Origin of the sequence: Luoshenia tenuis, assembly GCF_014384745.1 — a bacterium.
Lineage (GTDB): Bacteria > Bacillota > Clostridia > Christensenellales.
Genome location: NZ_JACRSO010000001.1, coordinates 229,645 through 287,315, shown reverse-complemented (window position 1 = coordinate 287,315; position 57,671 = coordinate 229,645). Strand labels below are relative to the sequence as shown.

51 protein-coding genes, 1 pseudogene and 2 riboswitches (2 of these 54 only partly in view) are annotated in these 57,671 nt (G+C 58.0%); of the genes and pseudogenes, 36 read left to right on the top strand and 16 right to left on the bottom strand.

The genetic code is table 11. From position 1 onward, the window contains the following. Window positions 1–581, top strand: the 3' portion of a protein-coding gene (locus H8699_RS01370; protein WP_249284142.1) for a zinc ribbon domain-containing protein. Its footprint begins 295 nt before the window's first position; 581 of the gene's 876 nt are visible here — the last part of the coding sequence; its start codon lies off the left edge, out of view; the stop codon is at window positions 579–581. Between the two features lie 64 nt (window positions 582–645). Beyond that, window positions 646–1,029 (top strand): SMU1112c/YaeR family gloxylase I-like metalloprotein, encoded by a 384-nt coding sequence (gene gloA2, locus H8699_RS01365; protein ID WP_249284141.1) that lies wholly within the window; start codon window positions 646–648, stop codon window positions 1,027–1,029. 48 nt (window positions 1,030–1,077) lie between these two features. Here gloA2 and H8699_RS01360 read toward each other — a convergent pair whose 3' ends face one another. After that, window positions 1,078–1,665 (bottom strand): YHYH domain-containing protein, encoded by a 588-nt coding sequence (locus H8699_RS01360; protein ID WP_249284140.1) that lies wholly within the window; start codon window positions 1,663–1,665, stop codon window positions 1,078–1,080. Between the two features lie 286 nt (window positions 1,666–1,951). Between H8699_RS01360 and H8699_RS01355 the strand changes: the two genes are divergently transcribed. The 4 genes from H8699_RS01355 (at window position 1,952) to H8699_RS01340 (ending at window position 6,181) form a co-directional block, all read left to right on the top strand. Beyond that, complete coding sequence (locus H8699_RS01355) at window positions 1,952–2,806, top strand: GNAT family N-acetyltransferase (RefSeq protein ID WP_249284139.1); 855 nt, start codon at window positions 1,952–1,954, stop codon at window positions 2,804–2,806. Between the two features lie 71 nt (window positions 2,807–2,877). Next, entirely contained in the window at window positions 2,878–3,759 is an 882-nt protein-coding gene (locus H8699_RS01350) for an SPL family radical SAM protein (protein ID WP_249284138.1), read from the top strand. Window positions 3,760–3,797: 38 nt separating this feature from the next. Then, window positions 3,798–5,588 carry an ABC transporter ATP-binding protein gene (locus tag H8699_RS01345; RefSeq protein ID WP_249284137.1) on the top strand — a complete coding sequence of 597 codons (1,791 nt, stop codon included), beginning with the start codon at window positions 3,798–3,800 and terminating at the stop codon, window positions 5,586–5,588. A 71-nt stretch (window positions 5,589–5,659) separates the two neighbouring features. Then, on the top strand, window positions 5,660–6,181 hold the full coding sequence (locus H8699_RS01340; protein ID WP_249284136.1) for a hypothetical protein: 522 nt from the start codon (window positions 5,660–5,662) through the stop codon (window positions 6,179–6,181). Window positions 6,182–6,243: 62 nt separating this feature from the next. Here the strand turns inward: H8699_RS01340 and H8699_RS01335 are convergent, their stop codons facing one another. The 3 genes from H8699_RS01335 to iorA are packed head-to-tail and all read right to left on the bottom strand — an operon-like array spanning window position 6,244 to window position 9,864. Next, entirely contained in the window at window positions 6,244–7,473 is a 1,230-nt protein-coding gene (locus tag H8699_RS01335; protein WP_249284713.1) for a phenylacetate--CoA ligase family protein, read from the bottom strand. A gap of 8 nt (window positions 7,474–7,481) precedes the next feature. Continuing rightward, window positions 7,482–8,090 (bottom strand): indolepyruvate oxidoreductase subunit beta, encoded by a 609-nt coding sequence (locus H8699_RS01330; protein ID WP_249284135.1) that lies wholly within the window; start codon window positions 8,088–8,090, stop codon window positions 7,482–7,484. 1 nt (window position 8,091) lies between these two features. Continuing rightward, window positions 8,092–9,864: an indolepyruvate ferredoxin oxidoreductase subunit alpha gene (gene iorA, locus H8699_RS01325; RefSeq protein WP_249284712.1), complete on the bottom strand. Its 1,773-nt coding sequence runs from the start codon at window positions 9,862–9,864 to the stop codon at window positions 8,092–8,094. A 501-nt stretch (window positions 9,865–10,365) separates the two neighbouring features. Here iorA and H8699_RS01320 point away from each other — a divergent pair. From H8699_RS01320 to H8699_RS01310, 3 genes are read left to right on the top strand one after another with little or no spacing between them, the layout of a single operon-like run. Further along, on the top strand, window positions 10,366–10,674 hold the full coding sequence (locus H8699_RS01320) for a RyR domain-containing protein (RefSeq protein WP_249284134.1): 309 nt from the start codon (window positions 10,366–10,368) through the stop codon (window positions 10,672–10,674). Further along, a complete protein-coding gene (locus H8699_RS01315; protein ID WP_249284133.1) occupies window positions 10,658–12,334 on the top strand; it encodes a hypothetical protein in 1,677 nt (558 codons plus the stop codon). The genes H8699_RS01320 and H8699_RS01315 overlap by 17 nt, the downstream gene beginning before the upstream one ends. Window positions 12,335–12,349: 15 nt before the next feature. Next, window positions 12,350–13,372 (top strand): toll/interleukin-1 receptor domain-containing protein, encoded by a 1,023-nt coding sequence (locus H8699_RS01310; RefSeq protein ID WP_249284132.1) that lies wholly within the window; start codon window positions 12,350–12,352, stop codon window positions 13,370–13,372. Window positions 13,373–13,445: 73 nt separating this feature from the next. Here H8699_RS01310 and H8699_RS01305 read toward each other — a convergent pair whose 3' ends face one another. From H8699_RS01305 to H8699_RS01295, 3 genes are read right to left on the bottom strand one after another with little or no spacing between them, the layout of a single operon-like run. After that, a complete protein-coding gene (locus tag H8699_RS01305; RefSeq protein ID WP_249284131.1) occupies window positions 13,446–14,048 on the bottom strand; it encodes a manganese catalase family protein in 603 nt (200 codons plus the stop codon). Window positions 14,049–14,053: 5 nt separating this feature from the next. After that, window positions 14,054–14,302 carry a spore coat protein CotJB gene (locus H8699_RS01300; RefSeq protein ID WP_138295393.1) on the bottom strand — a complete coding sequence of 83 codons (249 nt, stop codon included), beginning with the start codon at window positions 14,300–14,302 and terminating at the stop codon, window positions 14,054–14,056. Then, window positions 14,281–14,472 carry a spore coat associated protein CotJA gene (locus H8699_RS01295; RefSeq protein ID WP_147518273.1) on the bottom strand — a complete coding sequence of 64 codons (192 nt, stop codon included), beginning with the start codon at window positions 14,470–14,472 and terminating at the stop codon, window positions 14,281–14,283. Before H8699_RS01295 ends, H8699_RS01300 begins: the two co-directional genes overlap by 22 nt. Before the next feature lie 206 nt (window positions 14,473–14,678). Between H8699_RS01295 and H8699_RS01290 the strand changes: the two genes are divergently transcribed. From H8699_RS01290 to cimA, 3 genes are all read left to right on the top strand, one after another. Then, entirely contained in the window at window positions 14,679–15,854 is a 1,176-nt protein-coding gene (locus H8699_RS01290; protein ID WP_249284130.1) for an N-acetylglucosamine-6-phosphate deacetylase, read from the top strand. 4 nt (window positions 15,855–15,858) lie between these two features. Then, complete coding sequence (locus H8699_RS01285) at window positions 15,859–16,707, top strand: sugar phosphate isomerase family (protein WP_249284129.1); 849 nt, start codon at window positions 15,859–15,861, stop codon at window positions 16,705–16,707. A gap of 114 nt (window positions 16,708–16,821) precedes the next feature. After that, complete coding sequence (gene cimA, locus H8699_RS01280) at window positions 16,822–18,408, top strand: citramalate synthase (RefSeq protein ID WP_249284128.1); 1,587 nt, start codon at window positions 16,822–16,824, stop codon at window positions 18,406–18,408. A gap of 63 nt (window positions 18,409–18,471) precedes the next feature. On the opposite strand, the gene H8699_RS01275 is transcribed toward cimA, so the two are convergent. Continuing rightward, entirely contained in the window at window positions 18,472–19,833 is a 1,362-nt protein-coding gene (locus H8699_RS01275) for an alanine/glycine:cation symporter family protein (RefSeq protein ID WP_249284127.1), read from the bottom strand. 175 nt (window positions 19,834–20,008) lie between these two features. Next, window positions 20,009–21,922, bottom strand: coding sequence for an NAD(+) synthase (locus H8699_RS01270; RefSeq protein ID WP_249284126.1), 1,914 nt, complete (start codon window positions 21,920–21,922; stop codon window positions 20,009–20,011). 172 nt (window positions 21,923–22,094) lie between these two features. Between H8699_RS01270 and H8699_RS01265 the strand changes: the two genes are divergently transcribed. From H8699_RS01265 to H8699_RS01255, 3 genes are read left to right on the top strand one after another with little or no spacing between them, the layout of a single operon-like run. Beyond that, window positions 22,095–22,634: a TlpA family protein disulfide reductase gene (locus H8699_RS01265; protein WP_249284125.1), complete on the top strand. Its 540-nt coding sequence runs from the start codon at window positions 22,095–22,097 to the stop codon at window positions 22,632–22,634. Between the two features lie 31 nt (window positions 22,635–22,665). Beyond that, window positions 22,666–23,862: a cation diffusion facilitator family transporter gene (locus tag H8699_RS01260; RefSeq protein WP_249284124.1), complete on the top strand. Its 1,197-nt coding sequence runs from the start codon at window positions 22,666–22,668 to the stop codon at window positions 23,860–23,862. Window positions 23,863–23,887: 25 nt separating this feature from the next. Beyond that, window positions 23,888–24,355 (top strand): DUF3592 domain-containing protein, encoded by a 468-nt coding sequence (locus tag H8699_RS01255; protein WP_249284123.1) that lies wholly within the window; start codon window positions 23,888–23,890, stop codon window positions 24,353–24,355. A 52-nt stretch (window positions 24,356–24,407) separates the two neighbouring features. Here the strand turns inward: H8699_RS01255 and pflA are convergent, their stop codons facing one another. Both pflA and pflB read right to left on the bottom strand, forming a co-directional pair. Continuing rightward, the gene (gene pflA, locus H8699_RS01250; RefSeq protein WP_249284122.1) at window positions 24,408–25,121 is read right to left on the bottom strand and encodes a pyruvate formate-lyase-activating protein; all 714 of its coding nucleotides are present in this window, start codon (window positions 25,119–25,121) and stop codon (window positions 24,408–24,410) included. A 3-nt stretch (window positions 25,122–25,124) separates the two neighbouring features. After that, complete coding sequence (gene pflB / locus H8699_RS01245) at window positions 25,125–27,356, bottom strand: formate C-acetyltransferase (protein WP_249284121.1); 2,232 nt, start codon at window positions 27,354–27,356, stop codon at window positions 25,125–25,127. Window positions 27,357–27,427: 71 nt separating this feature from the next. After that, a riboswitch (ZMP/ZTP riboswitch) is annotated at window positions 27,428–27,512 on the bottom strand. Window positions 27,513–28,032: 520 nt separating this feature from the next. Between pflB and H8699_RS12560 the strand changes: the two are divergent. From H8699_RS12560 to pyrE, 8 genes and pseudogenes are all read left to right on the top strand, one after another. Further along, window positions 28,033–29,031: pseudogene (locus tag H8699_RS12560) on the top strand (NTTRR-F1 domain); the annotation flags it as partial. A gap of 194 nt (window positions 29,032–29,225) precedes the next feature. Further along, a complete protein-coding gene (locus H8699_RS01235) occupies window positions 29,226–30,305 on the top strand; it encodes a tetratricopeptide repeat-containing glycosyltransferase (protein WP_249284120.1) in 1,080 nt (359 codons plus the stop codon). Window positions 30,306–30,501: 196 nt separating this feature from the next. Further along, window positions 30,502–31,179, top strand: coding sequence for a LiaF transmembrane domain-containing protein (locus H8699_RS01230; RefSeq protein WP_249284119.1), 678 nt, complete (start codon window positions 30,502–30,504; stop codon window positions 31,177–31,179). After that, a complete protein-coding gene (locus H8699_RS01225) occupies window positions 31,176–32,048 on the top strand; it encodes a DUF4097 family beta strand repeat-containing protein (protein WP_249284118.1) in 873 nt (290 codons plus the stop codon). The genes H8699_RS01230 and H8699_RS01225 overlap by 4 nt, the downstream gene beginning before the upstream one ends. Before the next feature lie 27 nt (window positions 32,049–32,075). Continuing rightward, entirely contained in the window at window positions 32,076–32,987 is a 912-nt protein-coding gene (locus H8699_RS01220; protein WP_249284117.1) for an ABC transporter ATP-binding protein, read from the top strand. Further along, window positions 32,984–34,252 carry an ABC transporter permease gene (locus tag H8699_RS01215; RefSeq protein ID WP_249284116.1) on the top strand — a complete coding sequence of 423 codons (1,269 nt, stop codon included), beginning with the start codon at window positions 32,984–32,986 and terminating at the stop codon, window positions 34,250–34,252. The genes H8699_RS01220 and H8699_RS01215 overlap by 4 nt, the downstream gene beginning before the upstream one ends. Before the next feature lie 96 nt (window positions 34,253–34,348). Further along, a complete protein-coding gene (locus H8699_RS01210) occupies window positions 34,349–34,921 on the top strand; it encodes a DUF5714 domain-containing protein (RefSeq protein WP_249284115.1) in 573 nt (190 codons plus the stop codon). Between the two features lie 101 nt (window positions 34,922–35,022). After that, window positions 35,023–35,688 (top strand): orotate phosphoribosyltransferase, encoded by a 666-nt coding sequence (gene pyrE / locus H8699_RS01205; RefSeq protein ID WP_249284114.1) that lies wholly within the window; start codon window positions 35,023–35,025, stop codon window positions 35,686–35,688. Between the two features lie 79 nt (window positions 35,689–35,767). On the opposite strand, the gene H8699_RS01200 is transcribed toward pyrE, so the two are convergent. Continuing rightward, window positions 35,768–36,334: a folate family ECF transporter S component gene (locus tag H8699_RS01200; protein WP_249284113.1), complete on the bottom strand. Its 567-nt coding sequence runs from the start codon at window positions 36,332–36,334 to the stop codon at window positions 35,768–35,770. 59 nt (window positions 36,335–36,393) lie between these two features. Further along, window positions 36,394–36,496: riboswitch (THF riboswitch) on the bottom strand. 251 nt (window positions 36,497–36,747) lie between these two features. Here H8699_RS01200 and H8699_RS01195 point away from each other — a divergent pair. The 9 genes from H8699_RS01195 (at window position 36,748) to H8699_RS01155 (ending at window position 48,490) form a co-directional block, all read left to right on the top strand. Next, window positions 36,748–38,343: an amidohydrolase gene (locus H8699_RS01195; RefSeq protein ID WP_249284112.1), complete on the top strand. Its 1,596-nt coding sequence runs from the start codon at window positions 36,748–36,750 to the stop codon at window positions 38,341–38,343. A gap of 132 nt (window positions 38,344–38,475) precedes the next feature. After that, window positions 38,476–40,149, top strand: a complete 1,674-nt coding sequence (locus tag H8699_RS01190) for a DEAD/DEAH box helicase (protein ID WP_249284111.1) — start codon at window positions 38,476–38,478, stop codon at window positions 40,147–40,149. 231 nt (window positions 40,150–40,380) lie between these two features. Further along, on the top strand, window positions 40,381–41,385 hold the full coding sequence (locus H8699_RS01185; protein WP_249284110.1) for a glycosyltransferase: 1,005 nt from the start codon (window positions 40,381–40,383) through the stop codon (window positions 41,383–41,385). Between the two features lie 14 nt (window positions 41,386–41,399). Beyond that, window positions 41,400–43,289: a DUF4422 domain-containing protein gene (locus H8699_RS01180; protein WP_249284109.1), complete on the top strand. Its 1,890-nt coding sequence runs from the start codon at window positions 41,400–41,402 to the stop codon at window positions 43,287–43,289. A 171-nt stretch (window positions 43,290–43,460) separates the two neighbouring features. Continuing rightward, window positions 43,461–44,513 (top strand): M20/M25/M40 family metallo-hydrolase, encoded by a 1,053-nt coding sequence (locus H8699_RS01175; protein WP_249284108.1) that lies wholly within the window; start codon window positions 43,461–43,463, stop codon window positions 44,511–44,513. Next, window positions 44,504–45,538: a M42 family metallopeptidase gene (locus H8699_RS01170; RefSeq protein ID WP_249284107.1), complete on the top strand. Its 1,035-nt coding sequence runs from the start codon at window positions 44,504–44,506 to the stop codon at window positions 45,536–45,538. The genes H8699_RS01175 and H8699_RS01170 overlap by 10 nt, the downstream gene beginning before the upstream one ends. 4 nt (window positions 45,539–45,542) lie before the next feature. Further along, window positions 45,543–46,547 (top strand): M42 family metallopeptidase, encoded by a 1,005-nt coding sequence (locus tag H8699_RS01165; protein WP_249284106.1) that lies wholly within the window; start codon window positions 45,543–45,545, stop codon window positions 46,545–46,547. Window positions 46,548–46,572: 25 nt separating this feature from the next. Continuing rightward, window positions 46,573–47,454 carry a dTDP-4-dehydrorhamnose reductase gene (gene rfbD / locus H8699_RS01160; protein ID WP_249284105.1) on the top strand — a complete coding sequence of 294 codons (882 nt, stop codon included), beginning with the start codon at window positions 46,573–46,575 and terminating at the stop codon, window positions 47,452–47,454. A gap of 4 nt (window positions 47,455–47,458) precedes the next feature. Further along, on the top strand, window positions 47,459–48,490 hold the full coding sequence (locus tag H8699_RS01155) for a glycosyltransferase family 2 protein (protein ID WP_249284104.1): 1,032 nt from the start codon (window positions 47,459–47,461) through the stop codon (window positions 48,488–48,490). Between the two features lie 246 nt (window positions 48,491–48,736). Here H8699_RS01155 and H8699_RS01150 read toward each other — a convergent pair whose 3' ends face one another. The 3 genes from H8699_RS01150 to H8699_RS01140 form a co-directional block, all read right to left on the bottom strand. Further along, on the bottom strand, window positions 48,737–49,597 hold the full coding sequence (locus H8699_RS01150) for an NmrA family NAD(P)-binding protein (protein WP_249284103.1): 861 nt from the start codon (window positions 49,595–49,597) through the stop codon (window positions 48,737–48,739). After that, entirely contained in the window at window positions 49,590–50,021 is a 432-nt protein-coding gene (locus H8699_RS01145) for a MarR family transcriptional regulator (RefSeq protein WP_249284102.1), read from the bottom strand. The genes H8699_RS01150 and H8699_RS01145 overlap by 8 nt, the downstream gene beginning before the upstream one ends. Before the next feature lie 134 nt (window positions 50,022–50,155). Then, window positions 50,156–51,214 (bottom strand): zinc-dependent alcohol dehydrogenase, encoded by a 1,059-nt coding sequence (locus tag H8699_RS01140; protein WP_249284101.1) that lies wholly within the window; start codon window positions 51,212–51,214, stop codon window positions 50,156–50,158. A gap of 231 nt (window positions 51,215–51,445) precedes the next feature. On the opposite strand from H8699_RS01140, the gene H8699_RS01135 reads away from it, so the two are divergent. From H8699_RS01135 to H8699_RS01120, 4 genes are all read left to right on the top strand, one after another. Next, on the top strand, window positions 51,446–52,141 hold the full coding sequence (locus H8699_RS01135; RefSeq protein WP_138295631.1) for a response regulator transcription factor: 696 nt from the start codon (window positions 51,446–51,448) through the stop codon (window positions 52,139–52,141). Further along, entirely contained in the window at window positions 52,110–54,311 is a 2,202-nt protein-coding gene (locus H8699_RS01130; protein WP_249284100.1) for a HAMP domain-containing sensor histidine kinase, read from the top strand. The genes H8699_RS01135 and H8699_RS01130 overlap by 32 nt, the downstream gene beginning before the upstream one ends. 101 nt (window positions 54,312–54,412) lie before the next feature. Then, window positions 54,413–55,084: a SanA/YdcF family protein gene (locus tag H8699_RS01125; RefSeq protein WP_249284099.1), complete on the top strand. Its 672-nt coding sequence runs from the start codon at window positions 54,413–54,415 to the stop codon at window positions 55,082–55,084. Window positions 55,085–55,613: 529 nt separating this feature from the next. Then, window positions 55,614–56,990, top strand: a complete 1,377-nt coding sequence (locus tag H8699_RS01120; RefSeq protein WP_330605079.1) for an ABC transporter substrate-binding protein — start codon at window positions 55,614–55,616, stop codon at window positions 56,988–56,990. Window positions 56,991–57,104: 114 nt separating this feature from the next. On the opposite strand, the gene H8699_RS01115 is transcribed toward H8699_RS01120, so the two are convergent. Continuing rightward, window positions 57,105–57,671: the 3' portion of an MATE family efflux transporter gene (locus tag H8699_RS01115; protein ID WP_249284098.1), read on the bottom strand. The gene runs 861 nt beyond the window's last position; only the last 567 of its 1,428 coding nucleotides appear in the window; the start codon falls outside the window, past its right edge; the stop codon is at window positions 57,105–57,107.

Here is a 57,671-nt window from a genome sequence, read left to right as displayed (position 1 = left end):
ACTATAATAAGTTGATGTGCAGCCTGAGCGCCGTGGCCATACCGGTGACGATCGCCATCCTGCTGGTGATGGGTTTTCGCTATTTTAACGTAGCGGCCTGGTTGGCCTTTGCGGCCTCGCTGGCGTTCTTTGTAGGTGCGGTAATGGCCGAGCCTGATTATGGCCGCCCGCAGCCCGCGGGGAACGCACCCGCAGGCATGCCCGCAGAAGGGGATGTGCCGCTGGCCACAGAAGTGCAGGATAGGCCCGAGGGTGCTGGCGAAGCTGAGGCACCTGTAGAGCAGACGCAGGCTGAAGGCGTTGCGCCGGCCGAAGCGGCCGTGCCGGATACGGCCCCGCAACTGGGGGAGGAAACAGTACCCCCTGCCGAAGAAGTCGTGACCGAAGTGCCCGTACAGCCAGAGAAAGAGGCAGCTGCGCCTGCGGCAGAGCCCGCCCCGGCGGTGGATGCGCCTGCGGCAGAAACCGTCCCGCAGCCCGAACCCGAGCCGGACGCACAGCCCGCGTTTTGTATCCATTGCGGCAGCGCGCTGGTGCCGGGGGCCAAGTTCTGCGGTTCCTGCGGCGCAAAGGTCGAGTAGTATCGCGCTTTATTGCATGAGTAAGAGCCGGCAAAAACTGCCGGCTCTTTTTTAGGAGGAAACGATGTTGTTTGAGGGCGTGCATCATGTCGCGATCATCGCGTCGGACTATCAGGCCTCGCGCCATTTTTACGTAGACCTGTTGGGCTTTGAAGTTTTGGGCGAACACTATCAAAAAGGCCGGGATAGCTATAAGCTGGATCTGAGGGCAGGCAACTGCGCCATTGAGCTGTTCGCCTTTCCCAAAGCCCCGCCGCGGCCAACTTACCCGGAGGCCAGGGGTTTGCGGCACCTGTGTTTTTGCGTAAGGGATGTGGCGCAGACGGTGAAAGAATTATCAGCAAAAGGCATCTGCTGCGAGCCGGTACGCGAGGATGAATACAGCGGCGGGCGGTTTACTTTTTTTATGGATCCGGATGGCTTGCCGCTGGAGATCCATGAGGCCTGAACAATCAAATAAAAAGCGGGGCGCAGCGGCCCCGCTTTTTTTATGTTGTTAACCGTTATGGCCCTTTTTATGCCGGTAGAACCAGTAGCCGCCACCGGCGCCAGCGGCCAGGATCAGCAAGATCACAACGGCTGCGCCAGCGCCATTGCCAGAGGCGCCATCCACATTGGCGGATGCGGATAAAAGCGCCATCGTTGGCGATTGAGATGCGGCTGGTGTGGGCGTAGGGCTGGGCGAGGGTGTGGGCGTGGGAGTAGGTGTAGGTGTAGGCGAAGGCGTGGGGGTGGGCGTAGGCTCGGGGGTAGGCGCGGGCGTGGGGACCGGCGTTGCCTTGGGGGTAGCTTTGGACTTTGTACTGCCGGAGGACGTGCCCTGCTTGCTGGAATTGGATGAGCTGCCCGAATTACCGCCCGAACTGCCGGAGCCTCCGCTGGAGGAACCGTAATCCCCGTAGGGGCATACGCCGCCGGGGTGGTCGTGCGCCGGGTGGCCGTGGTGATAGTGGTAGCCGCCGTTTTTACGGTCATGGTGGCCGCCGTTGGCATCGGTCCTGCCGGAGTGGGCCAGCCCGCTGGGGACTAGCAACACCAGGGCCAAGAGAAACGTGAGCAGTGCGCATAGGATCTTTCGGAACATGTTAACTCCCTCTCTCGATATGTTATGAACAGCACGCCGCTGTTGGAGAACGAGGCTTAAAGATGGGGCATGAAAAATCAGAAACTGGGGAAAACGCAAACAAAAGCGTAAAACGTGTTTTGAGATGATTGTATGTATAAATAACGTATATATACATAAGATATATTCGGATGATAAATCTGTCAAGTAGGGGCGAAAAAGCGGGGAGAAAAAGGCTATCCCGGCACGGATATGCGGCGAAATATGCTATACTTGAAGGGATCTAAGGTGAAAAGAGGGTGTAACGGTGGAACATTATGAGCTGTTCTCCGCGCGGTTTGCCTTTTGCTCCCTGCGGCAGGAGGATGCGCAGGATGTATACGCCTTGACTGGGAACGCCCAGGTGGCGCGGTACATGGCCTTTAGCGCCCATACAGATTTGGAACAGGCCCGGGCGTTGATCGAGCAGTATAACGCAGGCGCTGGCCAGGGGTTTGCCCTGCGGGAGCGGGAAGGCGGAGACTTTATAGGCGTATTTGCACTGAAAGAGGCCAAGGTCCCGGGCCGGCGGGATATCAGCATCTTTCTCGCGCCAAGTTGGTGGGGAAAGGGCTGCGCCGGCGAGGTATTCGCCTGGGCTATAGGTTATGCCGCCCGGGCGGGCATCGCTCAGTTGGCGGCGCACGTGGCAGCCGGCAATACCGCCAGCCGCAGGGCGCTGGAGAGAAATGGCTTTATCCTGCACGAAGTGCTGCCCATCGAGGGGCTTGCGGGCGGACTTTGCGTCTATCTGCGGATCTTGGCGGCGGATTATACCTGGATACCGGATTATCTCAAGGCCAAAAAGGGCGTGACATGGGATTTTAAGGTGGAGTGGCAGTGGGAGCGGTACAAGATCGGGGAAAAGCTGTTTGCCGCGCTGTGCAAAAACAAGGCGGGTCAGCCTATCGTTTCGCTCAAGTGCGAGCCGGAGGTCAGCTTGCTGCTGCAGGGCGAATATCCCGGCATTCAGCCCGGGTATTACTGCGATAAAAAGCACTGGATCTCGATTCGTTTAGATGGCTCTGTGCCGGATACGGTGATCAAACAGCGGCTGGATACGGCATATACGCTGGTGCTGCACAAGCTGCCGAAAAAGCGCCAAGAACAGATTCTGGGTTAGTCGTGCCTTGCACCAACATAGCCTAGGCGGTATAATAAATATACTGCCGCTTGGGAGGAGAGAGGCGCCTTTTGGAGAAGATCGCCGCCAAAAGTATCATTTCGCGGGCACAAAGCCCCGCATGGTTCGGCGTAGATTACAACATGAATATCTACCGGGGGTGCAACCACGGCTGCATCTATTGCGACAGCCGCAGCGCCTGTTACGGGATCGAGCGGTTCGATACCGTGCGCGCCAAGCGGGATGCGCTCTGGCTGATCGATCGGGAGCTGGCCGCTAAGCAGAAAAAGGGCGTGGTCGCCACCGGATCGATGAGCGACCCGTATAATCCTTATGAAAAACAGGAACAGTTGACTCGCGGTGCGTTGGAGATATTGGCGCGGCGGCGCTTTGGCGTGGCCATCGCTACCAAAGGGACACTGATCGTACGGGACATTCCCCTTTTGCAGCAAATTAGGGCGCACGCGCCGGTGCTGTGCAAGCTGACGATCACCGCGGCGGACGACGCGCTTTCGCAAAAGGTAGAGCCGGGCGCGCCGCCGTCTTGCGCGCGCTTTGAGGCGCTGCATGCGCTGCGCCAGGCGGGGCTGTACGCGGGGATCTTGCTGATGCCGGTGCTGCCCTTTATAGAGGATAACCAGGAGAATATCGGTACCATCATTTCCCTGGCGGCGCAGGCAGGGGCCAACTTTATCTATCCCGCCTTTGGCATGACCCTGCGCCAGGGCCAGCGCGAGTATTATTACGCGCAGCTGGACGCGCGCTTTCCCGGCCTGCGCGGCCGGTATGTGCGCCGGTTCGGCGCTCAGTATGAGTGCGCCAGCCCGCGTGCAAAGACACTGTGGCAGTTTTTTAAAAAGCAATGCGATGCGGCGGGCATCGCCTACCGCATGGATGAGATCGTTAGACAATACCGCAGCGGCTACCATGCCGAGCAGACCGCGCTGCTTTAGAAGGGCGCGCAAATGGACTTAGAGGGGGAGGAAATACCATGGATACTACGGGCAACGCGACGCGCAAGACTTCGGAGCTGATCCGCCGGTTTGCGCCGTATTTTAAAAAGTACAAATGGGTGCTGGTGCTGGATCTGTTCTGCGCCTCGCTGACCACGGTATGCGAGCTGGTGCTGCCGCTGATCGTGCGCTTTATTACCGGCAAGGGGATGGAGGATATGGCCAGCCTGACGGTGCAGGTCATCCTGTCGGTGGGGGCGCTGTATCTGGTGCTGCGCATTATCGATACCGTGGCCAACTACTACATGGCCTCGGTGGGGCACGTGATGGGCGCGCGCATTGAGACCGATATGCGCCGGGATCTTTTTGGCCACCTGCAAAGGCTGTCCTACAATTATTATGACCATACCAAGATCGGCCAGATCATGGCCCGCATTACCAGCGACCTGTTCGACGTGACGGAGTTTGCCCACCACTGCCCGGAGGAGTTCTTTATCGCCGGGCTTAAGATCGCGGTATCCTTCGCTATTCTGGGCTCGATCTACATGCCGCTGACGCTGATCATCTTTGCGGTGCTGCCGCTGATGCTCTTGGCGGCCATGTTCTTTAACAAGCGGATGCGCCGGGCCTTTAAGCGCTCGCGCAACCAGATCGGCGAGCTCAACGCCCAGGTGGAGGACAGCCTGCTGGGCGTGCGGGTGGTCAAATCCTTCACGAACGAGGAGCTGGAGAAGGAAAAGTTCCGGGAGGGGAACCAGGGCTTTTTAAATATCAAAAAGCAGATGTACCGCTACATGGCGCTGTTCCAATCCAGCACGCGGCTGTTCGATGGGCTGATGTACATCACCGTGGTGGTGGCCGGCGCGCTGTTTATGATCTATGGCAAGATCACGGCGGCGGATTTTATGGCCTATCTGCTTTACGTCACGACCCTGCTCACCTCCATCCGCCGCATCGTGGAGTTTACCGAGCAGTTCCAGCGGGGCATGACGGGGATCGAGCGCTTTTTGGAGATCATGGACGCGCCGGTGGATATCGAGGATAAGCCGGGCGCGCGGGCGCTGGGGCAGGTCAAGGGGGCTATCGCCTTTGACCATGTCAGCTTCCACTATGTCGGCGAGGAGGAGATGGTGTTAAAGGACATCGTCCTTCAGGTCTCCCCGGGCGAAAATGTGGCGCTGGTAGGCCCTTCCGGCGGAGGCAAGACCACGCTTTGCAACCTGATCCCCCGGTTTTACGATGTAACGGGCGGGCGCGTGCTGATCGATGGGCAGGATGTGCGAGACGTAACCCTGCAATCCCTGCGGGCGCAGATCGGCGTGGTGCAGCAGGAGGTCTATCTGTTTGCCGGCTCGGTCTACGATAATATCGCCTACGGCAGGCCGGGCGCCAGCCGGGAGGACGTGATCCGCGCGGCCAAGCAGGCCGGCGCGCACGAGTTTATCACCCAGCTTTCCCAGGGGTATGACACCGATGTGGGCGAGCGGGGCGTAAGGCTTAGCGGCGGGCAAAAGCAGCGCATTTCCATCGCCCGGGTATTCCTCAAAAATCCGCCGGTATTGATCCTGGACGAGGCCACCAGCGCCCTTGATAATGAGAGCGAGCGGCTGGTGCAGCGCTCGCTGGAGGAGTTGGCCAAGGGCCGCACCACCTTTACCATTGCCCACCGGCTGACCACCATCCGCAACGCAACGCTGATCCTGGTGCTGACGGAGGATGGTATTGCCGAGCGGGGCACCCATGAGGAGCTGATGGCGCGCCAGGGGCTGTATTTTGAGCTGTACAGCATGTATACCGAAAAGGAGCGCCAGGGGGAAGCGCATTTTTAAGGCGCATGCGCTCGCTTTTCAAATCCGCAGATCGGTGGTAAGATAAGGCGGTAAAGGAAGGTGATGCGACAGTGGAAATTTTGGCTGAAAACGTATGCGATCTTACGGCCGAGCTGTATGGCCAGGCCGTGCGCAAAAGCGTAAAGGGCTGGTACAAATGGCTTTGCTATATCCTGGGCGGGATATTGATCGTAGCGGCCTCCCTGCTGATGGGGCTGGGCATCGCGATGGGCAGCACAGCATCCATCCTCGAGGCGGTATTCTTTTTGCTGATCGGCATTTTCGTGTTCGTATGGGTGTGCGCGCTCTTCCCGCGGGTGATGGCCAAGCGGGGCTATAAGCAGATGCTGGCGCTCAACAGCGGCAAGCCGATCCGAAAGACCACTTATTTTTATGCGGACGAGGTGGAGGTACTCTCCAGCAACGGCGCCCGGGCGCGCCTGCAGTATGCCAACGTCAAGCGGGTGTACGGAACCGAGCGATTGATCATTGCCGAGTTTGAGGGCAATGTGGCAGTGCTGCTGGATAAAACGGGCTTTGTCAAAGGCTCACCGGAACAGGCCCAGGCGCTGCTGGAATCCCGTAAGCAATAAGCGCAAGACGCAAAAAGGCCCCGGCATTTTGCCGGGGCTTTTGCTTAGCTGCAATTTTGCGCCTATTCATACCGCCTGTCGATAATGCGCACGCTCTTTTTCTCGCTGCGGGGCAGCTCGCCGATGGCGTGGCCGCGGGCGCTGATCTTAATGCCGATGCGGCTCTTGAAAAAGTGGATGACCTGCTGCTCCAGGCTTTCGGCCACCACGCCGGGATCCATCTCAAAATTGAGCAGCATCTCATCCCGGCCGTTTACATGATCCACAAACACCTGATATTCGCTGGAAACGCCTTCCACATCCCGCAGCAGCTCATCGATCTGCCCGGGGTAGATGTTGACGCCCTTGACTTTGATCATATCGTCCGTGCGGCCGATGATCCTGTCGTGCCGGGGATAGGGCAGCCCGCAGGGGCACTGCCCCGGCAGCAGACGGGTCATATCATGGGTGCGGTAGCGGATCAGCGGCGCGCCCTCTTTGCACAGGGTGGTGATGACCAGCTCGCCGTATTTGCCATCCGGTACCGGCTCCAGCGTCTGGGGATCGATGATCTCAAAATAGAGGTAATCGTCCCAATAGTGCAGGCCGCTATGCAAAGAGCAATCGATGGAGATGCCGGGGCCGTATACCTCGGTCAGCCCGTAAATGTCGTAGATCTCGATGCCCAGCTCGTTTACGATGCGGGCGCGCATCTTATCGCCCCAGCGCTCGGAGCCGATGATGCCCTTGCGCAGGCAGATATGATCCTTCATGCCGCGGGCTTGCACCTGCTCGGCCAGCAGCAGCGCGTAAGAGGAGGTGCTGGCCAGCACGGTGCTTTTCAGGTCCACCATCATCTTGAGCTGCTTTTCGGTGTTGCCCGGCCCCATGGGGATGGCCATGGCCCCCAGCTTCTCGCAGCCGTTTTGAAAGCCGATGCCCGCGGTCCACAGCCCATAACCCGGGGTGATCTGGATGCGATCCTGCCGGGTGATGCCCGCTACCTCATAGCAGCGCTTGAACATCTCGCCCCATACGTCCACATCGTTTGCGGTGTAGGGGATGATGATGGGCTGCCCCGTGGTGCCGGAGGAGGAGTGGATGCGCACCACCTCTTCGTCCGGCACTGCCTGCAGGCCCAGCGGATAGACCTCCCGCAAATCGCCCTTGTTGGAGAGGGGCAGTTTGCGGATATCCTCAGGGGTCTTAATATCCGCAGCTTCGATCCCGGCAAACATTTTTTGATAAAAAGGACTGTTTTTCAGCACATAGTCCAGCTGTTTTTTGAATTTTTTAAACTGCAATTCTGTCATCATTTTGCTTACCTCCCGGCCTGCAGATATTGGTATCCGCTTTCCAACGCCTGCAAGTTGATCTCTTTAAAACGGGCGGGCACGCTCTGGGCGAGCACCTGGCGCATATACTCCAGGTCAAAGTCCAGCAGGCCGCAGGCGATACAGGCGCCCAGCAGCACGGTATTGCCCGCCTTGGCGGAGCCGGCGCGCAGCGCCAGCTCGTCCGCTGGCACAAAGAGCGCGTCCGGCGCGTGCGCCTGCAGCGCCGCGAGGATGGCCTCTTTTTCATAGGGTGCGGCGCCAAGGGCGCTGGTCACCGGCACGATGGTGCGCTGGTTGACGATCACCCGGCCGCCCGGCTTTAAAAAGGGGAGGCAGCGCACGGCCTCGGCTATTTCAAAGGCGATCAGCGTATCCGCGCCGCCCGGGGGGATCAGCGCGCCCTTATCCTGGCTTTCGATGCGCACATGGCTGACCACGCAGCCGCCCCGCTGGGCCATGCCGATGGTCTCCGCCGTGCGCACGAACTGGCCCCTGCCCATGGCGGCCTGGGCGATCAGGCGGGAGGCCAGCACCGTCCCCTGGCCGCCTACGCCGCAGATCAGTATATCGTTTGCTTTTGTTTGCTGGGCCATATTATGCATCCTCCTTTTTGCCGATCGCGCCGGTGGGGCAAACCTGGGCGCACAGGCTGCAGCCATAACACAGCCCGCCGTCGATACGCACCTTTTTCCCATCCGGGAAGATGGCCGGGCAGCCGATCTCGCGGATGCATTTTTTGCAGCCCACGCACTTGTCGGCATTTACGGCCATGGTGTAGCTAGCCTTGTTCAGCGCGATGCAGGGGCTTTTGAAAATGATGACCGATACGCCCTTGTGTGCGTTGGCCCGGCGCACCACGTCTACAGCCTGCTCAAGATTTAGCGGATCTGCCGTTTCCACAAACGCTGCGCCGCAGGCCCTGCACAGCCCGGCGATGTCGATGCCGGGCTTGACTTTCCCCATCATGGTGTTGCCCGTGCCGGGGTGGGGCTGGTGCCCGGTCATAGCGGTGGTGGAATTATCCAGGATGACGATGTTGACGTCCGCCTCGTTATACACGGCGTTGGCCAGGCCGGTAATACCGCTGTGGAAGAAGGTGGAATCCCCAATAAAGGCGAAGTGCGCCCCATCTTCCACGTGGCTTAGTCCCTGGGCAATGGTTACCCCGGCGCCCATGCAAAGGCAGGTATCCGTCATATCCAGCGGCTTTGCGTTGCCTAGGGTGTAACAGCCGATATCGCCGGAGAATACCGCCTTTTGCCCCTGCATGGCCTGCTTGACCGCGTAAAAGGAGGCCCGGTGCGGGCAGCCCGCACAAAGCACCGGCGGGCGGGTGGGCAGCGGCGGCAGCGCTATAGCCGCGCCCTCAGGCGCCGCCCAGCCGCCAAAGGCGGCAAAGGCCTTTTGCAGCATGGGGACGGAATACTCGCCCGCGTAGGGCATGTGGCCGGTGCGCTTGCCCAGCAACTTAAACGGAAGGGCGTACTTGCCCTTGAGGCGATAAAGCGCCTCCTCGATCACCGGGTCCAGCTCCTCGGCCACCAGCACTTTTTGCACACCTTCAAGCGCCTGCAAAGCGAAATCTTTAGGGAAGGGTACTGCGCAGCCCAGCTTGACCAGGCGCAGACTGTGCCCAGAGGCGGCCAACGCCTCCTTGGCGTACCCGTAAGCCGCGCCGGAAGCGAATACCGCCAAAGGCCCATCGCCCTCTACACGGTTATAGGGACTGGCGGAAAACTGCCGGGCGATCTCCAGGTTCTTGCCTTCCAGCTCGGTATGTTTGCGGTAAGAGAGCGGGGGGAAGATCACCCACTTGGGATCTTTCACAAACCCCTCCACCGGATGGCATTCGTTCTGCTCGGGCAGTTCAATACTGGCGCAGGCGTGGCAGATGCGGGTGGTAGGCCGCAGCAATACCGGCAGGCCCATCTGCTCGCTTAAGGCAAAGGCGTCCTGCGTCATGGCATAGGCCTCCTCAGGCGTGGAGGGATCGAACACCGGCAGCTTGGAGAAAATGCCGTAATGCCGGGTGTCCTGCTCGGTCTGCGAGGAGATGGGGCCCGGGTCGTCCGCCACCAGGATGACCATGCCCCCTTTGACGCCGATGTAGCTTAGGCACATCAGCGGGTCGCCCGCCACGTTCAGCCCCATCTGTTTCATGGTCACCAGTACCCGCGCGCCGGCATAGGCTGCGCCGCCGCCTACCTCCATGGCCACCTTTTCGTTGATGGACCATTCCACATACGTATCTTTTTCTCGTATCTTGGCCACGGTCTCCAGCACCTCTGTCGAGGGGGTGCCGGGGTAACCGCACACCAGGTTGACCCCGCAATTTACGGCAGCGTAGGCGATGGCCTCGTTGCCCATCAGTAGCTTTTTCAATCTCCTTACCCCTTTTGCTTTCACGCTTTTTTCCAACAAATAAGCCCACCCCTGTATCAAGGGTGAGCTTTTAATCTCACGGTACCACCTTGCTTCGGTATGGGATGCGTCAATAAAACGCCTCTTGCGCCGCGCTTACGTATGGGAAACCAGTCATTTCCCTTCCCTGTAACGGGGGATACCGCCGCAGGATACCCGGCTTTCGCTTTCCCCTGCGGGCCTCCAGGGCCCATTTAAACGGTGCGTTCCTTACGGGCTTTCAGCCTAAGACCCGTTTCTCTTTCAAGACTGCCGCCGCTTTTAATTCCCTGTCATTGGCATAGACTTTTATGGACGCCTCTATTTTAGTCCATTCGTCGAATTCTGTCAACACTGGCTTGATGGCAAGGCCAGTGCGGCAGGGGAACATTATGGATTTTATCGGTATTATAGATTATAATAAAGGTACGCTAACAGACGATATCGGTAAAGAAATGGGGGAGAGAAATGGCATATGATCCAAAGCCCATGGATACGCGGGATGTGGCCCTGGGCGGTACACTTTGCCGGGCGATAGAAGATGTGGCGCGCAATATTCACGAGGTCTGGGCCCAGGGCCGCATGGCCGAGGGGTGGCGGTATGGGCCGGAATACGATGGGGAGAGAAAACTGCACCCCAGTTTGATCCCCTATGAGCAATTGCCCGAGAGCGAGAAGGATGTAGATCGGGCAACGGTGACCCAAACGGTCAAAATGCTGCTTAAGATGGGCTATGAAATTAAAAAGAAGGAGGATGGCGATGGGGGAGCGTTTTAACCTTGCCGTCGGGGGCGAGCTGCCAGATGACCCAAAACTCCGCCGGCAGATCGATGATTTTACCGGACAGCTGAGGGCTTGCCTGGCGCGCAAAGGAGAGGCCGCCAGCCAGATCGAAATGCTGGCAAGCCCGGCTTTTACCAGCCCGGCATGGGGTCAGGCGGCCGCGCTTGGCGGCTTTACACTGCACGCCTGCCGCCTGCTGGATGAGGACAGCCCCTATCTGGACCAATGCCGCACGTGCGTGAACTTTGACAGCGGGGTACGCAGCATTGCGGCAGAGTGGCTGTGCGACCAGGCGGACCTGGTGCTGCTGGTCTGGAACGAGGAGGCGGCCCAGTGCGCGGGCACAACCTGGGAGCTGATGCAGACGGCGCACCGAAAAAAGACGCCCTGTGTTTGGCTTTCCTCCGCCAGCGGCCGGATGTATTGGGCGCTGGAGACCTATTACGCCCCGTATTCGCCGGTTCGCCTGCAGGCGCTTTGCGATGGATTGGATGCTGGCCCTGTGGCCCCCAGTACTTATGCGCCCAAACGTTCGCCGCTCATCGCCCTTGGCAGCCGCTGGCAGGCGCGCTTTTTAAAAAAGCACCGCGCGCAGTCCTCCGCCATGCCGGCGCAGCAGGATGGAGCGCTTAAACAAGATTATACCTTTGCGGGCGAATCACCGGCCCAAAAGCAGGTCCACGAGGGGTTGTTGGCCGCATTTGAGCGGTTCGACCGGCCGGCGCTGGAGCTAAGCGCGCGGTACCGGGCCACGATCTACTGGCGGGCGATCCTGCCGTTTATCACGACGGCGTTTCTGGCGGTGGGCTTTTACGCGGAAACCCTACTGGGTTACCTCTACCTCCCCTCTGGCATGGCGATCAGCCCGTGGTCCATCGTAGCGGGCGTGGGCTTTTTGGCCCACGCGCTGCTGAATCTGTATGTCTATGTGCTCTCGCGCAGCAAAAGCGTGCGTTCCTGGCACCTGGGCTTTTTAAAAGACCGGTTTTTGGCAGAAGTTCTGCGAGTACTGACGCACTTTATGCCCTTTGGGGTGGGATTGGACCTGCGGCGGCTATGCGGCGCAAACGCGGGCGTATATGCTCTGGCGCGCAAGATCGTGCGGGGCGTTGAGCCCTGCTCCGCCCATCTGGACCAGGTGGCGGCGCGGGAACTGGTCGCCAGCGCGGCGCAGATGGTGGAAGACCAGCTTGCCTATAACAGCCAGGCGGCTGCGCGCTACCGCCGGGTGGCCGATAATCTGCAAAAATGGGCCAAATGGGCCTTTATTGCCGGGTTTACGTTGGTGCTGCTGCGCGGGCTGCTACAGTTTTTTATCGTCTATATCCCCATGGAGGGGGTAAATAACGGCATATCCGCCGCCAGCTTTATCAAATCCTTTGCCAATATGCTGGCGTTGATGCTGCCCGCTTGGGCGGCCTACTTTACCTCTAAGCTGGGCCAATGCAACTATGCTTACCTGGCGCAGAACCATGAGCGGGCCGTAGCGCGCCTGAGCCAGGAGCGCGCGCGGCTAGAGGAGCTGGCGGCGCTTAACCAGATTCCGGTGGATATTTTGACCGCCATGATCAGCGAGCTGGCCGAATCCATGCTGGTGCAGGATACGGCCGCCTGGTATGACCAGATCGCGGCGGCATCCGTTACCAAACTATGACGGGAGGGGAGAACGATGCCTTACGATATTTTTATCAGCTACCGGCGGGTTGGGGGAGAGTATACCGCCAAGATCCTGCACGATAAACTGACCCAGCGGGGCTATCGGGTATTTTTTGATGTGGAATCCCTGCGTTCGGGCGAGTTCAACCGCCGGCTTTTTTCGGTGATCGACGAATGTACGGATTTTTTGCTGGTGCTTTCGCCCGGCAGCCTGGACCGGTGCGGCGATCCGCAGGACTGGGTGCGCCAGGAACTGGCCTACGCCATAGCACAGAAAAAGAATATCATCCCGGTGATGCTGCGCAACTTTTCCTTCCCCGTAACGTTGCCCCAAGAGATCGACGCGGTGCGCTGGTGCAACGGTCTGGAAGCCTCGGCTGAATTTTTTGACGCGTTTTTGGAAAAGTTGATCGAGTTTTTTAAGGCACCTGCCCCGAAACGCAAGAAAAAGAGGTGGCTGCTGGCGCTGGTGTGCGTGCTGACGGCGCTGGCTGTGGCCGCGGGCATATGGTGGGGGATGCAGCGCACCGCCCGCGCCCCGGCTGAGACAGGGAACGGGCAGCCTTTGCCCTCGGTGCAGGTTGCGCAGGCCTCGCCTTCGGCGCCTGCGGTGCCGGAAGGGATGCGGTTGTACGAAGATGAGCGGCTCTCTTTTTGCTATCCGGAGCAGTGGCTGCTGGCGCAAAAGGATGCCGAGGGAAACCCGCTCTACCGCGGCAAAGTGGACGGGGCGGCGTACGAATTTCAGATCGCCGACGTATCAGACGACCTGACGGTAGCCATTGAAAAATACACCTATGGCTGTATCAGCGTCCCCATCGTCAACGCCGGGGCCTTTGGTACCGAGCAGATCGGCGGCTATACGGTGGTGATGACCGGGGCGCTGTACCAGGGTGAGGATGGCGCTACGCGGGAGATGATGATCGCCTGCGCGGACAATGGCCATACCCGCGTTGCGATGGAGCTGTTTTATGGAGAGGGCGCCGATGCCCGCACGATGCTGACCCAGATTCTGGAAACGCTTATTATAAAATAATACTTGAGCGCCGGATCACTTCAAACGACAAAAAGGGACGCGATCGCGTCCCTTTTTGAATATCCGCTTTGGTTTACTGGGGCAGATCGAACCCGGGGTTGAAGGCATAGAAATTGCGCGCGTCCAGGTTATCCTGGGCGATGCGCAGCGCCTCGCCAAACCGCTGGAAGTGCACGATCTCCCGCTCGCGCAAAAAGCGGATGGGGTCACATACATCCGGATCGTCGATCAGGCGAAGGATATTATCGTAGGTGGTGCGCGCCTTTTGCTCGGCCGCCATGTCCTCCATCAGGTCGGTAATAATATCGCCCTTTGACTGGAAGTAAGCGCTGGTAAAGGCATCGCCAGAGGCGGCTTGCGGCCATACGCCGTTGGTATGGTCCACAAAATACGTGTCAAAGCCGGCGGCCTTGATCTCGTCAATGGTTAAATTGCGCGTCAGCTGATAGATGATCGCCCCCACCATCTCCAGGTGGGCCAGCTCTTCGGTGCCAATATCGTTGAGCACGCCGGTCACCTGCCGGTAAGGGGAAGCATAGCGCTGAGAAAGATAGCGCATGGAGGCGGAAAGCTCTCCGTCCGGCCCGCCGAACTGGGTGATGATCACCTTGGCCAGCGCCGGATTGGGGCGGCTGATCTTTACCGGGTGCTGCAAACGTTTTTCATAGATCCACATCGTCCTTACGCCTCCTTTTCCCAGGGCCAGGGCGTTTGCGCCCAGGTCCAGCACTGCGTGTTGTACACCAGGTCCGCCGTAAGCGGGCCGAATTGCTGGGCATATTGCTGCAAAAGGTTTAGCCGGGCATCCCGGTGCTGCTCATAAAAGCGCAGCGCCTCCTGGTCGTCGGGGTGGGTATTGAGGTAGAGCTTGACGTCATCCACGGCAAAGCTCGCCTGATCGATCTGCTCTAATAGCGCTTCACGGCACATGGATTGACACCTCCTTTACCCAAAAAGGGCAGGTCCAGTTCGCTAAAAATAGTCCCGCGGGCAAGCGCCTGGGCATCGTCGTAGATGGCCCGCCACTGCTGCCAGGGTACATAAGCCATACCGATGGGCAGTCCGCCAAGATCGCGTGAATCACGCTTTAAATAACGCATCAAAGTGAGACAACTCCTTTCTGCCTAAGCTTGAAGGCTACATGAGCAATATATGCACTGTGGATACTGCCGGTGCATGCTGGTGGATATGAAACGGGGCTGCATAGATATATTTCCAGCCCTGCGCCAGAGGATGTTGACGGGTTTAGTAAAGCGCGGTACGATGGGTTTAACGAGTTTGCAGCCTGAGAGGAGATGGAAGCGAAATGGCGATCATGATCAAAGGCGGGACGATCCTGTCCGGCGGAGAGAAACGCGAAAATCCGGGGCTTTTCCTGAAAGATGGAAAGATTGCCGGGCCAGCGCAGGCCGAACCCGCCCGGATATTGGACGCGGGGGGCGGCTATATCCTCCCTGGATTGGTGGATATCCATACCCATGGCGCTTTAGGACGGGATTTTACCGAAGGGACGCAAACGGCGTTTGATACCATCACCCGTTTTGCCGTGCGCCACGGGGTCACCTCTCAGGTGGCGACGCTGTTTACCATGCCCATGGCGCAGATCCTGCGCTGTATCCAATTTGCCAGGGGCTACCGGCGCCACCCCCAGGGCGCGCAAATATTGGGCCTGCATTTAGAGGGGCCTTTCATCAGCCCGGAGCGCTGCGGCGCGCAGGCCAGCGATGCGGTGCTGCCCATTGCGCCCGAAACCTACGCCCCGCTGCTGGCGCAGGCCGATGCGATACGGATGATCACCCTCTCGCCGCACTGCGCGCAGGCAGAGCAGATGGTGCGGGCGTTTTGCCAGCGGGGCGTTAAGGTGGCCGGCGGACACGACGACGGTTATGAGCCCATGATCGCCAAATGCTTTGACACGGGGATGCGCCACGCCGTACACCTGTTTTGCGCCATGAGCAGCGCGCGCTTCCGCCAGGGAGAAAAGGTCGCAGGCCTGACCGAGATGGCCCTGCTGGACGACCGGGTGAGCGTGGAGCTGATCGCGGACCGGGCGCATACCACCCCGGCGCTGATCGCCCTGGCCTGTAAATGTAAGCCAGCCGATAAGGTCTGCCTGGTATCGGATATGCTCAGCGTGGGCGGCCTGCCCCCGCAGGAGGAGCCGTACAGCATCCGCATCCCGGGGGTCGAAAAGGCGCTGGAGGTGGAGATCGGCCCGCGCTCGGCCAAGCTGGCGGGCAGCAACCATAATGCCGGCGGCATCACGGCGCTGGATAGGATGCTGCGCAATATGGTGGAGGATGGGGTTCCGCTGGAGGCGGCGGCGCGCATGGCTACCGAGAACCCGGCCCTGGCCATCGGCGCCCGACAAAAGGGAAGGATAGAGCAGGGCTTGGACGCGGATATCTGTATATTGGATCAGGACCTGCAGGTGCGCTATACGATTATCGCAGGCGAGGTCGTCTATCAAAAGGAGGTATAGAAGGATGGATCAGAAACTGTTGGCGGTACTCAATATCCCGGAGGAAGAACTGGGCAAGGGAAGCCCTATCGCCCTTGAAGTGGTGCAGGATGACGAAATGATGTGCCAGACCATGGCGGAGGAGATCCTGGCGCTGGTGCGCGAGAATAACGCGGCCGGGCGGCATACGGTATTCATCTGGCCGGTGGGCCCGGTAGGGCAGTATGCGCCGCTGGCCAGGCGCATCAATGCTGAACGTATCGACTTTAAAAATGTGCATGTATTCCAGATGGACGAATACCTGGATGACGATCTTGATTCCATCCCTGAGGATCATCCGCTGAGCTTTACCGGCTTTCTCAAGCGGTTTTTCCAGTCGATCGATCCGGAGCTGCGTCCCGCGCCGGAGCAGCACCACATCCCCACCCGGGGACGGGAAGCGGAGAATTGGACGGAGATTCAGCGCCTGGGCGGGGTGGATATGGCGGTGGGCGGCATCGGCATCAACGGCCATATTGCCTTTAACGAGCCGCCCGAGCCGGGCGAATCCATCAGCGATGCGGCCTTTAAGGCCCTGGGCACGCGGGTGCTGCGCATCAGCCGGGAGACCCGTACCATCAACGGCTTTACCGGCGCGCGCGGCGCGATCGACCTGATCCCGCAATACTGCATCACCATTGGCATGAAGGAGATCCTCTCGGCCAAAAAGATCCGCTTTTATTGCAACCGGGAATGGCAGTGCGGCATCGTGCGCAAGATTTTGCATGGGGAGGTCAGCTGCCATGTGCCAGCCTCTTTCTTCCAGCAGCATCCGGACGCCAAGCTGACGGTAACAAGGCAGGTGGCGCGCGTCCCAATGGGGGCACTGCGCTGAATACGGCTTATAAGGCGGACCCAAGAGGCTGGGCCCGCCTTTTTCTCTCTATAGGCAAGGGGCGCAAGATACGGTATAATGATAAAAGGCCTCGTGCCTTAGGAGGGATGCTATTTGCAAAAGAAGATCACGCTGTATGATACGACGCTGCGCGAGGGCGCGCAGGGCGAGGGCGCGGCGTTTACCGTTAAGGATAAGCTGAAGATCGTAGGGCTGTTGGATGAGGCGGGCGTGCCCTATATCGAATGCGGCAACCCCGGCTCTAACCCCAAGGACCGCGATTTTTACGCGGCCGCCGCCAAGCTGAAGCTGCGCCAGGCCCGGCTGGTAGCTTTTGGGGCGACCTGCCGCCTGGGCTCAAGCCCGGAGCAGGATGAGAACCTGAAGGCGCTGCTGGCGGCCAATACGCCGGCGGTGGCGGTATTTGGCAAGTGCTGGGATTTTCATGTAACGGATATCCTGCGGGCTACCCTGGAGGAGAACTTGAAGATCATATCGGATACCGTTGCCTACCTGAAGGCCAACGGGCGGGAAGTGATCTTTGACGCGGAGCACTTTTTTGACGGGTACAAACATAACCCGGATTATGCTCTTGCCGCCCTGCGCGCTGCCGCGCAAGCCGGGGCGGACTGGGTATGCCTTTGCGATACCAATGGCGGCAGTTTTCCCCACGAGATCGGGCCCGCGGTACGCGCGGCCTGCGGCGCGGTAGACTGTCCGGTGGGCATCCACTGCCATGATGATACCGGCATGGCGCAGGCCGATACCGTTGAGGCGGTGCGCGCCGGGGCTACGATGGCGCAGGGTACGCTTTGCGGGCTGGGGGAGCGCTGCGGCAATACCGACCTTTGGGTGATGGCGGCAAACCTGCAGGTAAAGCTGGGCTATCCCTGCCTGCCGGAGAGCAGCATTACCCGCCTGGCCGCGTTGGCTCAGCTCTCGGCAGAGACGATGAACATTACGCTCTACTCGGGCAGCCCCTATGTGGGGCGCAATGCCTTTGCCCACAAGGCGGGCATGCATATCGATGCGGTCAAGAAGGATCCCCGCTCTTTCGAGCACGTCCCGCCGGAGGCGGTTGGGGCTAAACGCCAGTTTTTGCTCTCCGAGATATCGGGTCGTATGGCAGTCTTGCAGCGCGCCAGGCAGATATTGCCGGAGCTGACCAAGGACTCGCCCGAGACCCGGAATATATTAAGCGAGCTGAAGGCCCTTGAGAACCGCGGCTATCAGTTCGAAGGGGCGGACGCCTCTTTTGAGCTTTTGGTGCGGCGGATGACCGGGCTGGGGCACACCTATTTTGATCTAAAGGGCTTTAAAGTCATCATCAATGAACCGGCGCTGGATGGCCATGTGGCCAGCGCTATGGTAGAGATCGCCGTAAACGGCGAGGAGGAGATTTCCGCCGCGGTGGGAAACGGCCCTGTAAACGCGCTGGATAAGGCGGCGCGCAGGGCGCTGGAGCGTTTTTACCCCAGCCTGAAGACCATGCATTTAAGCGATTTTAAGGTGCGGGTGCTGGACTCCAGCGATACCACGGCCGCGCTGGTGCGCGTAATCATCGAATCCAGCGACGAGACCGGCAGCTGGACCACCATCGGCGTATCCTCGGACGTGATCGAGGCCAGCTGGCAGGCGCTGGTGGATTCGCTGGAATATAAGCTGCTGCGCGACCAGGCACAGCCCCAGGCGGGGGAATGACGGCAATAAGAAAGAGCAGACCGGCATGGCTGGCCTGCTCTTTTTTTTAGTTTGCCGACGGCGTTAACGGTTGCGCAGCGGATCCTCCCGATAGTCGCGGTAACGCTTGGCCACCACGCCACCCAGGGCCAGCACGCCCAGCAGGTTGGGGATGACCATAAAGCCGTTGAACATATCCGAAAGCGTCCATACCAGATCGACCTTGAGGCAGGAGCCCAGCACGATAAAGCCCACCACCAGCAATGAGTAGAATTTGACCGCCCTTTGCCCGAACAGGTAACGGATGTTGGCTTGTCCAAAAAAGTACCACCCTACAATGGTGGAGAAGGCGAAAAAGAGCAGACAGATGGCGATAAAGATATTGCCCGCCTGTCCCAGCACGCTGGAAAAGGCCACCTGCGTCAGCGCGGTGCCGGTCTGCCCGCTGCCCAGAGCCCCGGTGGTCAAAATGGTCAGCGCCGTGAGGGTGAGCACCACAAAGGTATCCATAAAAACACCCATCATGGCCACGATACCCTGATCGCAGGGGTGCTTGACCTTGGCGATGGCGTGGGCATGGGGGGTAGAACCCATACCGGCCTCGTTGGAGAAGAGGCCGCGCGCCACGCCAAAGCGCACCGCCTCTTTAATGGTGATACCCAAAGCGCCGCCCATTACGGCCTGGGGGTTAAAGGCGCCGATGAAGATGGATTGGAATGCCGGGCCGATCTGCTGGTAGTTGACCCCGACCACCACCAGCGAACCCAGGATGTATAGCAGCGCCATAAAGGGCACGATCTTCTCCGTTACCGAGGCGATGCGCCCCACGCCGCCCATAAAGATAAAGGCGGCCACAGCGGCCACAGCCAGCCCCACGCACCAGGCGGGGATGTTGAAGGCGGTGGAGAAGGCCTCGCCGATGGAATTGGCCTGCACCATATTGCCCATGAACCCCAGCGCCAAAATGATCAGCACGGCGAAAAGGGCGGCTAAAAATTTGCCGAAGCGTCCGCGAAAGGCCGCTTTGATGTAGTAGACCGGCCCGCCAACCACCTCGCCGTCCACCGTGGTTTTATACTCCTGGGCCAGCGTGGCCTCAGAAAAGATGGTCGCCATGCCGAAAAAGGCGCTGACCCACATCCAGAATACCGCACCCGGCCCACCGGATACGATGGCCGTGGCCGCGCCGGCAATGTTGCCGGTACCGATCTGCGCGGCGATGGCCGTGGCCAGCGCCTGGAAAGAGCTCATCCCATCCCGGCCCGCCTTGTCGCCCCGCAGGCGGATATTGCCAAAGGTGGCCTTAAAGCTATCCTTAAACTTCGCGATCTGGATGAACTTAAGCCGGAAGGTAAAATAGATCCCCGTGCCGCAAAGGAGGATGAGCAGCACCCAATCCCACAATACGATATTGATCCCGTTTACTACCTGCATCACAGCGTCCAACGATACCCCTCCTGATAAAAAATTAACAAACAGTTCCTATTGTAACCGATAGCGCGGCCTGTGGGAAGGGATTTTTGCAGAAAAAAGCGGTATTTTGCGCTGAAAACGCCTTTTTATGTGCAAAAAAGCCGCCCGCATAAAGATGACGGGCGGCCTGCGGTTGGAAAAAGCCAGTTTACTGCGGCGTCAAGCGCTCCAATTCATCGAGCCAGAGGGCGGCGCAGGCATCGCTGGGCATGCGCCAATCGCCCCGGGGCGAGAGGGTGACCGAACCCACCTTTGGGCCATCCGGCAGGCAGCTGCGCTTAAATTGCTGGGCAAAAAAGCGCCGGTAAAAGGTGCGCAGCCAGTGGAGTATGGTCTTGCCATCGTATGCGCCGGCAAAGGCATAGCGCGCCAGGCGGTAGACCTTGGCGGGCGGAAAGGCCCAGCGGATGGCATAGTATAAAAAGAAATCGTGCAGGGCATAAGGGCCTACCAGCTCCTCGGTCTTTTGGACGATCTGCCCCTGCGCTGCGGGCAGCAGCTCCGGGCTTACCGGGGTATCCAGAACATCCTGCAATACGCTGCGCAGCGCCTCTCCGGCCTGGGAGGCCGCATAGGCTACCAGGTGGCGCACCAGCGTTTTGGGGATGGAGGTGTTGACCGCATACATGGACATATGATCTCCGTTATAGGTGGCCCAGCCCAGCGCCAGCTCGGACAGATCGCCCGTGCCGATCACCAATCCCTGGCGTTGGTTGGCGATATCCATCAGTATCTGCGTGCGCTCCCTGGCCTGGGCGTTTTCGTATGTTACATCCCGCAGGTCAGGGTCCTGGCCGATATCGGCAAAGTGCCCGGTTACGGCGGAGGCGATATTGACCTCCAGCAGGGTGATTTCCAGGCGCTGGCAAAGGGCCTGAGCGTTTCGGTAGGTGCGGCCGGTGGTGCCAAACCCCGGCATGGTCACGGCGATGATCTCGCCGCGCGGGCGCCCAAGCTGGTCAAAGGCGCGGCAGGTTACCAGCAGCGCCAGTGTGGAATCCAGCCCGCCGGAGATGCCGATCACCGCGGTGTGCGCGGCCGTGTGGCGCAGGCGTTTTTGCAGCCCGGCAGCCTGCATGGCCAAAATGCTTTCACACCGGGCGTCCCGGCTGGGGCCATCCTGCGGGACGAAGGGAAAGGATGAAACCTCGCGGGTCAGCTGGGTCTGAGAAAGGCGCATATCAAAGGGGAGGACGGTGTAGCCCGCCGGCTCAGAACCGAAGCTGGTCAGCCGGCGGCGCTCGCCTTCCAGGCGCTGTACGTCGATCTCGGTCAGCAACAGACGGGGGGCGAAGGGTTGGGCCTGCGCCAGCAGCGTACCGTTTTCGGCGATCAGGCAATGGCCGGAAAATACCATATCCGTAGTGGATTCGCCCTCCCCGGCATCCGCATACAGATAGGCGCACACCAGCTGGGCCGAGTGGGCGCACAGCAGCTGCCTGCGGTAGGCAGCCTTGCCGATGGTTTCATCGCTGGCCGAGGGGTTGCAGATCACCGTGGCACCGGCCAGGGCCAGCGGGCCCGATGGCGGGATGGGGACCCATAGATCCTCACAGATCTCCACGCCCAGCGTAAATTCCGGCAGCTGGTTGCACCTGAATAGCAACTTGCTGCCAAAGGGCACCTCGTGCCCTTCCCATTGGAAAGTGCGGTTCTCTTCCGGCGCGGGGGAGAAGTGGCGCTGCTCGTAAAACTCGCCGTAATTGGGCAGATGGCTCTTGGGCACCAGCCCCAACAGCTGGCCCTGATACAGCACCGCCGCGCAGTTGTAAAGCTGCCCCTGGCTGCGGATGGGCAGGCCTATAACGGTTATCATTTCCAGCTGTGCCGTCTGGCGCAGTATCTGGGCAAGCGCTAAAAGCGCGCCGTCCAGCAGCGCGCGCTGCAAAAACAGGTCGCCGCAGGTATACCCGGTCAGGCACAGCTCTGGCAACACCAGCAGCTTTGCGCCCTTACTGGATGCCTCCTGCATGGCGGAAACGATCTGCCCTGCGTTATAGGCGCAATCCGCCACGCGGATCTCCGGCGAGGCGGTAGCGACTTTGATAAAACCATCCTTCATAACCTACATCTCCCCATTTACGCCCATCAGGGCGGTATACTTACCCCCCTATTTTAACGGATTATGTAGTTTTGATGCAAATCGACGGATTCGTCCCGCCCTTTGTTGACAGGAAGGGGGTGAGTCCTTACAATTAATAAAACAGGCTTTGCGCCTGCAATGGGAGGAATTTATGCGCAAGAAGCGGACTATAGTAGGATTATTGCTGGCCCTGCTTTTGCTGGTAGCGGCCTGCGCGCCGGCGGGCGACGGCGCGGACCTGGGTGCGCTGGATGCCCTGGATTTGACTGGCGAGCGGGTCGACGCAAGCATTTTTAAAGAGCATAAGCTGACCATGGTCAACATTTGGGCGACCTATTGCAGCCCTTGCATCAGCGAGATGCCAACGCTGGGCGAATTGAACGATGCCTATGCCGGGCAAGGGTTTCAGGTGATCGGCATCGTGACGGACGTGCTGAATAGGGACGGCTCGCTCTCCATGGGCCAGCTGCAGCAAGCCCGCCAGATCATCAGCGCTACCGGGGCGGATTACCGGCATTTGCTGCCCTCCGAATCGCTGGATGCGGCCAAGCTGAACGCGGTTTCCGCAGTGCCGGAGACGTTTTTTGTGAATCAGGCGGGCCGGCAGGTGGGGCCGAGCTATCTGGGCGCGCGGGACAAGGCGGCCTGGCAGGCCATTATCGAGGAGATGCTGGCCGGGGATATAGAATAAAACGGATAGACAAAGAGGATAGGATGCGGGTATGATCGATTTTCTGGTGCGCAAATTTGTGCGGGATTATGATAAAGTGCAGGATGTGCGGGTGCGCCAGCGCTATGGCAACCTGGCCAGCTGCATTGGGGTGCTGTGCAACCTGCTGCTGTTTGGCGGCAAGTTTGTGGTGGGCACGCTCTTTCAAAGCGTGGCTATTACGGCGGACGCGGTCAACAACCTCTCGGATGCGGGCAGCTCGCTGATCTCGCTGGTCAGCTTTCGCCTATCCAGCCGCCCGGCGGACAGCGGCCATCCCTTTGGGCATGCGCGCATCGAATATATCGCCTCTATGGTGGTGGGGATACTGGTGCTGACGCTGGGGGTGGAGCTGATCCGCTCGTCCATCGATCATATCGCCCATCCTCCGGCCATCGAGTTCAGCTGGGTCAGCGTGGGGGTCCTGGCGGCCAGCATCCTGGTCAAGCTGTGGATGTTCTCCTACAACCGTACGCTGGGCAAAAGGATCGATTCGATGGTGATGCAGGCCACGGCTACCGACAGCCTCTCGGACGTGCTGGCCACCGGCGCGGTGCTGCTCTCTACGATCATCAGCCCGGCGATCGGCTTCCAGCTGGATGGTTACATGGGGGCGCTGGTGGCGCTGTTCATCATCGTATCGGGGATTCGCATCCTTAAAGATACCCTCAACCAGTTGTTGGGACAGATGCCGGATCAGGAACTGACCAATATGATTGCAACTAAGGTGCTTAGCTATGACGGGGTGTTGGGCATCCACGACCTGATGGTGCACAATTACGGCCCGGGGCGGTGCTTCGCCTCGGCGCACGTGGAGGTCTCCTCCAGCGTGGATATCCTGAAAAGCCATGACGTGATCGACAATATTGAAAGGGACTTTGATACCGACTGCGGCATCCATCTGGTGATCCATTTGGACCCGATCGTGACCGATGACGAGCGGGTCAACGCGCTGCGCATTAAAATGGAGCAGATCATCCGGAGCATCGACCCGCTGCTGTCCATGCACGATTTCCGCGTAGTGCTGGGGGAGACCCACAGCAACCTGATTTTTGACGTATCCGTGCCCTTTGCGTGCAAAAAGGCAGATGATGAGATCACCCAGGCGATCTATAGCGCGGTAAGTCAAATGGAGGGGAAGTGCTACGCGGTAGTCACCATTGACCATGCGTATATCTCCGAGACCAAGGGCAAGACCAAGATGAACTAAACCTGGCTACAGGAGGGAAGAACGGTTGAAACGGCTGAGCAAGGCATCCCAAAAGCGGTGGGCCGCGCTGACTGTGGTGCTTTTTGCCGTCGCGATTTCTATTTGCATCTATATTGCCCGGCTCCAGCAGTATGCGGATTGGCAAATGGCAAACGGCGTGGTTTTGCAGGTGGAACGCTATACCACTGGGGGCAAAAGTCCAGGCAGCAAGCGGCACCACCGCATCGATTACGCTTATACCGTTTCGGGGGTGGGATATACCGCCAGCGACAGTTATGCCGGCTATGACAGCGACTTTGCGGCGGGAGACCAGGTGGAGATATGGTACGATCCCGGCAAGCCTTCTCTGGCCTCTTTCCATAAACCCCATCCCGGGTTGGATCCCTATGTACCCTATTTTTTTGCAGCTCCGCTGGTCCTGGGCCTGCTGGGCCGGGGACGTAAAACAGCGCAAAGAAAAAGGCGAACGCGGAGAAAGGGTAGCAGCGCGTAAAATAAACGGCGCCGTCTGAGCAGACGGCGCCGTTTTTGCACTTAGCGGGCGCTTATTTATGGGGAAGCAGGACCTTCTCCTGCAATTTTGCGACCTTATCCGGCCCGGCTTCGGGCAGATGCCCAAAGGGGAAGGGCAGCCCCAGCGCATCGTATTTGGTCTGGCACAGCTTCCGGAAGGGAAGCAGCTCCACCTTGCGCACATTGGGGTGCCCGGCAAGGAGCGCGTTGAGCCTTGCGATATTCCCCTCGTCGTCGTTTAGGGTAGGAACGATCACCTGGCGTATCCAGCAGGGGATATTTCGCTCGGTCAGCTCGTCTAAAAAGCGCAGCGGGGCCGCAAGCGAACAGCCGGCATAGCGCTGATAGTCCGCCTCGATGGTGAACTTGATGTCCAGCAAAACCAGATCGGTTTCATCCAAAAGCCCGCGCACCGGCTCATCCAAACGGCAGCCGCTGGTATCCAGCGCCGTGTGGATGCCGCCCTCCCGGCACAGGGCAAAAAAGGCCTGGGCAAAGGGGGCTTGCAGCAATGGTTCGCCGCCCGAAAGGGTGACCCCGCCCGCCCGGCCAAAATAGCTGCGGTAGCGGCTGGCCAGCGCAAACAGGGCTTGGGGCGTATAGGCCTGCCCGCCGGTAAGGGGCTGTGCATCCGGGTTATGACAGTACCCGCAGCGCAGCGGGCAGCCCTGCACAAAGGCCACGAACCGCACGCCCGGCCCGTCCACCGCGCCCAGGGTCTGGATGGAATGGATCAGCCCTTCCATGCTTTACAGCGCCGCATGGAAGGTGCGGCTGATGACCTCGCGCTGCTGATCCCGGCTGAGTTTGTGGAAGTTGACCGCATAGCCGGAAACGCGGATGGTCAGGTTGGGATAGGCCTCCGGGTTCTCATAGGCGTCGATCAGCTTTTGCCGGTCCAACACGTTGACGTTGATGTGATGCGCCCGGTTGGTAAAGTAGCCGTCCAGAATGGCGACCAGGTTGGCCGATTGCGCTTCCCGGCCGGCCCCCAGGGCGCTGGGTACGATGGAGAAGGTGTTGGAGATGCCGTCACGGCAGCAATCGTAGGGCAGCTTGGCCACCGAGTTGAGGGAGGCCAGCGCCCCCATCTTCTCCCGGTTGTGCATGGGGTTGGCGCCGGGGGCAAAGGGCTCGCCCTTCTTGCGGCCATCCGGGGTGGCGCCGGTCTTTTTGCCGTACACCACGTTGGAGGTAATGGTCAATACCGACAGGGTGTGCAGCGCGCCGCGGTAGGCGGGGGTCTTTTTCAGCTCTGCGCTCACCTTGGCCAGGGTCTCTACCGCCATCTGATCCACCCGGTCGTCATCGTTGCCGTATTGGGGGAATTCGCCGGTGGTCTCAAAATCGCAGATATACCCCTGGGCATCCCGAATGGGGCGCACCTTTGCGTAGCGGATAGCGCTTAATGAATCCGCCAGCACGCTTAAGCCCGCCACGCCAAAGGCCATAAAGCGCTCCACATCCGTATCGTGCAGGGCCATCTGGGTCTTTTCGTAGGCGTACTTATCGTGCATGTAGTGGATCACGTTCATGGTATTGACATACAGCTTGCACAGCCAGCTCAAATACTGCTCGAACCGGTCCATGACCGCGCCATACTCCAACTGGTCGCCCTCATAGGGGGGCATCTGCGGCCCAAGCTCCAGCCCGCTTACCGGGTCGTGCCCGCCGTTTAAGGCCAGCAGCAAGATCTTGGGCAGGTTGCACCGGGCACCGAAAAACTGCATTTGCTTGCCCACCTTCATGGCGGAAACGCAGCAGGCGATGGCGTAGTCATCCCCATACAGGGGGCGCATCACCTCGTCGTTCTCGTACTGGATCGAATCGGTATCGATGGAGATCTTGGCGCAGAAATCCTTGAATCCTTCCGGCAGGGATGGGGACCAGAGCACCGTCAAGTTAGGCTCGGGCGCCGGCCCCAGGGTATACAGGGTATTGAGCATGCGGAAGGAATTTTTGGTGACCAGCGTGCGCCCGTCTTCGCCCATGCCGCCCACCGACTCGGTGATCCACATGGGATCCCCGCCGAACAGCTCGTTATACTCCGGCGTGCGCAGATGGCGGGCCATGCGCAGTTTCATGACGAAATCATCCATCAGCTCCTGCGCGCCCTGCTCGCTCAGGCGGCCGGCGGCCATATCCCGCTCTAAGTAGATATCGATAAAGGTGGCGGTGCGCCCCAGGCTCATGGCGGCGCCGTTCTGCTCTTTAATAGCGCCCAGATAGCCAAAGTACAGCCATTGGATGGCCTCTTTGGCATTGGCAGCGGGCAGGCTGATGTCGATGCCGTACATGGCGGCCATCTCCTTTAACTTGCCCAGAAAGTTGATCTGCTGGTACAGCTCTTCGCTTAACCGGATGTTATCCACATCCATCAGGTTCTCGCCGATGCGGGCCTTGTCCTTTTGCTTTTCGGCGATCAGCGCGTCGATGCCGTAAAGGGCTACCCGGCGGTAATCCCCGATGATGCGGCCGCGGCCGTAGGCGTCCGGCAGGCCGGTGATGACGCCGCTCTTGCGGGCCTTGCGCATCTCCGAAGTATAGACGCGGTATACCCCGTCGTTATGGGTGGTACGGTAGGTAAACTCGTCTTCGATCTTATCAGACAGGCGATAGCCATAGGCCTGGCAGGCCGCCCGCGCCATGCGGATGCCCCCAAAAGGATTGATGCCGCGCTTTAAGGGCCGGTTGGTCTGCAGGCCTACGATCAGCTCGTTCTCTTTATCCAGGTAACCGGGCTCATAGCTGGTCAGCGAGGAGACGGTGGTGGTATCGATATCCAACACGCCGCCAAACTCCCGCTCTACCGTCAGCAGATTTTGCAGCCGTTTCATCAGGGCCTGCGTGCGCTCCGTCGGCCCGGCGAGAAAGGATGCGTCCCCTGCATAAGGGGTGTAATTGGCCTGGATAAAATCGCGTACGTCGATACGCTGCTTCCACTGCTCGCCCCTAAATCCCTGCCACTGGTTAAACTCCATCAGTATAGCCTCCTTTGGATGTTTGCCCCAAACCCTTTGGCGCCCAATAAAAAAGGGCAGCCCTTGGATATCAGGGTTGCCCAGACGGTCGGCCTTTTACAAGCTTTATGCTTCACTGTGGTAACCCACAATCATCCGTCAGTCACATAAAGCGGCTTTGATTAATCTCAGTATACGAGAGAAACAGCACCGCTGTCAAGCCTGATAAAACATTTTTGCTATTGATATTCTATATCTTTAAAAGATAAAAAGGAGATATATCCGATACCTAGCTTCCGTGCGGAGCCGGATAGGGCTGCGGCAAAGGGAGGGGGCGGCATGGTATCCGCCTGCAATAGCGGCCGGGACGGGAAGGCATAGGGGATATACCGGGCGCAGTAACACCTTGGCGGGGAATGAATATACTGAGGATAGGTTCGGTATAGCCGCACCGCGAAGGTGGCGGCGCAACCTAATCTGATCCTAGAAGTGAGGGTAAAAAGAAATGTTTGACAGAAACGGCTTTTATGTCAACGGCAATGGACGGACGGGCCGCGTAGATTGGTGCAGCCGCCCGGGGCTCTCTTGCAGCAGCTGCTCGCCTGGCTGCCGGCCGCCGTGTCCGCCGCCTTGCCCGTCGCCCTGTCCGCCCCCCTGCCCGCCGGGCTGTGTAGGGCCTACCGGCCCGACGGGGCCCATGGGTCCTGGGCTGGATGATGTGTATCCCTTTGATCCAAATGCTACCTATGACGCGGGCGATTTTGTTTTCTACAACGGCGCGATCTATCGCGTCAACCGGGATAACCCCTCCGGCACACCGGGTACGTCGCCGGACTTTACCCTGGTAACGGTTACCGGCCCTACGGGGTCTACCGGCCCTATTGGCCCGACGGGTCCCACCGGCCCCAGAGGTTTAACGGGCGATACCGGTGCTACTGGCCCCACGGGTGCGACTGGCGCCACCGGTCCCCTCGGCCCCGCCGGCTTAAACGGCGCTACCGGCCCAGCGGGCGCAACGGGTGCTACCGGCCCGACCGGCCCTGCTGGCGTAGGCGCTACAGGCCCCACCGGCCCTGCGGGGGCAACGGGCGCAACGGGCGCTACCGGTCCCGCTGGCCCTGCGGGCGGCCCGACGGGGCCCACCGGTCCTACCGGAGCTGCGGGCGCCGCTGGCGCACAAGGCCCCACGGGTCCCACCGGAGCTGCGGGCGCCACTGGTGCTGAAGGCCCCACGGGTCCCACCGGAGCTGCTGGCGCTGCCGGCGCGCAAGGCCCCACGGGTCCCACTGGAGCTACGGGAGCCACCGGTGCTGAAGGTCCGACAGGTCCTACTGGAGCTGCGGGCGCTGCTGGTGCGCAAGGCCCCACGGGTCCCACCGGAGCTGCGGGTGCCGCTGGTGCCGAAGGTCCTACAGGTCCTACAGGGCCCACTGGCCCCACTGGAGCTGCGGGCGCCGCTGGTGCTGAAGGTCCTACGGGTCCTACCGGTCCTACCGGAGCTGCGGGTGCCGCTGGTGCCGAAGGTCCGACAGGTCCTACTGGAGCTGCGGGTGCCGCTGGTGCCGAAGGCCCCACCGGTCCTACCGGAGCTGCGGGCGCCGCTGGTGCTGAAGGTCCTACGGGTCCTACAGGGCCCACTGGCCCCACTGGGACGATCACCCCGGCCGCCGCGGTGACGGATGCGACCAGCACGACGGATGTGGTTACGCAGTTTAACACGCTGCTGGCCAATATGCGCGCGGCTGGTTTGCTGAGTACCTGATGTAAAAGCGGTAAGAAGTTATCTTTGAAGGCAGGGCGGCGCTTATGTGCCGCCCTGTTTTTGTATAGCGCATGTTAGAATATCGCCACCCGGATGGCGAATAGAGTGGATGCGTAGGGAGGGCTTTTATGAAGATTATCGTCTATGCGATTTGTAAGAACGAAGAGAAATTTGTACAAGGCTGGGTGGATACCATGGCCGAGGCAGATGGGATCGTCGTGCTGGATACCGGTTCGACCGATGGGACGGTGGAAAAATTGCGGGCGCTGGGCGTCCGGGTGACCCAGGAAGTGATCGTTCCCTGGCGGTTTGATGTGGCGCGCAACCGCTCGCTGGAACTGGTGGATGAGGATGCGGATATCTGCATCTGTACTGACCTGGATGAGCGCTTTCAGCCGGGATGGCGAAAAGCGCTGGAGCGCGCGTGGATCCCTGGCACACAGCAAGCGCGCTACCGCTATACCTGGAACTTTAACCCCGATGGCAGCGAGGGCGTGGTGTTTTGGATCGAAAAGGCGCATGCGCGCAAAGGCTTCCGCTGGACCCATCCCGTACATGAGGTGCTGGAGTACTTTGGCCAGGCGCCCATGCGTCAGGTCAAGGCCGTAGGCATGCAGCTGGACCATCACGCAGACCCCGGCAAATCCCGCGGGCAATATCTGCCGTTGCTGGAGCTTTCTGTGGCCGAGTGCCCCCAGGATGACCGCAACATGCATTACCTGGGGCGGGAATATATGTTTCACGGCCAGTGGGACAAATGTATCGAAACCCTTATGCGCCATTTGGCTATGCCGACGGCCCGCTGGGCGGATGAGCGCAGCGCATCCATGCGCTTTATAGCGCGCAGCTTGCAGGCAAAAGGGCAAACAGACCAGGCGCGGGACTGGTACCTGCGCGCAATTGCCGAGGCGCCTCACCTGCGCGAACCCTATGTGGAGCTGGCCCAGCTGCTCTATACCCAAAAGCAGTGGGAAGGGGTGGTGTATATGGCCGAATGTGCGCTGGCCATCGCAGTACGGCCGGATACGTATATCTGCGAAGCTGCGGCCTGGGGCAGCCTGCCTTATGACCTGGCTTCTTTAGGCTATTATTATACCGGACAGTATGAAAAGGCGCTGGAGCGGGTGCGGCTGGCGGTAGAGGCCGCGCCGCAGGATGAACGGCTGCAGGGAAATCTGCGCCTGATCGAGAAAAAAATATCCGGTTAGAAAGAGCGGACAAAAGCGCCGACGGAAAAACTCCGGCGGCGCTTTTGCATATCGTTCCCGCGTTTACATCTGGCCTTTTATCGGGTGACATCTGTAACGACTTTACTAGGGGTAGTGGCATGATACCGGCCAGATATGGTTTAATGGAAGCGTAATCGCCCGAGGGGTATCCTGGGCGTATAGGAGGCGTTGTGGTATGAAAAATCGTTCTGGCGGCATTCTTTGGGGCGTGGTGCTAATCGCGCTAGGTGTGATCTTTATCGGCAATATCAGCGGATTATGGGATTTCAGCCTCTTTTTTGCGGGCTGGTGGACGCTGTTTATTTTGGTACCCTGCCTGATCGGGCTGATCCAGCATGGGCCTAATGCGGGCAACTGCGGGGGCCTTTTGGTCGGCGCGTTGCTGCTGGCCGCCGCGCAGGGGTGGCTCAGCTGGCAGATGATGGGTAAATTGATCCTGCCGCTGCTTTTGATCGTAGCGGGGCTGGCGCTGATCTTCCAAAATATGTTCAACCGCCAGGCGCGCACGGTGCGCAGCCGCCACCAGGGCGAGATTCGGGAATACTGCGCCATCTTCAGCGGACAAAAAGAACTATACGCCCAGGAGGAATTTAAGGGAGCGGATCTTACGGCTGTTTTCGGCGGTATTGAGCTGGACCTGCGCGCGGCCATCATCCGGGAGGATGTGACCATCCAGGCGACCTCTATCTTTGGCGGGTGCGATGTATGGGTGCCTGCCGGCGTCAAGGTCAAGCTGAGCAATACCCCCATCTTTGGCGGGGCTGAAAACAAGACCAATACCGTTCCGGCGCCGGATGCGCCCACGATCTACATTAACGGCTTTACGCTGTTTGGAGGCCTGGAGGTAAAATGAGCCCGACACAGAGAACCATCAAATATATAGCCATGGGGCTGGGGCTTTTGCTGGCGCTGGGCATCATCTCGGGGATACTGAGCGCCGTAGTTGGCGTGGCCGGATTTTTCAGCGACGTGCAAGGGAGTGAACAGCAGATGACGACACAGATCGTTAGGGATTTTGAGGATATTACGTCTTTGGATGTTTCCCACGCGGCGGGTAAATTGGAGATCAAAAGCGGAGAGACTTTCCGCGTGGAGGCTTTTAACGTGGATGAGGGACGCTTTACCTGCCAGCGGCGGGACGACGGGACGCTGTATATCCAGGATGAGAGCATCTATCACGCATTTAATATTTTCAACTGGAACTTTGGCGGCAATGCTACGCCCAGCATCGTCATTACCCTGCCGGCCGGTACCCGGCTGGCCCGCGCCTCCATCCATTTGGGCGCGGGAGAGACGCAGGTCGAGCAGCTGATTTGCGATGAACTGAAGCTGGAGTGCGGGGCCGGCTCTTTCCGTGCGGATCGCATGGCCGCCGATAAGGTGGATTTTTCCGGCGGCGTGGGCGAGATACGCATCGAAAATATGGACTTTAAGGATATGACGGCCAAGACCGGGGTGGGAGAAGTGCGCTTAAGCGGCAGGCTGACCGGCGATAGCCGGGTGGAATGCGGCGTGGGCGAGCTGCGGCTGAACCTTGCGGACGCGCGCAGCGCCTATGCCATCTCCGCCAAAAGCGGCTTGGGCGATATCCGTATCGACGGGGAGAAGATCTCCGGAGAGCTGGGCGATAGCGCCGGGGCGCCAAATCGCTTGCGCTTGCAGGGCGGCGTTGGCGCCATCCGCGTGCAGTTTGGCCAGGCGGCGGATTGGCAGGCAAACTGATAAGAACAGGAGATGAGGAGGCAGAACATGCAACTGGAGGTCAGAGGCATCGATAAGCGCTTTGGCGAGCATCAGGTGCTGAAAAACGTATCCTTTAGCGCCCAAAGCGGGCAGGCGCTGGGGCTTTTAGGGCGCAATGGCGCGGGAAAAACCACGACCATCCGCATCATCATGCAGGTGTTTGGCGCGGATGCCGGAGAGATACTGGTGGATGGCGTCCCCATCCGCCAGGCGCGGGTGCGCATCGGTTACCTGCCGGAGGAACGGGGGCTCTACCCCAAAAAGCAGATTTTAGAGCAGATGGTCTACCTGGGCGTGTTGCGCGGCATGCGGGCAAAGCAGGCCAGGGCAGCGGCGCTGGCCTGGCTCAAGCGTTTGGAAATGGACGCCTTTGCCACAAAAGCGCTGGACACCCTCTCCAAAGGCAACCAGCAAAAGGTGCAGCTGGCCGCCACGCTGATGCACGATCCGGAGATCGTCATTCTGGACGAACCCTTTTCAGGGCTTGATCCGGTCAACGCCCAGCTGCTCAAAGACGTGGTGGGCGAGCTGCTGGCGGCGGGCAAAGTGGTGCTCTTCTCCAGCCATCAAATGAGCTATGTGGAGGAGTTTTGCGAAAATATCGCCATCCTAAACGGCGGCCACATCGTACTGGGCGGCAACCTGCGCCAGATCAAGCGGGGATACGACCGCAGCACGGTGCTGATCCAGTCGCCGGAGCTTGCGCGGCTGGAAGACTATTTGAAACAAAACGCGCAAGGGTTGGTGCTGGAGAGCCGCACGATGGGCGAGGCGCTGGCCTGCAGATTGCCCGGCGCACAGGATAAGGCGCGCCTTTTGGCGCTGCTGGCCCAAAGCGGCCTGGAGGTGGATGGCTTTGCGGTTTATGAGCCTACGCTGAACGACATCTTCGTGCAGTATACCGAGGAGGGGCTATGAGCAATTTTTGGAATATCATGAAGTTTGAGCTGCGCACCTATCTGACCCGCAAATCTTTTGTGATCTTGACGGTATGCCTGGTGCTGGTGATGGGGGCGGTGCTCTTTTACCCGCGCATCAGCGCCGGCTTTGCCGCGCAGGGGGATGAGGCGGCGCCCCCGCCGGAGGAGCGTACCACCCTGGCCCTGCAGGACGCCGCGAACCTGGGGCAGCGCGAGACGCTAATATCGCTGTTTGGCGCGGGCTTTGCGGACCAAAATATCGCCTACCTCGACCCGGAGCTTTCGCTGGAGGAGATCAAGGCGCAGGTCGCCAGCGGCGAATATGCCGGGGCCATCGTGCTGCTTTCGCCTACGGAGTACCTCTATGTCGTGGACGACCTGGGCATGTATGACGCGACCACCAACATAGCGGATGAACTGATGACCCAGTTTTACCGGCAAAGCGCGCTGACGCAGCTGGGCCTTACGCCCGAGCAGGCGCAATCGGTCTTAAATGTGCAGATCACAAACGAGACCATCCAGACCGGCAAGAACCAGATGTCCAGCTTCTTTTACACTTATATCCTGATCTTTGCGCTGTACTTTGCCATTTTGATGTATGGGCAGTTTGTGGCCACCAGCGTGGCCACCGAAAAGAGCTCCCGGGCGATGGAAGTGCTGATCACCGCCGCCCGGCCGACACAGCTGATGTTTGGCAAAGTCATCGGCTCTGGACTTGCGGGCCTTTTGCAAATGACGCTGATCCTGGGCAGCGGGTTTGTGTTTTATCAGCTCAATCAAAGCTTTTGGGCGGACAACATGATCGTAACCTCGATCTTTGGCATGCCGCTGAGCATTTTGCTCTACACCATCCTGTTCTTTGTACTGGGCTTTTTCATTTACGCTTTCATGTACGGGGCGCTGGGCTCCCTGGCTACCCGCACGGAGGATATCAACACCCTGACGCTGCCGGTCACCTTCCTTTTCATCATCGCCTTTTTTGTGACCATGTTCTCCATGGGCACCGGGGCGGTGGATAACCCCCTGATGGTGGCCTGCTCGTATATCCCGTTTACCTCACCTATGGCTATGTTTACCCGCATTGCCATGGGCAGCGTGCCGCCCGGGGAGATCATCGCTTCCATCGCGATCCTGCTGGTCAGCACGGTAGCCATCGGCTATCTGGCCGCTGGCATCTACCGCATGGGCGTGCTGCTGTACGGCAACCCGCCCAAGCCGCGCGAGATATTGCGGCTGCTGCGCCAGAATATGAAAAAGGCTTAGCTGGTATTTGAGAAACAACGACTTAGCGTAAATAGACTTTCAGGCAGCAGGATGGCGATGCTTTCCGGCTGCCTTTTTGTTATAATAAGAGTATTGATGAATGAGAGGGAGCATGAAATGGACGAGCGCTTTGCACAGATAAAAAGGGAATGCCTAAAGTCGGCATCCAAAGACCCGGTGGCGCTGCTGATTGAATTGATGAAAAAGGACTATATCGCCATCCATGGGCCGGAGCATCACGTGCTCGATGGGGCCTGCTTGCTTACCGCGCTGCATAATGCGGGCATGGATTTTGACCTTGAAGCGGCCTTGGATGAAATGATCGAAAGGGGCAGTAAAATGCCGGGGGCGACCTGCGGACAATGGGGCGTTTGTGGTTCGGCCGCCTCGATGGGGGCGGCGCTATCCATCATCCATGGCACAGGGCCGCTTTCAGGTGGACAATACTATAAAGACAATCTGCGCCTCGCCTCGCAGGCCTTGGACAAGATAGCGGACATTGGAGGTCCCAGGTGCTGCAAGCGGAATGCGTACCTATCGATCCTCACCGCCATAGATTTTGTATCCCGCCAATATGGTATAACGCTCCCCAAAGGGGATATTGCGTGTACGTTTTCAAAACAAAACCGCCAGTGCATCGGCGCGAGCTGTCCCTTTTTTAAGGGATAAACGCGGGGGGAAGCGGCGGCGTTCTTCGCCAAAGCGCTTTAACGGCCCGCGGTTTTGTGATATACTTGTTGAAAATAAGTGAAAGGGTTGGGGTCTGGCTTATGCTGACGCAGGAGAAAAAGGCGTTTATCGAGTTTATGATGGGGGCGGATGTGCTGCGCTTTGGCAGTTTTGTGACCAAGAGCGGCCGCAATACCCCTTACTTTGTCAATACGGGCAATTATAAAACGGGGCTGCAAAGCTCAAAGCTGGGCGAGTTTTACGCCGCCGCCATTCATGATGCTATCGGCGGGGAGTTTGATGCGATGTTTGGCCCCGCGTACAAAGGCATTCCCCTGGCGACTGCCGCCGCCGGCGCGCTGGCACGCAATTACGGCATCGATAAGCCCTTCTTCTTTAACCGCAAAGAGGTCAAAGACCACGGCGAGGGCGGCGCCATTGTAGGCTATAAGCCGGTGGATGGGGACCGGGTGATCATCATCGAGGATGTGATCACGGCCGGCACCGCCATCCGTGAGACTATGCCCATCCTGACCGGGTGCGCGGATGTGCAGGTAAGGGATATGTTCATCTCGGTCAACCGTTGCGAGGTGGGGGCTACCCCGGGCAAAACGGCGGTGATGGAGGTAGGCGAGGCGTTTGGCATCAGGGTACACGCGCTGGTCACGGTGCAGGATATCTATGAATATCTTAAGCAGCAGGGCGGCTATGACGAGGTGCTGCCGGCCATGGCACGGTATATGGAGCAGTACTGCATCTTTGAATAAATGCAGTTGATAGGAAAAAGATCCCGGGGCAAAGCGCCCCGGGATCTTTTTATCTTGGGAGTTAGGATCGTCTCTCTGTTTAAACGCCTGCCCGAACGATGCCCGAGCGCTGAGCCACCTTATAGACCATAACGGAGACCAGGAACAGCAAAATGCTTTCGATCGGCCACAGGCAGGCATTTTTGATGATCCGGTCGATGATCAAAATGGATACGGCCTTGCCCTGGGTAAAGGAGAGCCAGAGGGTATTCAGACCGATATTGACCACCACGTTGATCAGCCCCTTAGCCGCAAAAGAGCGCCAAAGCTTGATGGGCCGCTTGTAGAGCACGGTGCCATAGATCAGCCCACCCACGATGGCGCTGATGGTAAAGCCGGGGAAGTACCCGCCGCTGCGGGAATTGATCAGCAAAAAGGACAGGATGTCGGTGGCAAAGCCGGTGCCCATAGCCATGGCCGGCCCGAAGAGCATGCCCACCATCGCCGAGGTCAAAAAGCCGAAACCCAACCGCAGGGTTGGGGTAAGCTGGAGCGAAAAAAAGTCCAGCACGATATTGAGCGCGATAAACATGGCGCACAACGTCAGGGCCTTGATGGATTTGTAGTGGGCGGCGGATTCACGAAAACGGCGGAGAAAATCTCGCATAAAAAAACACCTCCTAAAAATATGTTGCCACATAACTTAGGAAGGCTCCTTCGATATGCAGCAGCGGGATGCGACGCTTGCACCGCAAGCCCGGGTGGGCTTTTCGTTCGGCCGGCAACTCCCCGTCCGGCTGACACTTTACGCGCAAACATCTACTCTGCCTCGTTCACGCTCTATTATAGCGAAATGAGGCGCAAATGCAACCATTTTATCAAAATGACCGGCTGGATTTGACGCAAGGGCAAAACCGTGTAACAATAGATAAAGAAAGAACGTGCGCCTAAACCCAGCGGGGGCGGCGCATCCTATACAGAGAGATTGGGCCGTTGGGGGACGGTATGAAAGCGCAGGCAAAGGTACACACTAGGCGTATGGCTTGGAAATGCCTGCCACAAAGGAGGTTAAAGCACGCAATGGAGCAGAAACTTTTCTTTAACGGGGATATCATCACCATGCGGGAAGAGCAGCCCTACGCCCAGGCGTTGCTGGTCAAGGGCGGCGCAATCGCCTTTATCGGCTCGCTGGAGCGGGCGCGGGAGCTGGCCGGAGCCGAGGCGGAAATGATCGATCTGGAGGGCAAAACCCTGATGCCCGCCTTTATGGACGCCCACAGCCACATCACCAATGTGGCCAGCAACCTGCGGGTGGCGGATCTCAGCGGCTGCAAAGACGAGGATGAGATCATCCTGCGCCTGAGGGAATTTGCCAAGGCCCACGGCGTCCCGGCAGGGGATTGGCTGATCGGCTACGGATACGACCATAACGAGCTTGCAAGCGGCATGCACCCGACCTGTAAAGCGCTGGACGCGATAGAGGATCACCCGGTGCTGGTCACCCATACCTCAGGGCACATGGGCGCGGTGAACCGCCTGGGGCTGCAAAAGCTGGGCATAACGCGGGAGACGCCCGACCCGACGGGCGGGGTGATCGGCCGGGATAGCGGCGGGGACCCCAACGGTTATCTGGAGGAAACGGCCTTTACCAAAGTCAGCGCGCTGATTCCGGCACCCACGCTGGAAGAGATGATGCAGGCTATGGACGAGGCGCAGGAGATATACCTGAAAAACGGGATCACTACCGCGCAGGACGGCATGGTGGTGCCGGGCAACTTTGCACTGCTCAAGGCCATGGCCGACGCAGGCCGGTTAAAGATCGACGTGGTAGCCTATATCGACCTGGCGGAAAACAGCAGGCTGCTGCGCGCCAACCACCCCTATACCCAAAATTACCTCAACCACTTAAAGATCGGCGGGTACAAGATATTTTTGGACGGTTCCCCCCAGGGACGCACGGCCTGGATGAGCGAACCCTATGAGAATGCGCCGGACGGTTATAGGGGCTACCCCATTTATACCGATGCCCAGGTAAAGGCGTTTTGCGAGGTGGCGCTGCACGAAAAGCAGCAGCTATTGGCCCACTGCAATGGGGACGCGGCCGCCCAGCAGTATATCGACGCGTTCAAGGCGGCCTTAGGGGAGATGGGCGTGAAAAACGAGATCCGCCCCGTCATGATCCACGCGCAGACCCTGCGGCCCGACCAGCTGGATGAGATGAAACAGATCGGCATGATCCCCTCCTACTTTGTGGCCCATACCTATTACTGGGGGGATGTGCACATCAAAAACCTGGGGCGCGCGCGGGCCATGCGCATTAGCCCTGTGGGCACCACGGTCCAAAAACAGGTGCGCTATACCTTCCATCAGGATGCGCCGGTGGTGCCGCCCAAAATGCTGCACACGGTCTGGTGCGCGGTCAACCGCCTGACCAAGAGCGGCCAGGTATTGGGGGAGGATGAGCGCATCAGCCCCTATAAGGCCATCCAGGGCGTTACCGAGCATGTGGCCTGGCAGTATGCCCAGGAGGATAAAAAGGGCAGCCTGCAAAGCGGCAAGCTGGCGGATCTGGTGATTTTGGACCGCAACCCGCTCAAGGTGGAACCGATGGAGATCAAGGATATCGAGGTGCTGGAGACGCTCAAAGAGGGCAGGACGCTTTACCGCAAAGGATAGAGGCCTTGAAAAGCGGCTTAGAAGCTGATATAATATTAAGGTTGCAAAAGGATTTGTTTGAAAAGGCAAGGACTTTACCGTCCTTGCCTTTTTGTAGGAAAGAGAGGATCAATGCAAACGGAAATTCAACCAATGGAACACAATGATACGCCGGTGCAGGCGGGCTTTGGGGCCGTCAGCCTTTCGCCGGAGCTTTCGCGCGCGGTGGAGGCGATGGGCTATGAGAGCATGACGGATATCCAGGCCGCGGCCATCCCCGCGGTGCTGGCGGGCAAAGACATAATCGGCCGCTCGGCTACCGGCACGGGCAAGACGGCGGCCTTTGGCATCCCGGCGGTGGAGATGCTCAGCGCCCAGCCGGGCAGCGCGGCGGTGCTGGTGCTTTGCCCCACACGGGAGCTGGCCATGCAGATTAGCGGCGAGGTGGCCAAGTTTGCCCGGTTTAAGCGGGATGTACACCTGGCCACTCTATACGGCGGGCAAGCCATGCCTATCCAGCTTGAGCAGCTGCGCCGAGCCAATTTTGTGGTGGGTACCCCCGGGCGGGTGATGGACCATATGCGCCGGGGCACCCTGAAGCTGGATGCGATAAAAATGGTGATTTTGGACGAGGCGGACGAGATGCTCAATATGGGCTTTTTGGACGATATCCGCACCATTCTGGCGGACGCGCCGCAGCAGCGGCAGACGCTGCTGTTTTCGGCCACTATGCCGCCGGCTATTTTACAGATCACCCGCGAGTTCCAGCACGACCCGGTAATGGTGGCGGTGGATGGCGGCAAAAAGACGCTGGACGCCATCGAACAATATTATTACCTGGTGCCGCCGGGCCAAAAGCCCGACGCGCTCAACCTTCTGCTGCAGGCCCACCGGCCCGAGCGGGCGCTGGTGTTTTGCAACACCCGCCGGATGGTGGACGAGTTGGTGGAATACCTGGTCAAAAGCGGCTTTAAAGCCACCGGCCTGCATGGGGAGATGAGCCAGATGGCCCGCACCCGGGTGATGCAGGATTTCCGGCTGGGGCTGACCAAGATTTTGGTGGCCACCGATGTGGCGGCCCGCGGTATCGACGTAGAGGACGTAGAAGGGGTATATAATTACGATATCCCGCAGGACGATGAATACTATATCCACCGCATCGGCCGTACCGGCCGGGCGGGTAAGCGGGGGGCGGCCCACATTTTGGCCTGTAACCGGGGGCAGGTGCGCCGCATCCGCGAAATACGCAATTATATCCGCGCGGACATTAAGGAAAAGGCCCTGCCCAGCCGGGAAGAGATCTTGAGCCTGCGCCACGGCCAGCGGATGGATAAGGTACGCGAGGCGCTTCATGAGCCGCCCCAACCCCAAACTATGGAGGCGGTGGAGGCCCTAATACAGGAGGGATACGACGCGCGCCAGATTGCAGCGACGCTGTTGAGCATGATGGGCGAAAAGGAGCGGCGTATGAAGCTGCCCAAGGTGCGCGCTGTTACGGCGGCCGAAAAGCCCGCCCGCAAGCCTGTGCGCAGCCGGGTAGCCGTACGGCTGAACCTGGGTAAGCGTCAGGACATGGCACCTAACTTTATCGTCAGCGCGCTGTGCGATGGGGCGGATATTGCCGCCCGGGATATTGGACGGATCGATGTGCGGGGCGATTACAGCCTGATCGAGCTGACGCCGGAGGATGCGCGCAAGGTGCTGCGCACCATGCAAAAGGCGCGCATCCGCAATAACCGCGCGAGCTTTACGCTCCAAGCCCCGGGCAAGGAAGCGCCCGCGTACCCGCCGGAGCGCCGGCGCAAGCGCACAAGGCCGCTGCATTAACGCAAGTTTAAAGCCCTCCGATTTAGCGGAGGGCTTTTTCGTGTCAGAGAAAGTATGAAATGGGCAAATCTATCATGAACATGATAAGAATTGCGCGCCTGGGGAAGACTTGTAAAAATCGTATGGAAACAGCAGTTTGTTGCATATTTCGGGACCACATGGTAAAATGTCCAAAGTATTGCTGTAATTTGGCGCAGGCTTATTCTAGGTTAAAGGGGAATCAGCAAGAAAATGTCCAATCCGATGATTTCTGTTATCATACCAGTTTATAATGTGGAAAACTGTCTGGCGTACTGTCTGGACAGCATTTTGGCACAAACGTTTGGCGATTTCGAGGTGATCTGCATTAATGATGGATCGACGGATAATAGCCTGAATATTCTTCGCGAATATGAAAAAAAGGATAAACGCGTCCACGTTATTTCGAAGGAAAATGGTGGAATGAGCAGTGCGCGCAATAGAGGGTTGCAAGCGGCGCAGGGGAAGTACATCAGCTTTATCGATAGCGATGATTTCATCACCCCGGATATGTTTGAACGCCTGTACCAGCGTGCGGAGCAGGCACAGGCTGATATTACGATTTGCAATTTAAAATTATATTTTGAAGATACGGGCAAATATGGCTATTATCGAGATGAGGTCCTATACTATCATCTGAAAAATAAAGTTTTTACAGTAGAACAGGCACCTAAGATCGTGGCCTGCATCGCCGTTTGGGACAGGCTGTATTTGCATAGTTTTCTTAGAGAATGTGGCGTGCGATTCATCGAGGGGAAGATTTACGAGGATGTGCCGTTTTCTGTCGAAACGGCGCTCAAAGCGCAGAGAATGGCGCTCGTGCCGGACCACCTTTATTATTATCGTAAAGCGCGCGATCAATCCATTACCGGCCAGGAATCCAGGCGTGGCGTAAAACATCGCAGTGATTTTATTGAGATTCACCGATATACCCAGCAAATGATGCGCGCCGGCGATTACAGCGACGCGGTCTGGAGCGCGCATCTGGATCATTTTATAGGCCAGGTAATGATGCATAACGCATATTGTGAAACGCGAAAAGAGTACAAAGATTTTTTTGTGGCTGCACGCTCGTTGTTTGATGAACGGATGTATACGCTCTGCAAACAGCTTAAAGATGTAAGCAAGCAGGATTATGCAAAGCGACTTGAAGCGGGCGACCCTACGGGGGCACGGAACATTCTAAGACAGGTATTCCCCGATTCGATACGGCATTAAAATGGAGGATGCAAATGAACGTAAAAATTTTTGTATCGCACAGGATTGATCTGAATAGCGTTGCCGTAGAAAATGATGTGTTTTTCCCCGTGCGTTGTGGCGCGGTGTTTGATAAGCGGCCTGCAACCGATATGGCAGGCGACGATACGGGCGATAATATCTCTAATAAGCGCGAGAGTTATTGTGAACTGACTGTGCAGTATTGGGCCTGGAAAAATATGCAAGCAGATTATTATGGCCTATGCCACTATCGGCGCTATCTCTCTTTTTTGCCGGAAGATAAAAAGCGGTTGAACGAGTGGAGTAATTATATCGTCCCTCGTTTGGATGAGGATGCCATCCACCAGCATCAGCTGGACGATGAGAAGGGTATAAAAGGCTTTGTCGCTAACTACGATGTGGTGACGATGTGCCCGGTTGAATTAGAGAAGGTCCATCGCGCCTCGGCTTACGAACAATATGAAAAGGATGGCGTGCGCCTGCATATCCGCGACCTGGATATTATGCTCGATATCATCCGGGAAAGGCACCCGGACTATGCCGAGGCAGCAGAAAAATATATCTTTGGTAAAAAGCAGTATATCGGCAACATATTTATTATGAGAAAGGAGCTGTTTTTCTCATATAGCCAATGGTTATTTGATATTCTGGCTGAGTTTGATAAACGCGTGGATATGTCGGATTACTCTGTGGAGGCCTATAGGACGCCCGGGCATTTAGGGGAACGGCTTTTCGGTATTTATTATACTTGGTTGCAAATGCAGGGCGGCTACCGGTTAGCAGAACTGCCATTGCTTTGTTTTTCTGATACCGCCCCATATACAACAGTGCAGCCTGCTTTTGGCAAAAATTGCGTTCCAATTGTGATGTCGTCTAGCCAGGAATACGCAAAATTTTGCGCTATAACGCTGCAATCGTTAAAAGATTGTGCTGAACCGCAGAATAACTATGACATCTTTATCCTTCAGCGTAATATACGAGCGGACACGCAGCGGCGCATACAGAAGATTTTTGAAGGGCTGCCTAATTTTTCCGTTCGCTTTATTAATGTTAAAAGCTACATAGAGCGGTATAATCTTTACGAGTCGCCCACGATCAGTATAGAAACCTACTTCCGGCTGATCATTCCGGAATTACTTGGTTGTTTTGATAAGCTGCTCTATCTGGATGGCGACCTGATTATTAAACGGGATGTAGCGCAGCTCTATCATACCGATATAGGGGACAATTGGCTGGGCGCCGTTTTAGATATCTGCGAGGCCGGCGTGACCAATGGCTATGATTTAAAATCTGCGCAATACGTGAAGGATCGCATGCAATTGCGCACGATATGGAAGCAGTTTAATGCGGGCGTGTTGGTGCTGAACAACCGTGCGTTTTGTGAAAATTTTACCACCCGGTATTTATTGGAATTTGCCGAAGCGGGTAATTTCCGTTTTCAGGATCAGGATGCGCTCAACATCCTGTGTGAAGAGCACATTTTCTGGCTGGATCCGCGGTGGAACTTTTTTGCCGATCCGGTGGACAGTTACCGCGGTTGGGTAGAGCAGTACGCTCCCCGACTAGCGTATCAGGCTTTCCGCGAGGCGGCAAAGGACCCTTGGATTATTCACTACGCGGGTAACGAAAAGCCGTGGATTTATCCGGCGTTCGAGTGGGCGGATGAATTTTGGAGCGTGGCGGCCAAAACCGCCTTTTATCCGGACGTGCTGGCCAGCGAGCGGACAGTGGCCGCGCCGCAGCCTGCGGCGCAGGCTCAGGGCCCGCGTGTGGTCTACTCGCCCATTTCCGAAAAATCCCGCCTGCGTAGTCTGGCCGACATGCTGCTTCCGCTGGGGAGCAAGCGGCGCGAAAGGCTCAAGGCGCTGGTTCCCGGGCTGACCAACCGGATTGTAGAATCATAAACGCTAATACCCACACAAAGCTCCGCGCGAAGCGCGGAGCTTTTGCGCACCCTTAGCCGGGTGGTGGGGACGGTTGCCGGGCGGCGGGCTTTACGGTATAATAAGACCGGGTTTGACAAAGACTGCCCATAAAGGGTTTTATTGGTTAGGATGATAAAGGAGGGAGAGGCTTTGCAGCAGGCGCAAATGAAAAAGACGCTGGACGACTGGTTGCAGACCCCCGGGCTCTCCGGCCACGAAGGCGAGATGGCCGAAAAGGTGATGGCCGCCTTTAGCGCCGCAGGGGCCGAAGTATGGCAGGATGAGCTGATGAACGTATACGCTGCGGTGGGCCCCAAGCAGGGGCGGCCGCTGGTCATGGTCTCGGCACATATGGACGAGATCGGCATGATGGTGGACCGCATCGACGAAGATGGGTTCATCTTTTTTTCGCAGATCGGCGGGATCGATCCGCGCATCCTCCCAGCGCAGGAGGTGAGCGTGGAGGGCAAAAAGCCCCTGTATGGGATCATTGGCTTAAAGCCGCCGCACGTCACCACGGTGCAAGAACGCAAAAAGGTATTGCCGATTAACGAGCTGGCCATCGATGTAGGACTTGATGCCGAACAGGTGCGCGCACTGGTCTCCCCGGGAGATCGCATCCATTTTGACGCGCCGCTGCACGAGCTTTCCGGCCGCACGGTGGCCGGGCACACCCTGGACGACCGGGCCGGCGTGCTGGCGATGCTGGAGGCCTGCCTGGCGCTGCGGGAGGAAAAGCTGAGCTGCCGGATGGTATTTGTCACCAGCGTGCAAGAAGAAGTGGGCACGCGGGGGGCTAAAGTAGCGGCCTACGGCCTACAGCCGGACATCGCCATTGCCATCGACGTGACCCATGGCAAAACGCCGGATGCGCCGGCAGACCTGGTGTTCCCGCTGAAAAATATCGTGCTGACGGTAGGGCCAAACATCCATCCTAAGCTGGTCAAGGAGGCCCAGCGGATTGCAAGGCAGGAGAAGATCGACTACGAGATCGAGGTGGAGGCCCACGTGACGGGGACCGACGCCGACCCCTTACAGATCTCGCGAACCGGCATCCCCACGATGCTGATCGAGCTGCCGCTAAAGTATATGCATACTACGGTAGAAACGCTGGATCTCAAGACGGTAAAGGATTCGGCCAAGCTGCTGCACGCCATCGCTACTGCGCTTGGCAAGGATTGGGAGGCGAAGCTATGCTTTTAGAGGAACTGTGCGCCTTAAGCGGCGTAACGGGGGATGAAGGGCAGGTACGCGGTTACCTGAAGGATTATTTAAAACCCTATGCTGATGAAATGCATGTAGACGCTATGGGCAACCTGATCGCTACGCGGCAGGCGCAGGGCGGTAAGGATGCGCCAACGGTCATGCTGCTGGCCCATATGGACGAGGTGGGGCTGATCGTCACCGGCATCCGGGAGGACGGCACGCTGCGCTTCCGCCCGGTTGGGGGGATCGACCCACGGGTGCTGATCTCCAAACGCGTATTAATCGGCGAAAAAAGGGTGCCGGGGGTGATCGGCTGCATGGCCATCCACCTGATTGAATCCCGGGAGGAGATGTTTAAGGCCCACAAGGTGGATAAGCTGTACATCGACATCGGCGCGGCGGATAAGCGCAGCGCGGAAAAGCTGGTACAAAAGGGCGATTATATTATTTTTGACCCGCGCACCCGTTATTTTGGACAGGACATGTTTAAGGCCAAAGCGCTGGATGACCGGGCGGGCTGTGCGGTACTGGCCCGGGCTATGGAAAAACGCTATCCGGTCAATTTGGTGGCGGCCTTTACCGCCCAGGAGGAGATCGGCTCGCGCGGCGCGGGCACGGCGGTATTTGGCGTAATGCCGGATGCGGCGCTGATCCTGGAGGGCACCACCTGTGCGGATATGGCGGGGGTGCCGCAGCACCTGCGGGTGACTCGGCCGGGCCATGGTCCGGCGCTGGGCATTACGGACCATGCGGCCATCGTAGATAAAGGATTGCGAAATTTTATCATCCAGACGGCCAAACAGGCGGGCATCCCCTGGCAAAACCGGGAGGGCATCTTTGGCGGAACGGACGCGGGGCTGGCCCAGCGCACCGGCGCCGGGCGGCCGGTAGCCAATATCTCAATCCCCTGCCGCTACATCCATTCCCCGGTCAGCGCGGTCAACCTGCGGGACTATGAGGCGGCGGTGCAGCTGGTGCAGGCCGTACTGGAACGCATGGACGGATATTTTAAGGAGGCTTAAAGGCATGAAAGAATTATTGGCGCAGTTATGCGCGGCGTTTGGCCCCTCCGGGCGGGAGGAAGGCGTGCGTGAAGTGATCCACGCGGCAGTGGTGCCTTATTGCGATAAGGTCGAAGTGGATGCGCTGGGAAACCTGATCGCCTACAAGGCCGCTTCCGGCAAGGCCATAGGCGAGGCGCCCCGGCTGATGCTGGCCGCCCACATGGACCAGATCGGCCTGATCGCCACCCATATTGACGAAAAGGGCTATGTGCGCTTTGCGGCTATCGGCGGGGTATCGCCCCGCAACGCGTTGTACCGCACCGTGCGCTTTGAGAGCGGCGCGCAGGGCGTGGTGGGCGTAGAACAGTTGAAGCTGGACTATGCCAAGCTGGAAATTTCAAAGCTGTTTGTGGATATCGGCGCTACCGACCGGGCAGAAGCGGAAAAAATGGTGCAAGTAGGGGATATGGCGGTGTTTGAATCCCCTTTTATGGAAACGCCGACGCAGTATGTCTCCGGCGCGCTGGACGATCGGGTATGCTGTGCCATGATGATTGAAGCGCTGAAAAAAGTGCAGAACAATGCGATGGAGCTGGCCTGCGTCTTTACTGTGCAGGAGGAGGTGGGCCTGCGCGGGGCGGGGCCCGCGGCCTTTGCCTTAAAGCCTGCGGCGGCACTGGCGCTGGATGTGACTTTGAGCGGAGACACGCCCGAGGCGGCGCCCCAGTCCACCCACCTGGGCGGCGGGCCGGCTATCAAGGTCAAGGATCACTCAGTGATCTGCCACCCGCAGATCGTAGAGTGGATGGAAAAGGTGGCTAAAGAGGCAGGTATTCCGGTACAAAAAGAGGTGTTGACTGCGGGTGGAACCGATGCAGGCGCCATCCACCTGACCCAGGCGGGCATCCGCAGCGGCGCACTCTCCTTAAGCACGCGCTACGTGCACAGTCAGGCCGAGTGCGTATCCAAAAAGGATCTGGAGCAGAGCGTGGCCCTGCTCGCGGCACTGATGGAGAGCAGCATCTAATATAAATCGATTAAGGAGAAGGTTTATGAAATTACTGATCACTGGTTGCAAGGGCCAGTTGGGCCGCCAGTTGCTTAAGATTCTGCAACAGGGGCATAGCCAGCTGGGCGAACTGCCGGCGGCATACGCGGGTTGTGAAGTGGCAGGCATTGATTTAGAGGATCTGGATCTAAGCGACCTTGCAGCCGTTAAGAGAACGCTTGAGGATTGTAGGCCGGATGTGGTGATCAACTGTGCGGCTTATACCAAGGTGGATCAGTGTGAGATAGACCAGGACGCTGCCTACGCCGCCAACGCCTTGGCGCCGCGTAACTTGGCCATGGTTTGCGATGGATTGGGGGCTAAACTGGTGCAGGTCTCTACCGATTACGTGTTCCCCGGCGTTGGCAATGTGCCTTACCGCGAATATGACCGGCCCGGCCCGGTTAGCGTATACGGCAAGACCAAGTTGATGGGCGAGGAATTTGTGCAGCGGTTTTGCCCGCGCAGCTTTGTGGTACGCACCGCTTGGCTGTATGGGGATGTAGGCGGCAATTTTGTGCGCGCTATCCTGAAACGGGCGCGGGAAGAGGGAAAGATTCGGGTGGTAGACGACCAGCGGGGTAACCCCACCTATGCAGAGGATCTGGCGCACCATCTGCTACTGATCGCCCTGACGGAGGAATACGCCATTTATCATTGTACGGGCAGCGGCGAGTGCAGCTGGTATGAATTTGCCTGTGCCATCGTGGAAGAGGCGGGCGTGCCCTGTGAAAAAGAGGCGATCACAACTGCTCAGCTGGGGCGTGGGGCCAACCGGCCGGCGTATTCCTCTTTAGAACATATGATGCTGCGATTGACGGTGGGCGACCGGATGCGCCCTTGGCGGGAGGCACTGCGCGCCTTTATCGCATCGCAAGAGGTGTAGTGCGATGAAGGTAAGCGTCGTTATACCCAATTACAATGGCGAAAAATTTTTGCGGGAGTGCCTGCAATCCCTGCGGGAACAGAGCCAGCCCCATGAGGTGATCGTAGTGGACAACGCCTCAAAGGACGGCAGCTGCGCGCTGATGGCGCGGGAGTTCCCGGAAGTGCGGGTGCTGGTGCAGGAAGAAAATCTGGGCTTTGCAGGCGGGGTCAACGCCGGGATACGTGCGGCCAAAGGCGAGTATGTGGCTTTGTTAAATAACGATACCAAGGCGGACAAGCACTTTCTGCGCGCCCTGGTACGCCTGATGGATGCGCACCCCAATGCTTTTTCGGCCTCCAGCAAGATGATCCAGTACCATAATCCTACACGCATTGACGATGCGGGGGATACCCTGACGCTAATGGGCGTGCCCGCGCAGATGGGGCACGGGGCAAAAGCTACGCGCTACAAGCGGGACCGGCGCATCCTTTCGGCCTGCGGCGGCGCGTGCATCTTCCGCAAATCGATATTGGATGAGATCGGCCTTTTTGACGAGCGGTTTTTTGCCTATTGTGAGGATGTGGACATTGGCCTTCGCGCCTTGGTGCACGGATATCGCAACTGGTACTGCGCCGGTTCCATCGTCTATCATTACGGCAGCGCCACTTCAGATGCGATCTCCAAGGGCACCAGTGCATTTCGGGTGCGCTTGAGCGCGCGCAACTGCCTTTTGATGCTGCACAAAAACCTGCCGCCCTTCTGGCTCAAGCTGCATAAGCCTTTATTGGCCCTGGGGGCGCGCCGCCAGCGCAAGGGCTACCGGGCGTGGGGGCAGGAGAAAGCCTACGAAGAAGGGATCGCCGAGGCCAGGGGGCTGATGGGCAGCTTTGAACACAGCTACCAAAAGGGGCGTTATCACAATTACTGGTATATCGAAGGGCTGATGGCGGTGACCACCATTCCCTACCTGGGCATGGCGCTGCGCCGCCGGATGGGCACGCTGGTCAGCCGCCTGGCGCCGGGCGCATGGAAAAAGTGGGAAGAGAAAAAGTAGAGCCCGCTATTCGTCTCGTCCTTTTGCGGGGGAGGAATAAGAACGATGGCCTGCTGACGCCGGATTTTCCTCTGTCATTCAGAGCGTAGGCGAAGCCGGAGCGAAGAATCCCATGCATTAGCGGTCGGCAGAGCTTACCACACGCCGTTTCACCCCCGCCCTGCCGCCATTTTAATAGTGAGGACTCCAAAAACAGCCGCGCATCTGCGCGGCTGTTTTTTTATCCATGCGTTTATGGCTGCACTGCTATCGCCAGGCGTCCAGGTTTTTGCGCACAAACTGGCGGAAGGTTTGCGGCGCTTTCCCCATCACTTGCTCAAATACGGGGGTGACCTGCTTGGCGCCTCCCTTGCGCGTCATAAAATATAACATGCCCATTACAGTGGCATACTCCCGCTCCAGGGCGCGGATATCGATCCAGTAGCGCTTGGCCAGCCCCGGCCTGGGGTTGGCATAGACGATGGTTCGGTGCAATTCTTCTGAGAGGATGCGCGCCACCTGATGATAATCAATCGCTTCCGGACCGGTGATGGAATAGGCTTGGTTGCGGTGGCTTTCCGGCTCGCACAGCACTTTGGCGATCAGCTGGCCGATATCCTCAGCGTCGATAAAACTGGTTACCGCGTTTTTTACGGGAATGACGATACGGTTAAAGTGTTTGATCTCAAAGGCGTGCACGCCGCTGATGTTCTGCATGAAAAAGCTGGGACGGATATGGCAGTAGGGCAGATCCGCCTGCTGGATAAACTTTTCGATTTTGTGATGCGGGGGCATGGGGTTATGCTCCACCCCCAACAGAGATAAAAAGCTGACCAGTCTCATCGTACCCGCACTTTTCAACGCGTCGATAAAGGGCTTTAGATCCTCGGGCTTGCCCAGATGCGGGGGACGCATGATGAACACACGATCCGCCCCCTCCAGAGCCGCAGGGAATGTAGCGGGGTCGGTAAAATCAAAGGGCGCGCATTTTACGTCCTGTCCATACCGCTTTTGCAGCGCCTTTACGTCGATATCCGCAAGGGTGACGGACTGCCCGGCGGCGATGAGATACTTAGCAACGTAGCCGCCCACGTTTCCCAGGGCACCGGTCACGATAATATTAGCCATTTTGTCGATCCTCCTCTAAAATCAAATTAGCCTGGTCGATCAGCGCGATCAAGGACGAAAAGCGATCTTCTCCCATTTTCTGCTGTAGCAGCTGCATGGAACTGTAATAATCCCGGTAGGTGCTCTTGACCAAAAGCCCGCCCGCGCGGGTAGGGCGTAATACGAAGCTGCGCCGATCCTTTTCTGATGGTATTTTTTCCAGATACCCTTTTTGCGCTAAAGAGCGCACCATAGCCGTGACCATGGGCTTGGATACGTGAAAATAGTTGGCTGCCATGGCTGGGGTAACCGTTCCGTTGCCCCTGTCTGCTAAGATCAACAGCCCCATCTCGCTGTTACGGATGGGCAGATCCCGCTTTCCATTGAGCATCAGACGGGAGAAAAGCGAGATGCTCTGCTCGCCTTTTATCGCCAGAGATTCCATTTGCATATCCGCCTTTAATAGTTAATATAATGAACTATATTATAGTTAATTTGATGAACTAGGTCAAGGCTATACCTGCCTTTATCAATAAAAAAACCAGCCGCGCCTATGCACGGCTGGTTTTTTCTGTACGCTCAGGGATGGAAAATGACCTTGATCGCCTGGCGGTTTTGCATCAGGCGCACGCCCTCGTGGAAATCCTTCAGCGGCAGCTCATGGGTGATCATGGGGCGGATATCCAGATTGCCCGCTTCGATCAGGCGGATGACGTTGCGCCAGGAGGTAGGATTATAGCCCATATGCCCCACCAGCGAGATGTTTCGGTCGGTCATGGTGGTGATCTCGTGGTTCAGCGGATGCTCCCAGTCGTAACCGGTCATCACGATCTTGCCGCCGTTACGGGTGATATCTACGCAAAGGGGAAAGGTGGAGGCCGGCCCGGCGCAGTTGTTGGTGATGGCCACGCCTTCGCCCTCGGTCAGGCGCAGTACCTCGGCGCGCGCATCCTGGGTATCGGTCTCGATGATGTGGGTAGCGCCCATTTTGCGCGCTGCCTCGCGGTGCAGGGCGCTGGTAGAGGCGCGCACCAGCGCGATCACCTTAGAGGCCCCGGCGGCGCTGGCCGCGCCGATGCCGCCCAACCCCAGCGGCCCTACGCCCAGGACCGCGACGGTCTCCCCGGCGATCAACCCGCCCTGCTGGATGATGGCGTTATAGCCGTTGGCAGGCGGGTCCAAAATGGCGGCTACCTCCAGGGGCATATCATCCGGCACGCGCCACAGGCAGTTGGGGAAGGGAGAGAGCGCCTGCTCGGGAATGCGCACGTATTCGGCAAAGCCCCCGTCAATGGCGCCGCCCAGCCCCAGGCGGTTGGGGCATTGCAGGTATTCTCCCCGCATGCAGGCGTAGCAGCTGCCGCAAACGGCGCCCGTGTTATCCGATACCACCCGGTCGCCCTCCTTCCAGCGGGTGACCCGGCGGCCCACCGCGGCCACGGTACCGGCAAACTCATGCCCCATGATCAGCGGCACGATCTTACCGCTGCCGCGCCCCATATACGTGTTGATGTCCGAACCGCACAGCCCTGCGGAGTGTACGCGAAGCAGCACGTCGCCCTCGCCGATCTGTGGAATGGGTACCTCGCGCAATTCCACTTCGCCCTTGCCCAGACCATAGCGCACTACAGAGAGCATCTTTTTATCCCCCTTATCTTTTAACTAAATTTATGAACTTGGATACAATACGTTGACAAGTCTATTATAGAATAGAAAACTGGAAAGTGGAACGCCCCGAAAGGGGCCAATTTAAGAAAGCTTTAAGAAACTGCACCCTTTCGCCTTAAGAAAAGTATGGGAGAATAGGGTTGTGGCTTTGAGGGTTGTGGTAAAATGACACAAACAAAGACGTTGGGTGGGTTTGAAAAAATGCGAATTCTGGTCTGTGACGACGATAGAGAGATCGTAGAGGCGATCGCCATCTACCTGCGCGCCGAAGGCTATGAGGTCGTAAAGGCCTTTAACGGGCGCGAGGCCCTTTCGGCGCTGGAGGAGGAGCCGGTGCAGCTGATTTTAATGGACATCATGATGCCGGAGATGGACGGCATGCGGGCGACGATGGCCATCCGCGAAAAGGAGAACATCCCCATCATCATCCTGTCGGCCAAGTCGGAGGATACGGATAAGATCATGGGGCTGAACATTGGCGCGGACGACTATATCACCAAGCCCTTTAATCCTTTAGAGCTGATCGCCCGGGTCAAATCGCAGCTGCGGCGGTATACCAGGCTTGGCAGCCTGCCACCGGTAAAAAAGGATATCTTTACCACCGGGGGGCTGAGCATTGACGATGGGAAAAAGCTGGTGACCGTGGATGGAGAGCCGGTCAAGCTCACGCCGATGGAGTATGGCATCCTTAAACTGCTGTGCGAGCACCCCGGGCAGGTATTCTCTATCGAGCAGATCTATGAAAACGTGTGGAACGAACCCGCCTATAACCCCGACAACACCGTTGCCGTACATATCCGCAGGATTCGGGAAAAGATCGAGATCAACCCTAAAGAGCCAAAATACCTGAAGGTGGTGTGGGGAATTGGATACAAAATCGAACAGCTGGAAAGTTAGCCCATGGCTCAAATTCACGGCGGTGCTGGTGGCGCTGGCCTGTGTAGTGGCCATCTACTTTTGGATCCTGGCGGGAGGCGGGATCCAATCTACCTTTCAAAGCGAGGACTATCGAGATAGCGGAGCTTATTCGCAGGCTATGGGGGACATAAGCAGCCAGATTTCTTCCATCGTGGAGAATCGCATGGGGGATCGGGGCTATATTTGGTGGAACCAGCAGCGGCAAAATTTTGATGTGCGGATGGAACAGCTCCAGCAAAAGTATGGCCAGCTGATCGAGGCCGGCCAGGGGAATAGCGCCCTGGTCAGCGGGGAGCTGCAAGATACCCGGGCGGCCATCGACGCGCTGCAGAGCGAGTGGGATGAAAAGGTGGCCGTGCGCAAAGCCGATATCCGCAAGGCCTTTGTGGAAAGTGGCGATCAGATCAAATCGCTGTGCGCACAGCACTATTACTTCCGCATCAAGGATTCGGACGGGCTGATCTACAGCAATATGGATTCGCTGGATGACCAGCAGGGGCAGGAGATTTTGCGTACTGGGGGAGAGATATACTTCCTTTTGGATGGCAGCTATTATTGGAGCATTGGCGCCAGCCAGCCCGCGGGCGGCAATACATACCAGTATTCCACCTCATCCTATGGCTACAGCTCGAACCAGGGCGACCTGTGGGTGGAAATCGCCATGACTCCGGACTTTTTTCAAACAAACCGCGCGGCCTACGAGGTAGAACGCCAGGAGATGGCGGTACAGCAATACTATGTTATCCCGGCGTTTCTCTTGCTGTGCGCGGCACTTGCCTACCTGGCCTGGGCGGCAGGGCGCAAGGGCGCAGGCGAGAGCGTGGTGCTGACCAGCTTTGACAGCCCCTATCTGGACCTGGGCGCCCTGGCTACCGCGGGGGTTTGTATCTTTGGTATGCTACTCATGCGGGATTTTGGCCGCCAGTATTATATGCAGACCCCGCCGACCTTTGCGCTGATTTGGGCGCTGGTGGTGATGGGAGGCGCCAGCGCGCTGGCCCTGTGGTTTTGGGTCACGCTGTGGAAGCGGATCAAACGCCGGGAGGTCTGGCGGCATACGCTGAGCTGTAAGATCATTTGCTGGTTTAAAAAACTGGCGCAGAAATGGCGCGAGGTGTATAATGGGCAGCCCCGGCAGATTCGGGTGATCCTGGCCTTTGTGGCCGTTGGCATTTTAGAGATCATTGTGCTGTTCATGCTCAATAGCTTTTTAATGTTGCTGGCGCTGATCGTAACCGCGGTGGTGCTGTTTATCCACCTGCGTAACGAGCGCTTTGGCCAGGAGCTGTTGGATGGGGCCGAGCGGGTTCGTCAGGGGGATTTCTCCCAGCCCATCCCCGAGGAAGGCCCCAGAGAGGTCGCCGCGCTGGCGCAGAACATCAACCACATTGCCGAGGGCTTTAAGGCCGCGGTGGATGGGGAGGTGCGGGCAGAGCGCATGAAGGCCGAGCTGGTAACCAACGTCTCCCACGACCTGAAAACGCCGCTGACCAGCATCATCGCCTATGTGGACCTGCTGCAAAAAGAAGAGCTGCATAATGAAAAGGCCAGCGAATATGTGGCGGTACTGGCGCAAAAGAGCGCGCGCCTGAAAGTGCTGACAGAAGAGCTGTTTGAGGCGGCGAAGGCGGCCAGCGGCAATATCGAGGTACATCTGGAAAGGCTCGATATCAATGCGCTGCTGCGCCAGGGCGTGGGCGAGCTGCAGGATAAGATCGACCGCAGCGGACTGGACTTTAGAATCTATTACCATGAAGCGCCCGTTTGGGTGGAGGCGGACGGCAAACTGCTGTGGCGGGCGATGGAAAACCTGCTGGTCAACATCGTTAAATACGCGCTGCCGGGCTCGCGCGTGTATGTCCGCACCTATCTGGAGGATGGGAACGCCACGCTGGAGATGAAAAATATCTCAAAATATGAGTTGAACATTCCACCAGAGGAATTGATGGAGCGCTTCAAGCGGGGCGACGCCTCGCGCAATACCGAGGGCAGCGGGCTGGGGCTGGCTATCGCGCGCAGCCTGATGGAACTGCAAAAGGGCCGCCTGCTTTTGGAGATCGACGGGGACCTGTTTAAGGCTTATTTGGTTTTGCCTCAGTGCCCGGAACGGCCTGCGCCGGAGCAGCCGAAAGGAGAGGTAGAGCGATAGCCTGCGCGCGGGCGCAGGTTGGGCCCTGGGCCCCGGCGTTTCAAGCACTGCCAAAATATGATATACTAACTTGAGAAAACGACAGCGGAGAAAAGGTTATTATGGCACTGTTCAAAAGAAAAGGGATCATTAGAAGGCTGCTGGGCTGGATTTTGATCTTGGTTCTGATCCTGGGCGGGATCAATTTATATGTGATTTTTAAAGTCAAAGGGCGCATCGTGCCGCTGGAACAGGCGGCCGGCATCAAGGCCGATTGCGTACTGGTGCTGGGCGCCGGCGTGCGGGGAGATGGAGCGCCTACTCCCATGCTGAAAGACCGGCTGACCCAGGGCATCGCTCTCTATCAGGTCGGCGCCAGCGACCGGCTGCTGATGAGCGGGGACCATGGCACCCCGGAGTACGACGAGGTAAACGCCATGAAACAGTTCGCCGTCGACAGCGGCGTCCCCTCGGAAAAGGTGTTTATGGACCATGCGGGCTTTTCAACCTATGAAAGCGTGTACCGCGCGCAGGCCGTATTCCAGGCCAAGAAGGTGATCATCGTATCCCAAGGCTATCACCTGTACCGGGCGCTGTACGTAGCCGACGCCCTGGGGCTGGAGGCCTATGGCGTAACAGCGGATCTGCAGCCTTACCAGGGGCAGTGGGCCCGCCAGGGGCGGGAGGCGCTTGCCCGGGTCAAAGACTTCTTCTTCGGCCTGTTCAAACCGGCGCCCACCTATCTGGGGGAGGCCATCCCCGTCAGCGGCAATGGGGACGATACCGCGGGATAGCGTAAAGATATGTTTTAGAGGCGCTGAGAGTTCGCTCTCAGCGCATTTTTTATATCTGTGAATTGAAGTTGTATGATTTAGACGAATTGTTGAGGCCATCATTCTACCTAAAACGTATTAGCAATAGCCTACGAAGGAATAATGAAGTAAAAATAAAATAATTTTGTGTAAAAATATTGCCCTAGAAAATCGAATGAATTGGTTGTAAATTTGAATAAAAGGTACAAATTGTAAATTATGTAAGAATATATACAACATGTCGATATATTTGCAGATGGTTGAGCAATAGGGAGAGATTCGCGGTGTGTTCCTTGTTAGAGAAGGGGCCGCTACTTCGCAGTTCTGGCCCCTTTTCGACGGGCAGCGACCTGATGAGTAAGACTACAAATACCGCCTGATGAATTATACAAATAAATAGCGTTATATCAGAGAATATGTAGATGTGAAATCACACAGGGTTCTATAATTTAGAAATGGAACGCCTGTATGATTTATAATCAGCTCGTAAGAGCGAAAAGGGGGAACATACATGTCAAAACGTAACTCTGTCGTCTTTTGTCTACTGTTGGTCGTGGCGATGGCATTCTCAATGGTAGGATGTTCTTCTGGGCCGGCAGACAGTTCTGCCAGTTCGGCTCCGTCGGGTGATGCGTCCACATCGGCCGGTACGGACAATGCTGAACCGGTAACCTTGGAGTTCTGGGATATGGCTTGGGGCCAGGCAGAAAAATATCCGCCGGCAGCCGAGGCCATCATTGAGAAGTATACCTCCGAGGTAGCGCCTAATGTTTCTATCAACTACACAAACTTACCCTGGACAAGCTGGTTTGAGCAGTATTCAACTGCTGTAGCCTCCAATGGTGCGCCTGATGTAGCCATCGGCGGCGGATTCATGCCATTCCAATTCGCGGTAAACGACGAAGCGGCCGATATCAGCTGGATCGTTGACGAGTGGAAAAAGGAAGGCACGGATGACGACTTCCTTGAGGGCATGCTGGATTATTATGTATACCATGATAAGGTAGTAGGCATCCCCTTTAACTACGACCCGCGTGCGACCTATTATCGTGCGGACATGCTGGAAGAAAAAGGCTTGCAGTGCCCCACTACTTATGATGAGTTCATTAGTGTGACAAAGCAGATGACGGATCGTGACAAGGGGATCTACGGGTTTGCGTTCGGAGTCGTTTCGGACTCTGCCGGACCGTTCAGCAACTATGCTACTGGCAACGGCGGTATGTTGTACAATGAAGATGGTTCCGCAAACATCAATAACGAACGTAACCTGCAGGTTATGAAATTTTTCCGCACTTTGCTGGATGAAGGCGTATTGCCCGAGGGTATTGAAGGGTATAGCGGACCGGATGCGGTGAAGCTGTTTAATGCCAACCAGGCGGTATTCTGCTACAAGGGCGTAGGTGACTATAAGAACGCCGTGACCACGGACGGATTCACGACGGATCAGGTCAAGATTATGCCTCCGTTGAAATCGCCCTCCGGCGTGCAGAAAGCTCAGCTTTGTGTGAATGGCTACATGGTCTTTGAACAGTCTGATCAGAAGCAGGAAGCGATGAAATTCCTGAAATGGTTCTCTGAGAACAGCCAGGATCTGTGGGATTCTGATAAAGGCGCCCAGGACGGTTTCCCGGCACGCCTGAGCTTTATGAATGAGCTGGATGAGTTCCAAAAGGATTATCGCCAGGAAGGGATCACCAAGATCCTCAACAATGGCATCACGCTGTGCTATCCTCTGCTGAGCGGTACGCCCAGTGCGTCCATGGCCGAAGGGCAGAAGTATGATATGATTCTCATGCAGGCTGCGCTGACGATGGATGAAGCGGGTATGAAAAAGACGCTGGAGGATTTGAATACCGAATTCCAGCAGATTATCGACGAGCAAGACTAAACAGCACAGAACAGTTAAAAGCAAAGGGAGGAAGCGGTTAACCGCTTCCTCCCTTTTACTATTTTGCAAGTAGGGGAGATGGTCTACTCTGTGTAGGCCATGTTCGCCGAACGGTTATTTAATACCGCGCTTCCTTAAGCGATGCCCATGCGCTACCAACAGCGCCCGGAAGTCCGGCAGGGCGGCGCGGCCTTCGTCAGTAACGGGTTTTAACCAGCGCCCGGAATTGACCCGCCACAGCACCACGCCGAACCGCACCACGTCGTCCAGATACATCAGGCAGTACATCGCCAAAAAGGGGAGGTGCAGCGCCGCGCCCAGCCCCAACGCGGGCAGGGTAAAGCAGTATAGGCAGACGATCTCCAAGATCGTTCCAAAGGATGAATCGCCGCCGGCGCGGAAACAATCGTTAGAGATCCAGTTGCATGAGCGCAGCGTGGCGAATACCGTATAGATCGCCAGGATGTTCATCCCGTAGTAGAGCGCCTCGCCGCTTAAGCTGAAAAGGCCCAGCAGACCGGCGCGGAAGGGCTGGATGAGCAGGCAGACCAGCAGCGTCACTGCTGGGCAGAGCAGCACGAACCGTTTGGCATCAGTATATCCCTGCAGATGGTTGCCCGAGCCCACCTGTTTGCCGACCATGACGGCCGCAGCACTGGTAAATCCTCTGAAAAAGGCAAA

Bases quoted from the DNA above. Each gene is read 5' to 3' on its own strand.
- pyrE (WP_249284114.1), top strand. From the start codon at position 35,023: ATGCTGACGCAGGAGAAAAAGGCGTTTATCGAGTTTATGATGGGGGCG.
- pflA (WP_249284122.1), bottom strand. From the start codon at position 25,121: ATGGAAGGGCTGATCCATTCCATCCAGACCCTGGGCGCGGTGGACGGG.
- H8699_RS01215 (WP_249284116.1), top strand. From the start codon at position 32,984: ATGAGCAATTTTTGGAATATCATGAAGTTTGAGCTGCGCACCTATCTG.
- pflB (WP_249284121.1), bottom strand. From the start codon at position 27,356: ATGGAGTTTAACCAGTGGCAGGGATTTAGGGGCGAGCAGTGGAAGCAG.
- H8699_RS01155 (WP_249284104.1), top strand. From the start codon at position 47,459: ATGAAGGTAAGCGTCGTTATACCCAATTACAATGGCGAAAAATTTTTG.
- H8699_RS01225 (WP_249284118.1), top strand. From the start codon at position 31,176: ATGAGCCCGACACAGAGAACCATCAAATATATAGCCATGGGGCTGGGG.
- gloA2 (WP_249284141.1), top strand. From the start codon at position 646: ATGTTGTTTGAGGGCGTGCATCATGTCGCGATCATCGCGTCGGACTAT.
- H8699_RS01125 (WP_249284099.1), top strand. From the start codon at position 54,413: ATGGCACTGTTCAAAAGAAAAGGGATCATTAGAAGGCTGCTGGGCTGG.
- H8699_RS01210 (WP_249284115.1), top strand. From the start codon at position 34,349: ATGAATGAGAGGGAGCATGAAATGGACGAGCGCTTTGCACAGATAAAA.
- H8699_RS01330 (WP_249284135.1), bottom strand. From the start codon at position 8,090: ATGGCCCAGCAAACAAAAGCAAACGATATACTGATCTGCGGCGTAGGC.
- H8699_RS01300 (WP_138295393.1), bottom strand. From the start codon at position 14,302: ATGTGCCGTGAAGCGCTATTAGAGCAGATCGATCAGGCGAGCTTTGCC.
- H8699_RS01345 (WP_249284137.1), top strand. From the start codon at position 3,798: ATGGATACTACGGGCAACGCGACGCGCAAGACTTCGGAGCTGATCCGC.
- H8699_RS01165 (WP_249284106.1), top strand. From the start codon at position 45,543: ATGAAAGAATTATTGGCGCAGTTATGCGCGGCGTTTGGCCCCTCCGGG.
- H8699_RS01135 (WP_138295631.1), top strand. From the start codon at position 51,446: ATGCGAATTCTGGTCTGTGACGACGATAGAGAGATCGTAGAGGCGATC.
- H8699_RS01140 (WP_249284101.1), bottom strand. From the start codon at position 51,214: ATGCTCTCTGTAGTGCGCTATGGTCTGGGCAAGGGCGAAGTGGAATTG.
- H8699_RS01180 (WP_249284109.1), top strand. From the start codon at position 41,400: ATGAACGTAAAAATTTTTGTATCGCACAGGATTGATCTGAATAGCGTT.
- H8699_RS01270 (WP_249284126.1), bottom strand. From the start codon at position 21,922: ATGAAGGATGGTTTTATCAAAGTCGCTACCGCCTCGCCGGAGATCCGC.
- H8699_RS01235 (WP_249284120.1), top strand. From the start codon at position 29,226: ATGAAGATTATCGTCTATGCGATTTGTAAGAACGAAGAGAAATTTGTA.
- H8699_RS01230 (WP_249284119.1), top strand. From the start codon at position 30,502: ATGAAAAATCGTTCTGGCGGCATTCTTTGGGGCGTGGTGCTAATCGCG.
- H8699_RS01265 (WP_249284125.1), top strand. From the start codon at position 22,095: ATGCGCAAGAAGCGGACTATAGTAGGATTATTGCTGGCCCTGCTTTTG.
- rfbD (WP_249284105.1), top strand. From the start codon at position 46,573: ATGAAATTACTGATCACTGGTTGCAAGGGCCAGTTGGGCCGCCAGTTG.
- H8699_RS01150 (WP_249284103.1), bottom strand. From the start codon at position 49,597: ATGGCTAATATTATCGTGACCGGTGCCCTGGGAAACGTGGGCGGCTAC.
- H8699_RS01190 (WP_249284111.1), top strand. From the start codon at position 38,476: ATGGAACACAATGATACGCCGGTGCAGGCGGGCTTTGGGGCCGTCAGC.
- H8699_RS01285 (WP_249284129.1), top strand. From the start codon at position 15,859: ATGGATCAGAAACTGTTGGCGGTACTCAATATCCCGGAGGAAGAACTG.
- H8699_RS01185 (WP_249284110.1), top strand. From the start codon at position 40,381: ATGTCCAATCCGATGATTTCTGTTATCATACCAGTTTATAATGTGGAA.
- H8699_RS01360 (WP_249284140.1), bottom strand. From the start codon at position 1,665: ATGTTCCGAAAGATCCTATGCGCACTGCTCACGTTTCTCTTGGCCCTG.
- H8699_RS01120 (WP_330605079.1), top strand. From the start codon at position 55,614: ATGTCAAAACGTAACTCTGTCGTCTTTTGTCTACTGTTGGTCGTGGCG.
- H8699_RS01295 (WP_147518273.1), bottom strand. From the start codon at position 14,472: ATGCGTTATTTAAAGCGTGATTCACGCGATCTTGGCGGACTGCCCATC.
- H8699_RS01195 (WP_249284112.1), top strand. From the start codon at position 36,748: ATGGAGCAGAAACTTTTCTTTAACGGGGATATCATCACCATGCGGGAA.
- H8699_RS01145 (WP_249284102.1), bottom strand. From the start codon at position 50,021: ATGGAATCTCTGGCGATAAAAGGCGAGCAGAGCATCTCGCTTTTCTCC.
- H8699_RS01290 (WP_249284130.1), top strand. From the start codon at position 14,679: ATGGCGATCATGATCAAAGGCGGGACGATCCTGTCCGGCGGAGAGAAA.
- H8699_RS01260 (WP_249284124.1), top strand. From the start codon at position 22,666: ATGATCGATTTTCTGGTGCGCAAATTTGTGCGGGATTATGATAAAGTG.
- H8699_RS01335 (WP_249284713.1), bottom strand. From the start codon at position 7,473: ATGACAGAATTGCAGTTTAAAAAATTCAAAAAACAGCTGGACTATGTG.
- H8699_RS01305 (WP_249284131.1), bottom strand. From the start codon at position 14,048: ATGTGGATCTATGAAAAACGTTTGCAGCACCCGGTAAAGATCAGCCGC.
- H8699_RS01200 (WP_249284113.1), bottom strand. From the start codon at position 36,334: ATGCGAGATTTTCTCCGCCGTTTTCGTGAATCCGCCGCCCACTACAAA.
- H8699_RS01170 (WP_249284107.1), top strand. From the start codon at position 44,504: ATGCTTTTAGAGGAACTGTGCGCCTTAAGCGGCGTAACGGGGGATGAA.
- H8699_RS01315 (WP_249284133.1), top strand. From the start codon at position 10,658: ATGGGGGAGCGTTTTAACCTTGCCGTCGGGGGCGAGCTGCCAGATGAC.
- iorA (WP_249284712.1), bottom strand. From the start codon at position 9,864: ATGGGCAACGAGGCCATCGCCTACGCTGCCGTAAATTGCGGGGTCAAC.
- H8699_RS01320 (WP_249284134.1), top strand. From the start codon at position 10,366: ATGGCATATGATCCAAAGCCCATGGATACGCGGGATGTGGCCCTGGGC.
- H8699_RS01220 (WP_249284117.1), top strand. From the start codon at position 32,076: ATGCAACTGGAGGTCAGAGGCATCGATAAGCGCTTTGGCGAGCATCAG.
- H8699_RS01310 (WP_249284132.1), top strand. From the start codon at position 12,350: ATGCCTTACGATATTTTTATCAGCTACCGGCGGGTTGGGGGAGAGTAT.